Origin of the sequence: Nitrosomonas marina (assembly GCF_900111605.1) — a bacterium.
GTDB lineage: Bacteria > Pseudomonadota > Gammaproteobacteria > Burkholderiales > Nitrosomonadaceae > Nitrosomonas > Nitrosomonas marina_A.
Map to the genome: position 1 here is coordinate 1 of NZ_FOIA01000026.1, position 49,549 is coordinate 49,549.

Here is a 49,549-nt window from a genome sequence, read left to right on the forward strand (position 1 = left end):
TACTTGTTAATTAATACTACCTTCTCTTGTCTCTAATACTAATTAATTAGTACTGCTCTTTTTACAACAGCTCAAGCGCCTTACAAAGACTCTTCATACGCTGCGTCCCACAGGCTAGTCGACCTTACACCATAAAGTCAAGTCATTTGTCATAAAATCTCCACTCGAACCATAGGGATTTGGAGAAAACATAGTACATTCACAAACATAATCATGTCGTTATCATACTCAACCATTTTTTCTAATTTTATAAATCTATTTGTATCGACTCAACTGAATGACCCATGAAACACACGACGCCCGACCATGTTATTTATGACAACTGACAGCCTAATTTTATAGATTGTTGCCGAATTACAACGTATGCATTTTGATGGTTTGCATTAATTCTTCTTTTGTAAAAGGCTTAACCAGGTATTCATTTGATCCTGCAATACGACCTTTTGCCTTGTCGAACATTCCATCCTTGCTCGATAGCATAACGACAGGTGTAGACTGAAATCGTGGATTTTGTTTAATTAATTGGCATGCTTGATATCCATCAAGCCGAGGCATAACAACATCAATAAAAATAATATCAGGATGACTTTCTACAATTTTAGCCAACGCATCAAAACCATCTGAAGCCAAAATAACCTCACATCCACAACCATTTAAAAAAATCTCAGCACTGCGTCTAATTGTGTTGCTATCATCAACAATAAGAACTTTAATACCCTTCAATGATCCTGGATCATTCACCCGAACACTCCTTCTGCTCTTAAATTGCGGAACTGCCTATATATAAATAGGTTTGTTACATTTTTTCAGCGCCACAAGAAAACAAGTTGATTTCGAAAAAATTATTCTATTCATAAAATTCAAAACAACAACCAGCTATGTAAAATTTCAATTCCGACAAATCGGAATCCAAGGCTATTGATAAAGGCTGCAACAAAAAAAGACAGTAACTTTATTCAGCCCGCTCAACTTCATGAGCAAAATCATCGTAACCATACTGATGAAATAGAAGAAAAAATACTAATATCCTCAAAACCACACGAATGTTGCACATTCAGGCATAGTTAAATACTTATGCACAAGCTCAATGCAAACATAGAAACTTCCAACACATTAAGAATCAATTTTTAATTGATTTATTTTTCCACAGTCAATTAACTGATTCGTTAGTATACGGATTCACCTTTCAATTGCATTCGATAAGTGCTATACCTATACTTCATTGACTTTATTGGCATCGAAGACCGTATTCCTATTAATACAGCTGTACCACTTGATCGACCCATGGCGGTAATATTTTAGCCAGCAGTTTCATGTGCTGTTAACAGAATCATCGGTTCTTATTTATTATTCATCAGCAAAAGCATGATAAGGAAAAATCGAGCAGTGACTTCTGCAGACAAGCGTTATATCTGATGGAGTTGGTCGGGTTAGTTTAAACCCTGTCACAAGGACCAGTTAGAAAAAATCCGATTCTTATGATCCAGCCAGACAGGATATGCCAAAATACCCCCGTAATAATTGAAGATGAAACAACAAACGGGTGAGCAAGATAGGCATCATCCAGATCATCATTCAATGAATAATGAACGATTCAATTCGGTACCCGAAAGCGCCCCCGGAGTTGTCCATCCATAGTTTCAAATCTTGGCTGATCTGACGACAATCCAATCAAATACTCAGTCACAGCCGTAATATCTGTCTACTATTCAGCATTATTATTCCCTTGGCTGCCAATGCCTGCCTCCCGAAAAGCTGGCGGCATCGTTTATATATTTAAAAATAACGCGTTGAACATTTACTCCGGAAAAGTAACCAATATGAATATTTTCATCCAGAATGACTTTTGCGCTTTGCCAGAAAAAGTCTGCGCAATAAACCACTGCCCTTATTGAGCAGACATAACGCAATCCCATGGAAGGTTACTACAGCGACTCATGAACTTATTGATGTTCACGTACCCATTTACGCCATTGCACAAACAAATTCGCATCCAATGCTGCAACAACAGAACGCCGCCACGGTGAACCCGCCCAATAATCATCATACTCAAAACCAGACATGGCCCCTCCTGCTTCTTCCAATATCAAGCTGCCAGCTGCATAATCCCATGGTTTCTGTCCACCATGTAGATACAAATCAAAAAAACCAGCTGCGGTATAACACCATTCTAGTGCACACGCCCCATAATTACGTTGCGAGGCATACGGTGGGTTCGCTGCAATCTCTATTGCAAGCTTTTTGTGCAATCGTTTTAAATCAACATTGGCGATTGCTGTAGACAATGTGGACGCATGCTGTTTGATTGGCAAACGTTTATCATTCAGAAATGCTCCGCGTCCACGCTCGGCATAAAACATTTCATTCGTCGCAGGATTGTAAATAACACCTAATACACTTTTACCCTGCCTCATCCAGGCAACTGAAATAGCAAAATAAGGCAACCCATTGAGAAAATTTGATGTACCATCAATCGGATCAATGCTCCACAAACCGTCAGATTCCCCATTGATCCCCTGTAACCACTGTGCGCGCTGTTCATCCTCTGACATTTCTTCGCCCATTACAGCGCCAGGTCTGATTGCGCGAAGCGCGTCGAATAAGGCAGCCTGCGCCGCAACATCAGCGTCAGAATAACTGCTGCCATCTGTTTTTATCCGCCTGGCAACCTGTAAATAACGCGGCATGACTTCTTCACGCGCAACCTTCCTGACAGCAGCAATCACATCGTTTAGCACGTTTACTCTGTACGCCACTTGATTGAGCAACCGATACTGGGTATCTGGTCTTCAGGGCCTCTGCCCGTTCTGGCAACCTGTAGCATGCCTTCAAACAAATCTCTCCGCACGTCTGGCGCAGCTGCTTCTTTGCGCGAAGCATCAAGACGGCCGCGATACTGCAGCTCCAGCGCACCGTTAAAACCAAAAAAATCAGGCGTACACACTGCCCCGTACGCCTTGGCAATTTCTTGTGTCTCATCCCACACATATGGGAATGGATAATTTAACTCCTTGGCAATGCGCACCATATTATCGAATGAGTCTTCAGGGTAGTCTGCAGGATCGTTCGACATGATCGCAATAGCATTTATACCATATTGTTTCAATTCGTTGACATCCCGAACCAGTCTATCCTGGATGGCCTTCACATACGGACAATGGTTGCAAATAAACATCACCAGCAATCCTTTTTCACCTTTAGCCGAATTCAAGTTATGGCGTTTTCCATCAACCCCTAATAAATCAAAATCTATCGCTTTCCAACCAAATTCACATACAGGTGTCTCTAAGCTTGCCATGCTAAACATTCTCCTTAATATCAATTGTACAATTCTAGTTCAAACGGCCATATTCTGATTTACCAGCAATACCTGCCACACCTTTGACACGCGAAGCAAATCATATGGCTAATCGTGGTATATTAGCATGAGTACACACATTGCTTTCGTTACTTATTACATCAATCCGGATTATGCCACCCCGTATTTTTCATACCGGTGATATTTCTGTAGGACAAACTCTTGAACTAGCAACAACTGCAGGCCATCATGCTACCCGAGTACTGCGTGCCAGAATAGGAGATTCTGTTACCCTGTTTAACGGAAAGGGCGGGGAATTCCTTGCACGGATTGTAAGTGCTCAAAAGCTCGTCACCACGGTTACCGTTGACGAATTTATCGCAACTGAACGCGAATCTTCGCTTACGATTGAACTTGCACAAGCGCTTTGCGTCAATGAGAAAATGGATTTGATCATACAAAAATCCGTTGAGTTAGGCGTCTCTAGTCTTCAGCCAATTATTACTACTCGAAGTATTGTACGACTATCCGACGAGCGTGCCAAAAAACGACTTGAGCATTGGCAGCGCGTCATCATCTCCGCCTGCGAACAATGCGGTAGAAATTACGTACCGACAATTTCTCCCTTGGTTTCTCTGGTAAAGTGGATCGACACTAAAACTAGAACCGCATCTGATCATCTGGGTTTCGCGCTTTCAGTAACGGGAAATACCAGCCTAAAAGATTTGCCTATACCACGATCGACCCCACACCTGTCTTTAGTCGTAGGTCCGGAAGGCGGGTTCACGACAGAAGAAGCAGCAATTTTAGAACAAGCAGGATTTTTGTCACTACGTTTAGGAAATCGAATATTGAGAACGGAAACCGCAGCCATGGCAGCAATCGCCGCATTGCAAATGCAATGGGGCGATTTTTAAATTGATTTACTCAACATGTCTTGCGCTAAGATTATCTATCCAGATTTTTAATCTTTAAAGTTATTAGAACTGATTTCCATGAAAGTTATTGCAAATTTTGTCGCCTGGTTTCGCTCCGCGGCACCATACATCCATTCCTTCAGAGGAAAAATTTTTGTCATTGGTATCAGTGGTGAAATGGTTACTGATGAAAACTTTATTTTTTTTATTCACGACATAAATTTACTGGCCAGCCTTGGTGTTCGACTGGTATTAGTGCATGGCGCCCGTCCGCAGATCGTTCAACGGTTGAACGAGAACCGATTTACAATTAATTCAGCAATGGGCATTGACATCACCGATACCGCCTCGTTACAGTTTGCAAAAGAAGCGATCGGTCGTACCCATCTAGAAATTGAAGCGCTGCTATCCATGGGATTACCTAATTCACCCATGGCCAATGCAGCCATTCAGGTAGCCAGTGGCAACTTTATTACTGCCTGCCCATTCGGTGTTATCAACGGCGTGGATTTCATGCATACGGGTAAAGTTCGCAAAGTCAATGTTTCTGCTATTCAGAACAGTCTGAATCAAGGTAATGTAGTATTAATTTCTTCGTTGGGTCATTCACCTACTGGTGAAATTTTTAATTTAACCATGGAAAATGTGGCAACTGAAGTGGCCAGTGCCCTGCATGCTGAAAAACTTATTTTTTTGCTTGATTCGCTTGATCACCATGACGAATCAAGGAATGATGAAAAACCATCTTTGCCACGAGAACTAACCGTTGCTCAATGTAGAATGCTTCTTCAGAATTCTGAAAAAACCGTTTCCGACTTGAACGCAGAAGTCTTGAAATTGTTATCATGTGCTATTCAGGCCTGCGAACAAAACGTTGCTCGCACCCATCTTGTCAATCGCCACACAGATGGCGCCATTTTGAAAGAATTATTCACCCATTACGGTATCGGCTGCATGATATCCCGGGAATCGCTTGAGTCAATCCGCAAAGCACATATTGATGATGTTGGCAGCATTTTACAATTAATCGAGCCACTTGAGACAGAAGGGATACTAGTCAGAAGAAGTCGGGAGTTGCTGGAAATAGAGATTTCCCGTTTCATCGTATTTGAACATGACAGCATGATTATTGGCTGCGCTGCGTTATATCCATTTTCCCAGGATGGGATTTGTGAACTGGCATGCCTAGCCGTTCATCCTGCTTATCGTAGTTTAGGATATGGTAATCGTTTGTTGAAAGCTGTCGAGGAACTAACCATATCTCAAGGTCATGACAAGCTTTTTGTATTGACTACACATGCAACTCATTGGTTTATCGAGCACGGATTTCACGAAGTATCACTGGCAGATCTACCCAAGCTCAAACAAGATTTATATAACTACAAACGTAAATCCAAGGTATACATGAAATCGCTTAATCAAAGCGGCTAAAACCAAACTTGTATTAACTGATATTTACTCTGATCATCGAAACCACCATAATTACATGTTTTCGATTTGTTAAGGTGTTAGCGAATGACAAGAACAGTTTATTGCGTCAAGTTAGGTCAGGAAGCGAAGGGACTGGATTTTCAACCATACCCGGGGGAATTAGGCAAACGCATTTTTGAAAATATCTCTAGAGAAGCATGGGATGAATGGATCAAGCTTCAGACCATGTTGATTAATGAGAACCGGCTCAATCTTTCCGACAGTAAAGCGCGACTATATCTTGCCGAACAAATGGAGGCCCATTTTTTTGGTCAGGGTATCGAACAACCAGACGGTTATGTATCACCGGAAAGCTGAAACAGCTTTGTCCTGTCATGTCCACTGAAGTCGAACTCAAACTGCGCTTTCCGCAGCAGTTTGCGGTACAAATCAAGCAGCTGTCTTTATTAAATACTTTCAGTATTGCTAAACCATACCAGCAAAACCTGTATAGCGTTTACTATGATACGCCTGATTTCATATTAAAAAATAACCGCATTGCACTCAGGCTGCGCCAAGAGGGAGAATGCTGGATTCAGACAATCAAAAGTGGCGGCACGATTTGCGATGGTCTGCATCAACATCGTGAATGGGAGTATCCAACTACTGACGGCAAACTTGATTTCACGCAACTACCTGATCAAAGGATCAGATATTTTTTTTCTGACCAGAAGCTTTGCCAGTCGTTACAGCCAGTTTTTGTAACTGACTTCGAACGAACCACCTATTTGCTTGAGCCTGCAAAAAATTTCAAGCTCGAGCTTTGTATTGATGAAGGGTACATTACTATAAACCAATTTGATTCAGATATTTCAGAACCGATTTGCGAAATCGAACTGGAATTGAAATCCGGCAGCAAAGCACAGTTACTCCAGTTTTCAGAGACATTAATGAAATACAGCCCCTGTCCGCTTATTCCGGAAAACAAAAACAAAGCAATCCGGGGTTATGCTTTACTTTTGCAAAAACCAGACTCCTAATACAAACCGGAGAATCCAAAACATAAGTTATGGATTCTCCGATAATTCCTCATTTTCACGCAAGATGGAAAAAATTTGGCGTGAAAATCTAACTTCCAAAAAATTTGGGCGTTACTCTTGTCACTTGATAACAGGATCTAGTTCACCCTTAGCATAACGTGCTGCCATATCATCAAGTTGAATTGGTTTAATTTTGCTTGCTTGTCCGGCACAACCAAATGCTTCGAAACGTGCTTTACATATCGCCTGCGCTGCAACAGTCGCCTCCTTGAGAAACTTACGTGGATCAAAATTACCTTTATCCTGATCCAGGTGTCGTCGAATTGCACCCGTCATCGCTAAACGAATATCAGTATCTATATTGACCTTGCGTACGCCATTTTTAATACCTTCCTGGATTTCTTCGACTGGCACACCATAAGTTTCTTTGATGTCGCCGCCATATTTACGGATAATTTCCAGCCAATCCTGTGGTACGGAACTGGAACCATGCATAACTAAATGAGTATTTGGAATACGCTGATGTATTTCCTTGATACGATTGATTGCAAGAATATCCCCCGTTGGTTTGCGGGTAAATTTGTAAGCACCGTGCGAAGTACCGATTGCAATCGCCAGTGCATCCACACCTGTTTTCTTTACAAAGTCAGCAGCTTCTTCAGGATCTGTCAGCAACTGATCGTGAGACAGTTTTCCTTCAGCGCCATGGCCGTCTTCTGCTTCACCCATACCGGACTCCAAAGAACCCAGACAACCCAATTCTCCTTCAACAGAAACTCCCACCGAATGTGCGATACTTACGACCTCAGATGTCACATTGACGTTGTACTCATAGGATGCCGGCGTCTTTGCATCAGCTTCCAAAGAACCATCCATCATGACACTTGAAAAACCACTGCGAATCGCATTAACGCAAACAGAAGGAGATGCACCGTGATCTTGATGCATCACAATTGGAATATGCGGATACGCCTCAACTGCCGCTGCTATCAAATGACGTAAAAAGGGCTCACCTGCATATTTTCTGGCGCCGGCAGATCCCTGCATGATCACTGGGCTATCGCATTCATCAGCCGCCTGCATGATTGCATGTATTTGCTCGAGGTTGTTTACATTGAATGCGGGCAATCCATAATCGTTCTCCGCAGCGTGATCCAATAATTGTCTTAATGATACAAGTGCCATTTATCTCTCCTTCACAAGATTTAAAAATATGTTTAATGGTTCGGTCTATATATCAATTATTAATACTTTTACATCTGACAAAACGGCCTGGCATGCATAATACCCATCGATTATGCATTTTCCATGATCGTCTCTTCTTCTTTTGTAATACTTTCACCTACTTTGATTATTTTCATCGTATTGGTTCCTCCCGCTTTACCGATTGGTTCACCAATAGTCATCACCATGATATCCCCGTTACGCACGATTCCTCTATTAAATAACTCCTTTTCAGCAAGCTCGAGAATTTCTTCGGGGTCATTAAGCCCATCTCCGAACTCGACCGGGTAGACACCCCTGAACAGCGTAACCTTGCGGCGGGTACTTTCGTGCGGACTCAACGCTACAATAGGTACCTTGGAACTTCTGCGAGACATGAGTAATGCTGTCTCACCACTTTGGGTCAGTGCGGCAATAGCCCTAATCTTTAGACCTGTTGCTGTAAACATGGTGGCCCGGGCGATTGCTTCTTCTATCGAAGCGGGGGGTCTAACTGGCTGGCGCCTGTCGACATTTACAAGATATTCCTTTTCCGCTTCCAGACACACGCGCGCCATCGCCGCAACTGATTCAATTGGATATTCTCCAGCTGCCGATTCTGCCGAAAGCATGACAGCATCGGTACCATCCAGCACTGCATTCGCCACGTCAGAAACTTCTGCACGGGTCGGGATTGGACTTGTTATCATTGATTCCATCATTTGTGTTGCAGTAACAACCACCTTGTTATTGCTTCGCGCCGCACGAATCATTTTTTTTTGGAGCGCAGGTACTGCGGCGTCTCCAACTTCAACTGCGAGATCACCTCTTGCAACCATAATTGCATCGGATGCGTCTATGATGTCATCTAACGCCAAAATTGCTTCTGACCGCTCTATTTTTGCCATGATCAGGCTTTTTCCACCAGCCGCTAACATCATTTCGCGAGCATTTCGTATATCATCCCCTGAACGTACAAAAGAAACAGCTAAAAAATCAGCATTCATTTCAGCGGCTATTTTAATGTCTTCCACATCTTTTGCTGTCAATGCAGGCGCACCCAGCCCACCACCTTTGCGATTGATTCCTTTATTATTTGACAGCACACCGCCCTGTTCCACGACGCAAAAAACCTGATTATCCTGGACTTTGGTCACAGTCAAAACAATGCGACCGTCATCCAGCAACAAAGTTGCCCCGGATTCCACGTCATTTGGTAATTCTTTATAGTCAAGACCTACTCTTTCTTGGTTACCCAACGCGCAGGCAGCATCCAGGATAAACGGGTCGCCGATTTTCAGCCTGATTCTACTCTGTTCAAATTCACCAATACGTATCTTGGGTCCTTGAAGATCTACCAGAACCCCCACTGTTCTTCCAAGAGATTGAGCAATCGAGCGCGTCAATTCGGCATGTTTCAGGTGTTGTTCACGAGATCCATGCGAGAAATTGATCCGCACCACATCCACCCCCGCCTGTATCATGCGTTCAAGCACTTTAGGATTCGCACAGCTTGCAGGGCCAAGTGTGGCAACAATTTTTGTTCTGCGGATCATTACGGTAATTTTCTGCGATTATCTGGCGCGCAGCTCAAGGATTTCTACAGCCGGCAGTTTTTTACCCTCCAGAAACTCAAGAAACGCGCCGCCGGCAGTTGATATATATGACACCTTGTCATATATATTGTATTTTTGAATTGCTGCTATCGTATCGCCACCACCTGCAAGTGTAAATGCATTCGTATCCGCAATAGCCCGTGCGATTTTCTCAGTACCCGCACCAAATTGATCAAACTCGAACACGCCTACAGGTCCGTTCCAAACCACGGTACCCGCATTCATGATAATGTCAGCAAGAGCTTGCGCGCTTTTAGGTCCAATATCAAAAATCATATCATCATCAGCAACGGCTTCTGAATCTTTTAAAATCGCAGGTTCATTTGAATCAAATTTTTTTCCAACCACTACGTCAACTGCAATGGGTATGGATGCATTACGTTTGTTCATCTTTTCCATGAGCGATCTGGCTGTGGGAACAAGATCATCTTCACATAATGATTTTCCGATATTTTTTCCAGTCGCTTTTAAAAACGTATTTGCTATACCTCCGCCAACGACCAGCTGATCGACTTTTTCCGACAATGATTCAAGCACGGTCAATTTTGTAGATACTTTCGATCCGCCCACGATAGCGACCATGGGTCTTGCCGGATCATGAAGCGCTTTTGTCAGCGCTTCCAACTCTTCAGTCAATAAAATGCCTGCACAGGCGACAGGAGCATACTGAGCTATACCATACGTTGAAGCTTGCGCCCGATGAGCGGTACCAAATGCGTCCATAACAAATACATCGCACAGGCTTGCATATTTACGTGCCGTTTCATCCGAATTTTTTTTCTCGCCTTTATTAATGCGACAATTTTCCAATACAACCAGTTCGCCTTCCGCGACTTCAAAACCGCCCTCCACCCAATCTTTTATCAAGCGTACAGATTTATTTAATCGGGCAGCGATATTATCAGCAACAGGCTTCAGAGAGTTTTCTTCAGACCACTCTCCCTCTTCCGGACGTCCTAAATGAGACGTCACCATTACTCTTGCACCGGCATTCAGACAAAAATTGATTGTAGCCATCGAGGCGGTAATACGCGCATCCGATATCACCTTACCTTCTTTGACAGGCACATTCAGATCAGAACGAATAAAGACACGTTTTCCCTTGAGATCAAGGTCTACAAGTTTGATAACAGACACGGCGAACTCCAGATTTATCCTAAAATAAATAAAGGATAGCTTTTGCTACCCTTTATTATTATCAATTCACGATCTTAACCGCTTGGCAGATTGAAACCGATAATTTACCGAGTATCCTCAGGCATCGTCGATTACCTTCTTTTCTCTGCCAAGTCACGGCATATAATATTAATTACTTGTCGGCAATGGTGCGCACCATTTCCAACAGCTTGGTCGAATAACCCCATTCGTTATCATACCAAGCGACTACTTTTACGAAACTTCCATCTAATGCCATCCCCGCTTCCGCATCAAAAATCGATGTACAGCTTTCACCACGGAAATCGGTAGAAACAACCTTTTGATCGGTATAGCCCAAAACACCTTTCATTTCACCTTCTGAGGCGTCTCTCATGGCTTTACAGATTTCGTCATATGACGCATCCTGTTTCAACTCAACTGTCAGATCAACCACAGACACATCAGATGTCGGCACGCGAAATGCCATACCTGTTAATTTCTTGTTTAATTCAGGAATAACGACACCAACCGCTTTGGCTGCGCCAGTCGATGAAGGAATAATATTTTCAAGAATACCACGACCACCACGCCAGTCTTTATTAGAAGGGCCATCGACCGTTTTCTGCGTAGCCGTAGCTGCGTGAACTGTTGTCATCAAACCGCGTTTAATCCCAAATTTATCATTCAATACTTTGGCTACAGGCGCTAGACAGTTTGTTGTACATGAGGCGTTGGAAACAATGGTTTCGCCATTATACGTCTTATCATTAACACCATACACGAACATGCGTGTATCATCCTTTGAAGGCGCAGACATAATGACTTTCTTCGCGCCTGCAGTCAGATGTTTTTGACAGGTTTCCTGTGTCAGGAAAAGGCCCGTTGATTCAACTACAACATCTGCGCCCACTTCATTCCATTTTAATTCGGTAGGATCTTTAATGGCTGTTAGTCGTATACGTTTGCCATTCACGATCAGTGTATTGTCTTCAACCGATACTTCCCCCTGGAATCGCCCATGAACCGAGTCATGTTTAAGCATATAAGCAAGGTAATCCGGTTCCAGCAAGTCGTTAATCGCAACCACCTCAATATCAGGAAAATTCTGTACCGCTGAACGAAATACCATTCGCCCAATACGACCAAACCCATTAATACCCACCTTTATTGTCATACCTAAAAACTCCTTCATTAAAAATCTATTATGCGCACATATATAAAGTCTTAATCAAATGCTGTTAAAGCACTCCCTTAACTGTTTTAACAACATTAGCAACAGTAAATCCAAAGTGCTCAAATAAAACATTTGCTGGTGCCGACTCGCCAAAGGTATCAATACCGACAACATCGCCTTCCAAACCCACATATTTACGCCAATAATCCGTCACTCCTGCTTCAATTGCCACGCGCACTATATTACGAGGCAATACACTTTCCCGATAAGCCTGGTCCTGACGATCGAATAATTGTGTACATGGCATGGAAACCACTCTTGCATGTATACCTTCTTTCACCAGTGCTGCCTGTGCCTGCATCGCCAGTCCAACTTCCGAGCCTGTTGCAATCAGGACTACTTGAGGCTGTCCGCCTTCAGCTTCTGACAAGACATAGCCTCCTTTATCAATCAGCTTGATCGTTTCATCGTCCCGTTTCTGAAACGGTAGATTCTGTCTGCTGAATATTAATGTGGATGGACCAGTTGTTCGTTCTATCGAGCGTGCCCATGCAACCGTTGACTCAACGGTATCACAAGGTCGCCAAACATCCATATTTGGGATCAAGCGCAATGTTGCAGTTTGCTCTACAGGTTGATGTGTTGGCCCATCTTCCCCAAGACCGATCGAATCATGCGTAAATACAAACAAATTGCGAATTTTCATCAGCGCAGCCATACGCAGCGCATTGCGCGCATATTCTGAAAACATCAGGAAGGTCGCACCATAAGGAATCAATCCTCCGTGCAATGAAATACCATTCATGATAGCGCTCATGCCAAACTCACGCACGCCGTAGTAAATATAATTCCCCCCCGATTCGCTGCTCACACCTTTCGATCCTGACCATAATGTCAGATTTGAACCAGCCAAATCAGCAGAACCCCCTATTAGCTCGGGCACTATTGGTGCCAAGCCTTCAATTGCATTTTGAGAAGCTTTCCGGCTGGCAATAGTTTCCGCTTTACCGTTAACTTCGTTAATCACAGCATCAACATGGCTCGTCCAATTGGCAGGCAATTCGCCTGCCATGCGCCGTTTGAATTCAGCAGCCTCAGACGAATATTTTTTTTCATACTCTGCAAATTTCTGATTCCATTCAGCTTCAAGCTTCTTGCCTTTTTCCCGCGCATCCCATGCACTGTATATCTCATCAGGAATTTCAAAGGGCGGATGATGCCACCCAATATGAGGTCTTGCAGCTTCAATTTCCGCATCACCAAGTGCAGCGCCATGGACGGCATGTGTATTGGCCAGATTGGGTGATCCGAGACCAATAACAGTCTTACAACAAATCATGGTAGGTTTGTCGTTGACCTGCTTGGCAGCTTCTATTGCTGCTTCAATTGCGACAGGATCATGACCATTCACATCAGGTACAACATGCCAACCGTAAGACTCAAATCGTTTGGGCGTATCATCAGTGAACCAGCCTTCTACATGACCATCAATTGAGATACCGTTGTCATCATAAAAACAGATTAGCTTTCCCAATCCCAGCGTGCCGGCCAGCGAACACGCTTCATGGGAAATGCCCTCCATAAGACAACCGTCCCCCAAAAAGACATACGTATAGTGGTTGACAATGTCAAATCCCGGACGATTGAACTCAGCAGCCAGTATTTTTTCTGCAATCGCCATTCCGACGGCATTAGTGATGCCTTGACCCAATGGCCCAGTTGTTGTTTCAACACCAGGTGTATAACCATATTCCGGGTGCCCCGGCGTTTTGGAATGAAGTTGACGGAATTTTTTAATTTCTTCCATCGGAAGATCGTAACCCGTCAAATGCAGCAAAGCATAGATCAGCATGGAGCCATGACCATTTGACAATACAAAACGATCACGATCAGCCCACTTGGGATTTTTAGGATTGTGCCGGAAATGATGTATCCACAATACCTCAGCGATTTCAGCCATCCCCATTGGCATACCGGGGTGACCCGAATTGGCTTTCTGCACGGCATCCATGGCCAATGCCCTTATCGCACTGGTCATATTCTTAAACACCGGCTCATCAAAATCTTTGAATGTATCCATTGATACGTACTCCCTTTTAATTATTCCTTTTATATTTATAAATCTCTAAAAACCTGAATTCTTCGTGTAAGAATTAAACGCTGGTATGTACTATTGCACAATCCTGAACACCAACATTTGCACACGCCGGCCCATGTAGCCAAAACGAATATTATCGCTTAAGATGATTGATGAGACAACAACTAAAAGCTTAATTTAATGAAATAAATTAAAGCGACCGCTCCACTGGAAACCATCAGTAAATTGTGGTCTTTAAAAAAGCATTATCAATACTTATGGAACAAGTATTTCTGCCAGGTTCTATGTCGGCGAGTATTAATAATATTCAGTTCGGCAGTAAACCTAGACAGGATTACCTTCCATTCCGGGTCAATCAGCTAAATTACTCACAACAAAATCGGTGTGAAGCACCTACAGAAGCATGGATTTAGAATTATCAAGAATCAAGATGTCATATTTATTAGAACATGCTGTTTGTTTTGTTCTCCATGATTTCTGCTCAGCGCGTTTGACTTATTGCTGTCTGCCATGAACATTCAGACGTATCCAGCTACCACACAGCGAACTGACCATTTTCAGACAGACGGCTTTTTTAGATAGCAGGCAAATTATTATTTATTGATGTTTGTTTTACGCAATGTGGCAAGTAGCGTCAGGAAAACGCCCAGGGAAAAAGCAACTAATATAACAACACTTAAAGGCAATTCAATTGATTGATCGTAATAATAATTCAACATTATATTTTCAGAATTATTCACAGAAAAACAAACCAGCCCTACAAATATGATTAATCGCAAAAGCCAATTTATGATATGCATGTTAGTTTAACCTCGACAGGTTTTTTTAATCGATTCCTATTGCATCGTATTTGTACGAAACTTGACTGATTTATCAAGTGTGATCAGCCTGATTATTATCAGATCAGGCTGATCACACAATTCACATTAGCTCCTATAATCGACGCGCTCTCTCATTTCCTTACCGGCTTTAAAATGCGGGACATACTTTGCAGGTACGTGCACCTTTTCGCCAGATTTGGGATTTCTGCCTATTCTGGGCGGTCTGTAATTCAGATCAAAACTTCCAAACCCACGAATTTCAATTCGCTGACCCTCAGCCAGGCTCTTGGCCATTGCATCGATGATCATTTTGACAGAAAGCTCGGCATCTTTTGCTACGAGTTGCGGAAATCTGGCCGCAAGCCGTGAAATCAATTCAGATTTCGTCATGAATATTCCTTATTGCTCTGTGTTTTTACTATCCATTTTAGCTTTAAGTAAAGCACCCAGACTTGTAGTTCCTGCATTTACAGGCGCTTTGATCTTTTGCATTGCACTGGTTTCATCCGATTTATCTTTCGCTTTGATTGATAAATTGATGGCGCGGTTCTTGCGATCAATATTGACGATCATTGCCTCTACTGTTTCTCCTTCTTTTAAGTGAGTACGGATGTCTTCAACTCGATCACGTGAAATTTCCGATGCACGCAGGTAACCTTCCACTTCTTCCGTCAAAGTAATTACCGCACCTTTTGCGTCGATTGATTTCACAGTACCCTCAACAATACTGTTTTTATCATGCACCGCAACGAAGCTGTTAAACGGATCATCTTCGAGCTGTTTGATACCAAGTGAAATTCGTTCACGCTCAACATCGATGGACAGTATTACCGCTTCTACTTCATCACCTTTTTTATAGTTACAAACCGCATCTTCGCCAGGCTGATTCCACGACAAATCCGACAAATGCACCAGCCCATCTATATTACCGGGCAATCCAATAAACACGCCAAAATCGGTAATAGATTTGATTTGCCCTTTAACTTTGTCCCCTTTTTCGTGATTCATGGCAAACTCTTCCCACGGATTCACTTGGCACTGTTTCATGCCCAGAGAAATACGGCGACGCTCTTCATCAATCTCAAGAATCATCACTTCGACCTCATCGCCCAGCTGCACTACTTTCGACGGGTAAACATTCTTGTTCGTCCAATCCATCTCTGATACGTGCACCAATCCTTCAATGCCTTGTTCTATTTCGATGAAAGCGCCGTAATCTGTCAGATTGGTCACTTTTCCGAATAAACGTGTACGCGGTGGATATCGGCGTGACAGTCCCACCCAAGGGTCTTCGGTCAACTGCTTCATACCGAGTGATACGCGGTTTTTTTCCTGATCGAACTTGAGAACTTTTGCAGTTACTTCATCACCGATACTGACTACTTCTGACGGATGTTTGACGCGGCGCCATGCCAAATCCGTAATATGCAGCAAACCGTCTATACCGCCCAAATCAACAAATGCACCATAATCAGTGATATTCTTGACTATGCCCTGCACTACCGAACCTTCTTCCAGGCTAGCCAGCAATGACTCGCGATCTGCTCCCTGCGTTTCTTCAAGAACAGCACGCCGTGAAACCACTACGTTATTGCGCTTGCGATCCAGTTTGATCACCTTGAATTCCATCTCCTTATTTTCGTAAGGAGTGGTGTCCTTCACAGGACGGATATCGACCAGCGATCCTGGCAAAAATGCCCGTATGCCATTGATCATGGCTGTCAGGCCACCTTTCACTTTACCATTAACCATACCGGTTACAATTTTACCGCTCTCCATGGCCTCTTCAAGCTCATGCCATGCGGTCAGACGCTTGGCTTTGTCGCGAGACAAACGCGTTTCTCCATAACCGTCCTCTAGTGTTTCGATCGCCACACTGACAAAATCGCCGGGCTTTACTTCAATCTCCCCTTTGTCATTTTTAAACTCCTCTACAGGAATGTAGCTTTCTGATTTCAAACCAGCATTAACAACAACAATATTATAGTCAACACGAACAACCTCAGCTGTGATGACTTCGCCAGCACGCATTTCCTGGCGCGCAAGACTCTCTTGAAACAGATCTGCAAAACTTTCTGAGGATTTTGTTACGGTGGAAGCAGTAGTCATTATAAAAAATACCTGATGTTTCTCTTCTAAAGTCAGAAGATTGGGTTAGTTAATAATATTTGTCTGAAAATCCAGTACCTGTTACAGGGTAAACAAATACTGAAAAACAAGCACATGGTATATTTTCAAACACTCTCGTCAGCACAGCATTCCCGGAACCATTCAAGTACACGGTTCTGTGCCTGCAAAATAGAAAGCGAGGTTGTATCAAGCAACCTCGCATCTGCATTCTTCTGCAAAGGCGCCACTCCACGCTTTGAATCACGCGCATCGCGTTCTTGAATATCCTTTTGCAGTTCGGCTATGTTAGCATTTAATCCTTTCTCTATCAACTGCTTATAGCGCCTTTGTGCACGCACCTCGGGACTAGCTGTCAAAAATATTTTCAACAAGGCATCCGGAAATATTACCGACCCCATATCGCGTCCGTCAGTAACTAGACCAGGCAGCTTCCTGAAAGCACGTTGCCGCGAGATCAATGCTTCTCTTACCGCAGGATAAGAAGCCAGTTGCGAAGCCATATTGCCACATTCTTCGGTACGAATTTTTTCAGTAACCTGTTTTTTTTCAAGATAGATTTCTTCGTCTCTGAAAACAACATCCAGGTTTATGGCAACAAGTGCCAGCTTTTTTTCATCAGTAGACATAACACCGGACTGCAGCGCTTTAAGAGCTACTAGACGATACAAAGCTCCACTGTCCAGATAATGAAAGCCAAGCTCCTTGGCCACCAGATGCGCCACTGTACCCTTACCGGATGCCGAAGGACCGTCAATTGTTATGACCGGGACTCTGTTTAAACCCATACTTTCCATTTATTCCTTAAAACACACAATTCGTTTAAATTGATCAAAATATTCCGGAAAAGTTTTCTTTACACAATCTGGATCATTAATACGCACAGGGACTCCAAAAGCCGCCAGAGAAAAACTCATCGCCATACGATGATCATCATATGTATCGATAGCAACACCGGCAGCCAAACTATTTTCAGGCGGTGTTATTCGCAAATAATCATGACCTTCTTCTATGCCCGCCCCCAGCTTTTGAAGCTCTTTCGACATTGCCGCAAGCCTGTCAGTTTCTTTTAAACGCCAGCTTGCAATATTTTTAAGGGTTGTCACACCTTTTGCGAATAGCGCAGCCACTGCTAGTGTCATCGCTGCATCCGGTATATGATTACAATCTAATTCTATTGCTTGCAAAGGGCGGCGCGCTGTTCCATTCAGCGGACAACTTGCTTCAATCCAGTTCGTACCCATACGAATATATGCACCCATTTTTTCCAGAGCCTCGGCAAATTTCACATCACCCTGAACACTCTCGCTCCCCACACCCTGAACACGCACAGGGCCACCACCAATTGCACCTGCAGCGAGAAAATACGATGCAGACGACGCATCCCCTTCGACAACGATTTCGCCGGGACTACAATAATGCTGATGTGCCTGCAATACAAAACGCCGCCATGCAGTCTGTTCTACAAGAACACCGAATTTGCGCATCTGTGCAAGCGTCAATGCCACATAAGGCTGCGAGATTAATGTACCGGAAACTTCAATCGTTATTTTTCTCCCGGTAATTGGAAGCGCCATTAGCAAACCTGTCAAATATTGACTGGATACATCGCCCTTTACAGTCAAATGAATATCTTCATGCTCCAGTGCAACCGGATTAATTTGAAGTGGAGGATAACCCGGGTTTCCAAGATAGGTTATATTCGCGCCAATTTGACGCAGGGCATCAACCAAATCACCGATTGGTCGCTCGTGCATACGTGCAACACCTGATAGCCGGTAGTGCCCGCTCATCAGAGCCAACACCGCAACCAGTGGACGATAAGCTGTACCCGCATTACCCAGAAATAAGCTTGCCTCTTTCTCCCTAAAATAGCCGCCGACTCCGGTTATGCGATAACTGTTTTCACTGGTTTGCGAAATACCCACACCCAGCTTGGTTAACGCTTTCAGCATATAATCAGTGTCATCCGAAACGAGCAAATCACGGACATGTGTTATTCCGTGCGCCAGTGCGGCAAGTAACAAAATACGATTGGATATACTCTTTGAACCAGGTAGCTGAATCGTGCCTTGCGCCATTCTTATAGCCGGCAAATCAAGCCAGTTCATGACAATTCATAAATAAATAAAAGGATGGATAATAACGCATATCGTGTAATAAACATATTTTTATCAATCGGCAAACTATTCAAGGAGAATGATAACGATCAGGATTTTACATGCCATCAATTTTTCAAATGCTCTGATTCGCGCCAAATAAAACGCCACAATACTATTTTTCAACTTACCCTGTTTAGGGTAATCTATTGTTAAATTGCTTTACAATTTGCTTTCCAAAACCTGGGAAGTTTATGATTCTAGCATTTGTATACAGCGTCATAAAAAGCAGCATGCGCCAATACAAACAAAAAAAACAGAAACAATAATGTCATAACAACACAACACTTGAAGAGGATTGACATGTTTTACATGGAAGATGCAGAAATTGCTTTAATGTTTTCACTGCTAGCCATTCCTGTTGCTATCTGGCTGCAGCTATGGGTAAAAAGCCGAAAGGAAAGCCGTAGAAACATCTCGGGTGATGAGGAATTTGAAAATACTGGACGCGCCTTTTTTTCCATTATAGTGGAAGGAACAGCCGTCATTGGCGGCCTGATAATGATCATTGTAGCTTCAGGTGGCGTAATCAAATATATTATTAATTTTTACACATAATTCCCATCTACTGAACCCGGCATCCGGATAATATATTGCCACGTGCCGGGCACATATCTCGCGCAGATATCAGCAATGAAGGCGATTTGGATAGATCCATTCTGGCGCAGTGCCTAAGTTTCTTTACTTGTTCTTGCTGACCGCCCGACTTGCTTTTCTTTGACCTTATCCTTTGTTTTAGCTGCTGTTTCCTTTTCAGCCGTTTTGGATTTTCTCTGCTCAAACTCAAATCCGATTTTACCGTCAGAATTTATGACAAGGTACGCCGAGAAGGGTCTGCCTTTTTTAGATATGAATTTTGTAAGCAAATCCGTTTTTCCTGTTCCAAGTAGTTTTGTAACCTGTTCCGGCTCAATCGAGCGTTCCAGAATAATCTTTCCCATTTTAAAGCTACAAGACCTTGAAGCGCCCACCGCATGCTCACATAAGTAGTAAATACCATGTTCATAGACATCATGCTGACATAAAGGGCATTTTCCGAGCGGTGTTTGATTTGAGAAATCTACAGATTCCTGATCTTCTTCATTATTTCCGAAATCAAACTTCATTTCAAAATCGTCTGTCAGTTTAATATTGGCATTGAACAATCGCCCCATTTTGCTGCGAAATCCCTGCAACGGCCCGACTTCTTTTTGCGTAATTAATGTTTCCATTTCATCGATCTCGAACTGGCGTCCGGCCAGTATCTTCCAGACCGCAAAATCACATTGCTGACATTTGAACTTTTTGTATGTCTCCTGCACCACCCCTCCGCACTTGGGGCAGGGTGATTTCAGTGTAGCAAAATCACCTTCTATCGTTTCGCCACGATGGGTTTTTGCCTGTTCGACGATATGCTTCGTCATTCCTGCGATTTTTTCCATAAACGCGCTGCGTTTTAACTCGCCTTTTTCTATCTGTCGCAGCTGAAATTCCCAGTTACCTGTCAATTCGGGTGAAATCAGCTCTGGAATTTTGAGGCCTCGCAGCAGTGTAACCAACGAAAAGGCTTTTGCAGTCGGATGCAGTTCGCGACCAACCCTTAACAGATAATTTTCCGAAACCAATCCCTCAATTATTGCGGCCCGCGTCGCAGGTGTACCCAGACCCTTGTCACTCATTGCTGCTCGTAATTCTTCGTCCTCCACCAGTTTACCTGCACCTTCCATAGCCGAAAGCAGCGTTGCTTCTGTGAATCTGGCAGGCGGACGTGTCTGGTTGGCGATAATGGTGATCTCTGAAGTTGTCACGGGCTTCCCGGGATTGACCGCTATCAACGATGAATCATGTTCGGCGTTACCTTGTAGCGTCTTACCATAGACTGCCTGCCACCCGGGATTAACCATAACTTTTCCTTCGGTTTTGAATGGCTCTTCTTCAACGCGGGTTATCCTCGTGGTTATCAGAAATTCTGCTGCAGGATAAAATATCGCAATAAAACGTTTTGTTACCAAATCATAAAGCTTGGCCTCAGCTTCGTTGAGTTTCTTGGGATTGAGCAAGGTTGGAATAATGGCAAAATGATCTGAAATCTTGGCATTATTAAAAATACGCTTATTGGGTTTTATCCAGTCTGCACGCAGCACCTGATTAGCATGTTCCCCATATGCGGTATCTTCCAAATTAGCCATGGTATCCCTCACAGTCTCAACATAATCCTCTGGCAAAGCGCGCGAATCAGTCCGCGGGTAAGTCAGAACTTTATGTTTTTCATACAGCGCTTGCGCCAGCCCCAGTGTCGCCTTGGCCGAGAAACCAAAGCGGCTGTTGGCATCACGCTGTAGACTGGTCAGATCATACAGTAATGGACATGTTTCTCTGGATGGTTTACTTTCCTCTGTGACAACACCCGCTTTTCCCTCACACTTGACTCTAATAGACTCGGCTTTCTTTCTATCCCAGATACGATCCGGCTTGAGCTCAGCGTTTGCCTTATCTTTCTTGAACGTCTCATCAAACCACTTACCAAAATAACTGCCATTCTCTGTTGCAAATTCGCCTTGTACCTCCCAGTAGTCCTTTGGCTTGAATTTCTTGATTTTTTCTTCACGCTCAACAAGAATCGCCAGGGTCGGTGTTTGCACGCGACCAACTGTCGTTTTGTGGAACCCGCCTTCCTGAGAATTAAAAGCGGTCATGGCCCGCGTACCATTAATACCAACCAGCCAGTCAGATTCAGAACGGCTGACCGCTGCTTCGGCCAGAGACTGGACTGCGGAATTTTCCAGAAGGTGTGAGAATCCTGCCCGAATAGCATCAGGCGTCATGGATTGCAGCCAAAGCCGTTTAATCGGTTTTTTAGTACCGGTATGTCGAACAATATAATTAAAAATCAGTTCACCTTCGCGACCCGCATCACAGGCATTGATAATAGTGTCAACATCCTTACGCTTGATCAGTTTAGTCAAAAGCTTTAACCGCGCTGCAGTTTTCTCGATAGGATTCAGATCAAAATGCGGAGGTATTACCGGCAGATTTGCAAAACTCCACTTACCTCGCTTAACTTCATATTCCTGAGGAACAACGAGTTCCAACAAATGACCAACCGCCGATGAAACAATGTATGCATCGCTCTCAAAATAATCAGTATGCTTCGTAAAACCGCCCAGGGCGCGTGTAATATCAGTCGCAACGGAAGGCTTCTCTGCGATAACCAGCGATTTACTCATGGCTTCCTCTCATGCAGGCGAGAATTAGCCATACTTTTAACAAAAACGTTTTCACGTTCAGATTTGAAATAGCCTTTGCAGAGCAGATACATTACTGAAAAAACAATTTTTTCAAACGAAATGACTAACAACATAAAAAGCAGGACTAATGCTTAAAGTGTGTGTCACTCACAATTAATAATTTTTCCAGCACGGCATCATCTGAAAGTTGATTTTGCACCCATAGCTCTGTCAGAACAATTAATTTGATTTTATCCAGGCTCGATGAGTCTTCGTCCATGGCAATGACACGGTCAATCAACAACTCTCGTTGCAACGGATTAATAATTTTGGCGTGTTCAAGAAAGATAATAAAACCGCGTCCTTCAGTATCAATTTTTTCCATCTCATGCGCGCTAAAGCAGCGAAATGAGTCGTTTTCTGCCAAAGAAGCAGGATAATCACCAGTATCTTGACGCGCCAGCTCTGAAAGCCAATCCAGTGCCTGATGTATTTCCTCATCATCAAAACCGGCCAACACCAGTTTACGCGTCAATGTCTCAGAGTCAGGATAACTTCCTGAATCAAAATAATTTTCAAAGAGATAATACAATATATCAAACATTATTTAATTTCAAAAAATAATCTATATTTACAGCGACAACACCTTGGGTTACAGCTTGTGCCACGAGCACGGATCTGTCAATTGTCCGACCTGAAACATAAACGAAAAATTCAATCATTAATCTTTTTCTTTTATTCTTTACGTATCTTACTTACAAAGCTTAACCTATTTAGCAACTCTTTGATAACACCCGCCGGGAAGACTGGCTATCTGGCCATCAAGTTCAAGTGTTAATAGCATGGCGGATACAGACTCAACCGTCAAGCCACTGCGCACACATAATGTATCCACATCAACTACATCATGCCCCAGACACTGCAGCAGCCATGTATTTTCATTTGTTAAATCAAGATCTGCAGTATCATTTTTTTCATACTGCCTTTGATCAATGGCCGGATAATTCAGTTCATCCAGAATATCCTGAATACTTTCAACCAGCTTGGCACCTTCCTTGATGAGTGCATGACACCCTTTTGACAGCGGAGAATGAATAGAGCCTGGTATGGCCAGCACTTCTCGTCCCTGTTCAAGCGCTTGCCGTGCCGTGATCAATGAGCCACTACGCATTGCGGCTTCGACAACGAGACATCCCTGACTCATACCACTGATAATCCGGTTTCTTCTGGGAAAATTTTTACCAACGGGCGGCGTTCCAAGCGGCAGTTCCGAGATCAGCGCGCCATCTTTCGCCAGTTGATGTGCAAGCGAATGATTTCGTGCCGGGTACACAATATCAAGTCCTGTACCTACAACTGCTATACTGCCCGCAGCGCCTCGCAGACCGCCGCGATGCGCCGCGGTATCTATACCCAGCGCCATACCGCTGACTATACAGATTCCTGCATTACTGATAGATTCAGCAAAGGCCTCTGCATTCGACAAACCCTGTGGTGTTGCATTACGGCTTCCAACCATCGCTAATGATGACTTCTTCAACAGCTCGCGCCTGCCCTTGAAATACAGTATTGGTGGCGGATCGGATATATTCAGTAATTGAGCAGGATAATCCTGGTCAGCCAAGGTGATAACCGAATTTGTCGCATTTTCAAGCCATGCTAGTGTAGCAGTCACTTTATTTGGGTCCGGACCATCTTTGATATGTCTGGCGACCGATTTTTTAACCACACTCTCAAGTGCCTTTACAGGGGCGGATAAAACGGCCTCAGGCGAACCGAATGCAACCAACAGCCTTCTTATGGATTCATCACCAACACCTTGAATAAGGCAAAGTTGCAGCCAAAATTCAATATCGGTTGCATGTTTCATATCATTGCTTTGCACAGAAAAGCCGTTTCATCTAAATAACGATGGCTTTTAGTATTCCTGCAACAAAGTTCTGCTGTCAAGCCTGATTCAACAGCTTCAAGAATCCTGATTCAGATAACGTTATTCAGATCATGGATTCTTTACTGCATCCAGAATTTTGATAGTGCCCGTGCTGCGGACGACAAGCGCGTACGACAACTGATCAAATACCCTGAACACAAAAACCAACCCGGTGCGCTCCTCAGGCAATTCAATCATTTTTCCATCCGGCAAACGCGTTTGGCTTCTACGAAAGACGGCGAGAACGTGTCCCATTTCCAGGCCATCCCGCATACCCTTATTCAATGTAACGATAGCTCCTCTGCTGATCTCCGTGACTCCTCCATACACAGAAATTATGCGTCCAGCAATAAAGGAATCAGGCGCGTGGGGTGCATAATTATTAAATATAAGCCCGGGTGCTGGAACCAGCCGATCGCCCTTGAGGATTTCCTGTGTAGAATGTGTAATAACTGCGGTACTGATTTCATCAAATACTCTAGCACTGGCGTTACCCAGGTACTCCGCTTCAAATCCTATCACTTGATTATTTTGATCTGGATCTTTCAGTGCTTTACCAGATCTAAAGATCTGCCATGCCTTACCCAGATGATCCGGCATATTGGCAACATACACAGTATTGCCTGTACTTAACACAACCCGATTATCACTGGTACCCAACAAATACGGAGCATTCGCCAAACCATCCCTATCAACCACAAGTGGCTGGCTCAGGAACGGTTCAATAACTGCTGCGGGGATACTGGGTATGGCATTTGATTGAGCTTGATCAATTCGTATTCGTGGCGATAACTTAACAGTTCTTTGGTCTCCCTTGCCCTGAATAAGCTGCAGGCGATTCCCTTGCAAGGACTTTTCCAATATGATCGTATCACCCGGGAAAATTTTATGCGGATTTTTTAATTGGCTGCGATTAAGTCCCCAAATTTCAGGCCAGCGCCACGGCTCTTTCAGAAATCGTGCCGCAATGCCCCACAAAGTATCACCTTCGACCACTTCGTACCGGTGCGGCACATCGCTTTTTAACATGCTATTATCTACAGCTTTCGCAGACAAAGCGGTCAGCAGGCTGAGACACATAACCATCGATATAATAAGCTTTCGCATGAATTACCTCGGAGACAGAAAAGAATTTCAATGAGTACAGAATTACTCATCAATGATACGGTCTATATAAGCGGTTTGATTTGATAAAATAAATAATTTTTTATGGCTATTCTGAAAATTTTACAGTACCCCGATAATAGACTTCACACCATAGCTGCACCCGTTACCGAGGTAAATGATGATACGCGTATTTTGATCAGTAATATGGCCGAGACTATGTACGCCGCTCCCGGCATTGGTTTGGCGGCAACACAGGTTGACGTCCATGAACGTATCATTGTGATTGATATATCTGAAACACACGACCAGTTACAGGTATTGATTAATCCGGAAATTATTGAGCGTGACGGCACATTTGAATATGAAGAGGGCTGCTTGTCGGTACCCGGAATTTTTGGCAAGGTCAAACGTTCCGAGTCGGTAACAGTTAAGGCCTTGAATGCCGAAGGTGAGCCATTTACACTCAACGCAACAGGGTTGCTGGCTGTTTGTATTCAACATGAAATGGATCATCTCGAAGGCAAGGTATTCGTAGAATACTGGTCAAAATTCAAGCAATCCAGGGTTTTGACAAAGCTAAAAAAAAACCAGCGCAGTGCAATGTAGCATCGCACTCCTAACCAGCTCCGTGTCAAAATTCAAACAATCCCGGTTTTAAATACCAGTAATACAAAATAAACAACATCATGAAAATTATTTTTGCGGGAACGCCGATTTTTGCTGCGACTGCACTGGATGCGCTGATTTCGGCAAATCATGACATTGTTCTGGTACTCACTCAACCGGACCGGCCTGCAGGCAGAGGAATGAAAATGACCCCCAGTGCTGTCAAACGCCTGGCCGAAGTGCATGGATTGACGGTATTGCAACCGCTATCACTTAAGGATCCACAGTGGCACACATCCATCGCAGCAGTAAATGCGGATGTAATGGTTGTGGCCGCATATGGGCTGATTCTACCTAAATCCGTGCTATCCATACCACAAGCCGGCTGCTTAAATATTCATGCATCTCTGCTACCCCGCTGGCGCGGTGCGTCACCTATTCAGCGCGCCATCCAGGCAGGCGACAAAGAAACGGGAATCACGATTATGCAAATGGATGCCGGACTGGATACAGGTGACATCCTCCTGAAGAAAAGCGTCCCCATTTCGCCTGAAGATACAGCCCAAACGCTGCATGACAAATTGTCCACGCTGGGTGCACAAGCCATTGTCGAAGCGTTGAAATTATTACAACACCAACAACTATTACCTGTAAAACAGGACGATTTGCAAGCCTGCTATGCTGCCAAAATCAAAAAAAATGAGGGCAAAATTGACTGGCAATTATCAGCTGTAGAAATCGATCGAAAAATCCGGGCTTTTAATCCGATACCGGGCGCTTATACAACCTTTCGAAGCAATCAAATAAAAATTTGGCAGGCAAGAGCAACTTCAGAGCAGTCCGACAAGCCAGGAAAAATCCTGGCAATCAACCCGGATGGTATTATTGTTGCTTGCGGATCAGGAATGCTGCGGCTTGAAACCGTCCAAAGATCCGGCGGAAAAAAACTGACCGCAGCTGAATTTTTGGCTGGTTTTAAAATGTCCGTGGGCGACCATTTTGATTGTGCCGGAAGCAGCCACTCATGACACATGACTAAAACACTGTTAATCTCTATTTCTGTTGTTAATCACGTTTTAGCCGGTCACAGCCTAACCCAAACCCTTAACGAATGCTGGCAGAAACATGCAATACTGTCAGGTCAGCAAAGAGGTGCCATCCAGGATTGCAGTTATGGTGTTTTGCGTTTTTACGGACAGCTAACCGAGATTCTGGCGATATTACTGTCGAAAAAACCGCAAGATAAAAAAATCTATTGCTTGCTATTGACTGGACTTTATCAGCTACTCTACAGCAAAACACCCGCGTACACCATTATCAACCAGACCGTCTCGGCTGCGCACAAGCTGACACAGAATAACCGACTTCATGGGCTGGTCAATGCTGTGCTGCGCAATTTTTTACGGCAGAAGACTTCTTTACTGGCACAAGTAGAAACAAAAGATATCGGTCGGTTTTCCCATCCACAATGGTGGATCAACAAATTACGTTCTCAATATCCGCAGCATTACCGTTCGATTCTGAATACCGGTAATAAGCGCCCGCCGATGACTGTACGCGTCAACCAACGCAAAATCAGTGTTGCCGGTTATCAGCATTTGCTCTCGGAGCATGATATGGAATCCCAGAGAATCTGGCATAGCGCGTTGCTGCTTAAGAAGCCTGTCAATGTAGCGGCATTGCCCGGCTTTAGCGAAGGTATGGTTTCCGTACAGGATGCCGGTGCACAGCTCGCAGCACCTCTGCTTGATGCTCACCAAGGCATGCGCGTGCTTGACGCCTGCGCTGCACCCGGCGGCAAAAGTACGCATTTGATGGAACTGGCCGATATATCATTAACAGTAATGGATCATGATAACGACCGCCTTGCTCAGATTGAACAAAATTTCGAGCGCTTGGGAATGCGTGCATCAAATATCATATGTGGAAATGCGGCTGATCCAGGTTCATGGTGGGATGGAAAAGAATTTGATCGCATTCTCGCCGACGTGCCTTGCTCTGCATCAGGTGTGGTATGTCGCCATCCGGATATTAAATGGCTTCGGCGCGAATCTGATCTTGAAAAATTTGTCGTGCAGCAACAGGCAATCCTGCATGCTTTATGGCAAACTTTAGCAAGAAATGGTAAGTTGCTTTATGTTACCTGTTCAGTGTTTATGGAAGAAAACAAATGGCTGATCAAGCAATTTTTACAGCACCAAAACGATGCCCGTATTGAAACCGTTTCAGGCCCGGATCTGCTGGATGGCCAATTGCTGCCGGATAGTCTGCACGACGGTTTTTTCTATACTTTATTACACAAACTGTAGGCTGTCATGAAATGGCGTGGTTTCACAAGCCTGATCATCATTATCATATCAGGAACATGTTTTTTATATGCTGCAAACTCACATGCCTATGGTAGCATTCAGGTACGTTCCTTTAAACTGGCAACAGCTGATAGCGGTTATGCAGTCAGCATCAATTCCGCTATAGAACTAAACCCGACGCTGGAACAGGCGCTTGAAAAAGGCGTTGTACTGTATTTCGTAAACAAATTCACGCTGGTTGAATCCCGCTGGTACTGGTTCGATAAGGAAGTCGCTCGCATCAAAACACGAACCGGTCTACGGTATCATGCGCTCACGCGCCGATATATTCTCAGCGATCACACCTTCTCGAGAAGCTATACAACACTGAGCGACGCGCTCGTTGCATTGCAGCGACTGCGCGATCACCCACTGACAATCTACCATGAACTAAGATCTAACGTTCAGTACAATGCAACACTCAGATTATGGCTTGATTTGACACGCATGCCCAAACCTTTCCAGGTTGAGGCACTCGGTTCCAGCGCCTGGAACTTGAGTTCTGATCGTCTGGAATGGCGAATGGCGTTACCAACTCCTGATCAACCGTTTTCCATATCTATCCAGCAATGAAGTATGTGTTGATTGTCGGCGCGGCACTTGGAGCAATCATGCTATTTCTGCTGGCAACTGCCGGTGCGAATACCGATTTTTTTGAACGGCGCTATCAGTTGTTGTTAATTATCAATATCGTCTTTGTTCTGCTCTTTATCATCGTAGTCGGCTATCTGTTATGGCGCTTCATACGCCGCCTCAAATCCGGTGTTTTTGGCTCAAGACTGGCGCTACGATTATTGTTAATCTTCTCTTTAATGGCTATTTTACCAGGAGCGCTAGTCTACACGGTTTCTGTTCAGTTCCTGGAAAAAAGCATTGAATCCTGGTTTGATGTCAAGGTTGACCGTGCGCTCGAAAGTGGGCTGCACCTGGGCCAGACTATGCTTGAAAATTTACTGGAAGAATTGCAAAAAAAGGCCAAAGCAGCAGCACTATCGCTATCTGACCCATCTACATCACAAGTAGCTGCACTCAGCGAACTCACCTTACAGACGCAGATAGAGGAAGCCACCCTATTTAATCAGGAAGGCAAAGTTATTGCATTTTCGAGCGAAAATAACCTGACATTATTTCCTGGAGTCCCGAGCGGAACAGTAATGCGTCATATCAGAACACAAAAAGCCTACAGCGCCATTGAACCGATTGCAGACAAAGGCCTGTACCTGCGCGTTCTGGCTCCGGTCAATGTATTAAACCTGGATGACGATATCAGGATTCTTCAATTATTACAGCCTGTTCCGGAACTATTGGCGCGCAACGCCGAAAAAGTACAGGAAGGTTACTGGGACTATCAGGAACTCTCGCTATCGCGCCAGGGTTTGACCCGGCTGTATAGCGTTACCCTGACATTGTCATTATTGCTATCATTATTCTCCGCACTGGCAACCGCTTCCATCTTGAGCGAAAATCTGAGTTCGCCATTAAGTATGCTGGCAGAGGGCACCAAAGCAATTGCGCAAGGCGATTACAGCCGTCGGCATCTGGTACAAAGCCGGGATGAATTAGGTATTCTGACCGAGTCCTTCAATCTGATGACGCAGCAGCTGGAAGAAGCCCGTGCAATAGCCCAGCATAATCAACATGAAGTTGAAAGCGCGCGCGCTCACCTGGAAAGTATTCTTGCAAACCTATCGTCCGGTGTCATGGTTTTTGATGAGAATCTGGTCCTGATCAAGGCTAATAGAAGCGCAGAGCAGATACTACAGACGCCTTTGATCAGTCTGGACGGTGCAGTCATTGATGGCTGTGTGGAAAAAGAACCACAGGTGAGCGCAATGGTCGCAGAAATTCGGGCAGGCTTCAATTCGGGTGAAACAGGTGTATGGCAGCGACAAATGACGCGCACCAATGATGGCAACAATCAAGTTTTGCACCTGCGCGGTACACGTCTGCCGGCAATTTCGGGAGGAGGTGTCGTTGTATTCGACGATATTACAAGTCTGCTGCAAGTTCAGCGCGCAGTAGCCTGGAGTGAAATCGCACGGCGACTGGCGCATGAAATCAAGAATCCGTTAACACCAATTCAGCTATCCGCAGAACGACTGGAGCATAAGCTGGCGGAGAAACTGAATGAACAGGATGCCTTGATTCTGCGGCGTTCAATTGAAACCATCGTCAATCAGGTTGAGGCCCTTAAACGCATGGTCAACGAATTTAATCAATACGCCCGTGCCCCGGCGCTTGAAATGCGTCAGCTTGATATCAACCAGCTGGTCAGAGAGATTCTGTCACTTTATGACTCCACCAATACTACTCGCAGGAAACATGCCAACATCCATATTCAGCACAAGCTTGCTGACAAGCTACCAGCTATTCTTGGAGATTCCACGCAATTACGCCAAGTACTCCACAACCTGCTGCTCAACGCGCAAGACGCTTTAAACGGAACCGAGAAGCCTGTGATTGAAATTGAGACTGAAGCGATGCAAGATAGCATACAGTTAACGATCCGGGATAATGGAAGCGGTTTTTCTGACGAAGTCAAATCACGGGTTTTTGAGCCATATGTAACCACCAAACCCAAAGGTACAGGACTGGGTCTGCCGATTGTCAAAAAAATTGTAGAAGAACATTCGGGAACAATTCGCATCGAAAACCTGAAACCGCATGGGGCTCAGATCAGCATTACTCTGCCAATATCTGAAAATTTAGCATCACTAAGCTAGAGACTGAGGATAAAATAATAATGATGACAAATAATACAATATTGATAGTTGATGACGAGATCGGAATACGCGAATTGCTATCTGAGATTTTGCGTGATGAAGGCTATCGTGTCGCATTGGCTGAGAATGCTGAACAGGCGAGGATTTGGCGCAATCAAACACGACCCGATCTGGTTTTGCTTGATATCTGGATGCCCGACACGGATGGGATAACACTACTAAAAGACTGGGCGAGCAGCGGCATGCTGACCATGCCGGTTATTATGATGTCGGGGCATGGCACTATAGATACTGCGGTTGAAGCAACGCGTATTGGTGCTTTCGGATATCTGGAGAAACCCATCCCTCTCAAGAAATTGCTCAGTACAGTCGGAAAAGCTATGCGCGGGGGTCAAAATAAACAGCATACCGCACTTTCGCTGGCAAGTCTTGGTAAGGGCACACTGATTGTCGAACTCAAAAAGAAATTGGAAAAAGTGGTTAATCTAAAAACACCTTTGCTGCTGATGGGCGAACCCGGCGTGGGTATGGAAATTTGCGCACATTTTCTGCATCGTCCTAATACGCCATGGGTGGAGCCAGACTCACTGGCAATTTTAGCTGAAAAACCTCTGGATTTGCTTGAACAGGCCAGAGATGGATTATTATTTTTAAAAGATATCGGCGAAACCAATAAACTGGCACAAAAAGGCCTGCTGCTACTGCTAAGTAAACTGGACAAATATAATGTCCGTCTGGTCTGCGCCACATCGCAGCCATTAGCCGAACTGGCTGCGCAAAACAATTATAATACCAAATTATATGAATCTCTTAGTGGACTGACCATCGGAGTACCGTCGCTGCGTGCGCACCGCGAAGACATCCCTGACCTTGCCAACCAGATTTTGTCTGGTTTTGCCGAATCTGGCGAAGTCTCACCGGTACTTCAGTTCAGCACAGCTGCTCTTAATTGTCTGCGCAATTATGATTGGCCGGGCAATCTGACACAATTGACAGGCGTCGTACATTCTTTGGCTCTAACTTGTACAGGCGATGAAATTACCGCAGATATGGTCCAACAGGCCATGGTCTTCCCGGAATCAACGTCATCACCCTCATCAGCACCTGATATTCCGTTTGACCTGTCTTTACGGGAAGCACGTGATTTATTCGAGAAAACATACTTTGAAAGACTGATCGAAGAAGAAAACGGCAATATGACGCGAGTCGCTGAACGCGCGGGACTGGAACGCACACATTTGTATCGAAAGATAAAACTACTTGGCATTAAACTTCGGGGAAATTAAAACCGTCTCTGAATTGTATTCAGAGCTGATTATGAATAAAAAAAGGCACGCCATGATGGCGTGCCTTTTTACCTTACCCAAAAATCAGTTACAGCAACGGAATAATCATTAATGCCACTATATTGATAATTTTAATCAATGGGTTAATTGCCGGTCCGGCTGTATCCTTGTACGGATCACCCACGGTATCACCTGTGACAGAGGCTTTATGCGCTTCGCTGTTCTTGCCCCCAAAATTACCATCCTCAATATGCTTCTTGGCATTATCCCAGGCACCGCCACCGGCTGTCATGGAAATCGCCACAAACAGACCGGTAACAATAGAACCCATGAGCACACCACCGAGCGCCTGAGGCCCAAGCAAAACGCCAACCAGTAACGGAGCGAGCACAGGAAGAAGTGACGGAATCATCATTTCCTTGATAGCCGCTTTAGTCAGCATATCGACCGCACGCGAATAGTCAGGTTTGGCAGTGCCTTCCATAATTCCATCGATTTCCCTGAACTGACGGCGCACTTCAATCACCACTGAACTGGCAGCACGTCCAACTGCTTCCATAGACATGGCGCCAAACAGATATGGTATTAGTCCGCCGATAAACAAGCCAATGATAACCATATGATTGGATAAATCAAATGTCAGCATATGACCCGCTTTCTCCAATCCGTGCGTATAATCCGCAAACAACACCAATGCTGCAAGACCGGCAGACCCAATTGCATAACCTTTGGTCACTGCTTTTGTTGTATTGCCGACGGCGTCGAGTGGATCGGTAATCGCACGTACAGACTCAGGCATTTCCGCCATTTCCGCTATACCACCTGCATTATCGGTAATCGGTCCGTAGGCATCAAGCGCCACAATAATTCCTGTCATTGACAGCATTGCGGTTGCGGCAATAGCAATGCCGTATAAACCGGCCAGTGAATAAGCCATCAGAATGCTCAGACAGACTGCCAATACTGGCGCCGCGGTTGCGCGCATTGACACACCCAAGCCGGCAATAATATTGGTGGCATGTCCTGTGGTGGAAGCTTCAGCAATATGCTGTACTGGCGGATAATCGGTTGATGTGTAATATTCGGTTATCACGACCATCGCCCCTGTCAGCAGCAAACCAATAGCAGCAGCCAGATAAACACGCATTATCAGCGCGCCACCGGCAACTTCAACACCCGAGACTTCAAGCGACATATCTGCCATAAACCAGACGGTCACAGGTAAATAGGCAAGCAGCGCAATACCGCCGGCAACAATCAATCCGCGATACAATGCTTTCATGATTGTTCCGCCTTCCTGCATTTTGACGTAGTAACAGCCGATAATTGATGCAATGATAGAAACCGCACCCAGCATGAGTGGATAAACCACAGCGCTCATTTCATTATTCAAAAAGAGCAATGCACCTAACAGCATGGTTGCGATAATCGTCACTGCATAGGTTTCAAATAAGTCAGCAGCCATACCCGCACAATCGCCAACATTATCGCCGACGTTATCGGCAATCACTGCAGGGTTACGTGGATCATCTTCTGGAATGCCCGCTTCAACCTTACCGACCAGATCCGCACCGACGTCAGCGCCCTTGGTAAAAATACCACCGCCCAAACGCGCAAAAATAGAAATCAGCGAACCGCCAAAAGCAAAACCAATTAAAGGTTTAATTACATCGCTGACCGCGGCGTCGGGATCCGCACCATTAAACAACCAGGCGCTATAACCGGCAACGCCCAGCAGTCCCAGACCTACGACCAGCATACCCGTGACCGCACCGCCACGAAATGCGATTGCAAGCGCCTCATTCAAACCGGTGCGGGCTGCTTCTGCTGTGCGCACATTGGAATGGACAGAAACATTCATTCCGAGATATCCGGCCGCTCCGGATAAAATGGCACCAAGCGCAAAACCGATTGCGGTATCCCATGTCAATGCCAGACCAATGGCCAGAAACAGAATCAACCCAACAATACCGATGGTTGTATATTGACGATTAAGATACGCCGAGGCGCCTTCCTGTATTGCAGAGGCAATTTCCTGCATGCGTGAATTACCGGTAGACTGGGTGTAAATCCCTCTGATCCATATGCCGCTGTATATCAGGGCTAGAATCCCACTACCAATTGCGATAATTAAACCGTTAGACATAAAGAACTCCACTTAAAGTCAGACCATTTAAAATCATACGTAGAATTTCGGCCTAATAATTCCACATAATTAAATACTTGTTCAAAACCCCAGGGAAAAAGGCCCATATTTTATATGCACTTGTTGTTTATATGCACCTTTTTTAGCCGCCTAGATTTCAAACCCTTCCAGTTTCTTTGCAACTGACGCATTTTTTAGCCGCACGTAATCTGGCAAACCGTTTTTGTAGGGTGGATAATCTTCACCTTCAATGAGTGGCAGAAGATACTCACGACAAGCTTCAGTGATACCGAACCCATCTTCACTGATATATTCAGCCGGCATCATTTTTTCAACATTTGCGACATTTGCAAGTTCGGCCATACCAACCTTCCAGCTGTAAGGCGTGTTGGAAACACGCTCAATTGTTGGCATAACGGAGTTGTGGCCGGCAATCGCGTACTCGACAGCTGCCTTACCCATAGCATAGGCCTGGTCAACATCTGTTTTGGATGCAATATGACGAGCAGCACGCTGCAGATAATCAGCCACACCCCAGTGATATTTCAGTCCCAGACCGTCTTTGATGATATTGGCCACAACCGGTGCAACACCGCCCAGTTGCGCATGACCGAAAGCATCACGCAACCCCTGATCAGACAGAAACTTGCCATCTTCACCCTTGACGCCCTCAGAAACAACAACAGAGCAATAACCGAATTTCTTGACATAGCTATCTACTTTGGCGAGAAATTTCGCTTTATCAAACGTTATCTCCGGAAATAGAATCACGATCGGAATTTCACAATCCTTGCTCGAAGCCAGACCACCAGCTGCCGCAATCCACCCGGCATGACGGCCCATTACTTCCAGCACGAAAACCTTTGTAGAAGTTTTAGCCATACTGGCCACATCAAAACTGGCTTCGCGCGTTGAAACCGCAATATATTTGGCAACCGAACCAAAGCCGGGGCAACAGTCGGTAATCGGCAAATCGTTATCAACGGTTTTCGGCACATGTATTGCCTGAATCGGAAATCCCAAGGTATCAGAGATTTGCGAAACCTTGAGGCAGGTATCTGCTGAATCACCACCACCGTTATAAAAAAAGTATCCGATATTATGCGCCTTGAACACCTCGATCAAACGCTCATATTCACGACGGTTCTGCTCTATGCTTTTTAGCTTGTACCGACATGAACCGAAACCGCCCGATGGCGTATGGCGCAGCGCTGCTATGGCTTCTGCCGAATCGGCGCTGGTATCGATCAAATCTTCGGTCAGTGCACCGATAATGCCGTTGCGGCCGGCATATACATTGCCGATTTTGTCGGGATGCTGGCGCGCAGCCTCAATAACACCGGCTGCCGAAGCATTAATCACAGCCGTCACGCCACCAGATTGAGCATAAAATGCATTTTTTATGGACATAACATTATTTCTCCTGATTGATCAACTCGTAAGCAAAACCCTACTGCCAAAAGATACAATCCTTTAATTTAAAACTACAGCGCATATAAAAAGCCCTATGCAATCACTACGACTCGTATATTGCTACTGTGCTGTTTTTTGAAAGCGATACGATAAAACTATGATGTCAAGGTGCGGCATTCAGAGTGTTAATGCTGCCAGAATCCTGTCACGAATTTCTTCAACACTCCCGATACCGGAGACCTTGACATAACGGGGAGCATCATCAATGCCTTTTTCGGACCAGTTGGAATAATAAGTAATCAGCGGCTCCGTCTGCTCATGATAAACCGCCAGCCTTTTCCGAACGGTTTCTTCCTTATCGTCATCCCGCTGTATCAATGGCTCACCGGTTATATCGTCGAGATTTTCAACTTTCGGCGGATTGAAAATGACATGATAAGTGCGACCTGAGGCCGGATGAACTCTGCGGCCAGACATGCGCCGAATAATCTCGTCATCCGGAACGTCAATTTCAACCACACAATCAATCCGTACGCCCGCTGCCTTCATGGCATCTGCCTGTGGGATAGTACGGGGAAAGCCGTCAAATAAAAAACCATTGGCACAATCCGGCTTGGCGATACGCTCCTTGACCAGATTGATGATGATGTCATCGGACACCAGGCCGCCGGCATCCATGATTTTTTTTGCCATCATGCCCAGTTCGGTACCTGCTTTAACGGCGCTTCGCAGCATATCCCCCGTCGAAATCTGCGGAATGCCAAAATGTTCCTTGATATAATTGGCTTGCGTGCCTTTGCCGGCACCTGGACCGCCCAGTAATATGACTCGGATAGCTGTTCTCCTTATTTCTTTCTATTGTCAGTATGTTCTGCGATAAATGCGTATCATTGACAGCTGAAAAGCAATTCGACTTGCTGTCACAAAATTTCCGGTCGACATTATAGCTTAGGCTGGCAAGATACTCGAGACTTGTTTTATTCCAGAATCAAAAAAATTAAATAAAAGCTGCTTGAAAACAACAAGCTTCATCAATCAGACCTGAATATGCGATAATCTGCCGATTCACTACAGGAAAAAAAATGGACGAAAACAGAAGCAAAGCGCTCGCTGTAGCGCTGTCCCAGATTGAAAAACAGTTTGGCAAAGGCTCAATTATGCGAATGGGCGACAACGATGTCGCCAATGATATACAGGTAGTTTCTACCGGATCACTAAGCCTTGACATTGCTTTGGGCGTTGGAGGCTTGCCGCGCGGCCGCGTCATAGAAATATATGGCCCTGAATCGTCAGGTAAAACAACACTTACCCTGCAAGTAATCGCCGAAATGCAGAAACTCGGAGGAACAGCGGCATTTATCGACGCGGAACATGCACTGGATCCACACTATGCAAAAAAAATAGGCGTAAACGTTCAGGAGCTTCTGATTTCACAACCGGACAATGGCGAGCAGGCACTGGAAATCGCGGACATGCTGGTCCGTTCCGGTTCAATCGATATAGTCGTTATCGATTCTGTCGCTGCGCTTACGCCGCGCGCTGAAATCGAGGGTGAAATGGGTGATCCGCAAATGGGTTTACAGGCCAGGCTGATGTCTCAAGCACTCAGAAAGCTGACCGCCAACATTAAACGCAGCAACACCATGGTAATTTTCATCAATCAGATCCGCATGAAAATCGGTGTCATTTTCGGTAACCCAGAGACCACGACGGGCGGCAACGCATTGAAATTCTACGCTTCCGTCCGGCTTGAAATACGTCGTACCGGCGCTATCAAAAAAGGGGAAGAAACCATCGGTAACGAGACACGTGTGAAGGTGGTCAAGAACAAGGTCGCACCGCCCTTCAAGCAGGCTGAATTTGATATTCTATACGGCGAGGGAATTTCCCGCGAAAGCGAAATTATCGAACTGGGCGTGCAGCATAAATTAATCGATAAAGCCGGGGCCTGGTATTCCTATAACGGCGACAAAATCGGCCAGGGTAAAGATAATGTACGTGAATATCTCAAGGAACACCATGAAACCGCGCAGGAAATCGAACAGAAAATCCGTGAGGCGGTCGGTGTTTTCAGTCCCGACCATTCACTTCAGGCACCTAAAGACAAAGAACAATGAAGGTGTCGGACAGCAATTCACTGCGGCTTGAAACACGCGCGTTACGCTATCTGGCCAGACGCGAGCATTCCCGGTACGAACTCGAAAAAAAGCTGTCTGCTCATGAACAATCAGACCAGGTGTTGTCCGAAGTGCTCGACCGGCTCGAGCAGCAGGGCTATTTATCCACCGAACGTTTTGCCGAACAAACCAGCCGGACACGCCGGCCCCGGTTCGGTAGCCAGCGTATCGTGCACGAACTCAAAGAAAAAGGCGTCGATGTGGCGCACATTGCCAGTTTGCTGCCGGACCTTAAAGAAACCGATCTCGAAATTGCAAGACAAATCTGGCAGAAAAAATTCGGCACACCACCCCGTGATCTTAAAGAACGGGGCAGGCAAATGCGTTTTCTGACAGGCAGGGGCTTTTCACCGGAGATTATCCGCAAGGTATTGCTACAGGCTGAAAAGGATGCACAATGAAATCTGCTATTGCTGTAATCACAATCGTTTTTTCTCTTCTGCTGTCGATGCTGGTCGCGCCTGTGTATGCCGGCAGCATCACGGCAATACAGGAAATCAATGCGTCACCGGCACGCTTTGACGGCAGGACGGTCACGCTCAGAGGCGTCACCAAAGACCCGACGCGCATACCCGTTATCGATTTAAAAGCCTATGTTCTGGAAGATAATACCGGCGAGATTATCATACTCACAAGTGATAATCTGCCTGAAATGGGAAGAACAATTACGGTGCGTGTCCGCATTGATAATCTTGCGGTTATCAAGGGCGAAGCGCTTGGCACGACGGTTGTTGAATTGCAACGATACGAACAAATACAAAACCGATGAGAAGCAGCGAAATACGACAAAAATTTCTGGATTTTTTTAAGACACACGGTCATACCATTATCGCTTCCAGCCCACTGGTACCCGCTAACGACCCGACATTACTGTTTACCAACGCGGGCATGGTGCAGTTCAAGGATGTATTTCTGGGTCAGGATCAGAGAAGCTATACGCGCGCCGCCAGTTCGCAGCGTTGCGTACGCGCCGGCGGAAAACACAACGATCTGGAAAATGTCGGCTATACGGCACGGCACCATACTTTCTTTGAAATGCTCGGCAATTTCAGTTTTGGCGATTATTTCAAGCGCAACGCGATTCAATTCGCCTGGGAATTTCTGACTGACACCCTTAAAATCCCGCAGGAAAAACTCTGGATCACTGTCTACGCCGAGGATGACGAAGCCGCCGATATCTGGCTCAACGAAATCGGTATCAATCCCGCGCGGTTCGTACGTATCGACACCATGGACAACTTCTGGCAGATGGGCGATACCGGACCTTGCGGGCCCTGCTCCGAAATCTTTTACGATCACGGTCCCGATGTTGCGGGTGGGCCACCCGGTTCCGCCGAAGCAGAGGGTGACCGCTACATCGAAATCTGGAATCTGGTGTTCATGCAGTTTAACCGGGACAGCGGCGGCGAACTGCATCCGCTGCCCAAACCATCGGTCGACACCGGCATGGGACTCGAACGCATTTCCGCCGTCATGCAGCAGGTACACAGCAATTATGACATCGACCTGTTTCAGGATCTGATCAAAGCCGCCGCGCGTGTTACCAACACGCAGAACCTGGAAGACAACTCGCTCAAGGTCATCGCCGATCATATCCGCGCGTGCGCGTTCCTGATCACCGACGGTGTAATACCTGGCAGCGAAGGCCGCGGTTATGTATTGCGGCGCATCATCCGCCGGGCTATTCGACACGGATACCGCCTGGGCCAGAAAAAGCCTTTTTTTTACCGGCTTGTAACCGATCTGTGTAGTGTCATGGGCGAAGCCTACCCTGAACTGCCCGCAGCAAAAGAACGGGTTGCCGGTGTTCTTCAGCAGGAGGAAGAACGGTTTGCCGAAACGCTGGAGCACGGCATGCAGGTGCTGGATAACGCGATCAGCAAAAAAATCAGCGTGCTTGACGGCGAAACAGCTTTCCGCCTGTATGATACCTTTGGCTTTCCACTCGACCTGACCGCCGACATCGCCCGCGAACGTGGCATCAGCATAGACAACGAAGGATTTGAGAGAGCTATGGCACGGCAGCGTGAGCAGGCACGCGCTGCCAACAAGTTCACCATGAACGAAGGCCTTACCTATAGCGGCAACCAGACTGTTTTTCACGGTTATAACGCGCTGCAGCATGAAGGCAAAATTTTAGCGATCTACAAAGAAGGCACACCGGTCGATTTTATAGAAGCAGGCGATGAAGCAGTCATTGTGCTGGATCATACGCCTTTTTATGCCGAATCAGGCGGCCAGGTCGGCGACAGCGGAAAGTTATTGGCAGGCAACGGTACATTTGATGTAACAAATACGCAAAAAATACAGGCGAATGTTTTCGGCCACAAAGGTGTTTTGAGCAGCGGGCGAGTAGTTACTGGCGATAAAGTACTTGCTGAAGTTGATTCATTAGCACGCGTTCGGACTACGCGCAACCATTCTGCGACGCATCTAATGCACAAAGCACTACGGGAAGTATTGGGCGATCACGTACAGCAAAAAGGCTCACTAGTAGATCATGAGAGAACACGTTTCGATTTTTCCCATAACGAACCATTGACTGAGCAGCAAATTCGCTTGGTGGAAAAAAAGGTAAATGAAGAAATCCTTATCAATACAGAGTGCCAGGCACGCATCATGGCGATTGGGGAAGCACAAAAATCCGGCGCAATGATGCTTTTCGGTGAAAAATATGGTGACGAAGTACGCGTACTGGATATTGGTTCTTCACGGGAATTGTGTGGCGGAACTCACGTGAAGCGCACTGGTGATATCGGATTGTTTAAGATCATTTCCGAGAGTGGTGTAGCTGCAGGGGTGCGGCGCGTTGAGGCCTGCACAGGTGATCGTGCACTACATTATGTAGAAACACTGGAAGACGATCGAAGAGCAAGTGCGGCAATGCTGAAAGTTCCGTTACATCAGGGTGGTGCAATACCATTGGCTGTTCACCATTTGCAACAGGACAAAAAAGCACTTGAGAAAGAACTCTCCACACTGAAAACGAAACTCGCCGGCTCCCAAAGTAATGACCTGGTATCGCAAGCGCAAGACATCAAAGGCGTCAAAGTGCTCACCGCCAGTCTCGAAGGTGCCAACGCCAAATCGCTGCGCGAAACACTGGACAGACTCAAAGATAAACTCGAGACCTGCATCATTGTGCTGGCTACTGTTGAGGCTGAAAAAATCGCCTTGATTGCTGGTGTAAGTAACAATCTTACCAAACAGATCAAAGCCGGCGAGCTCGTCAACTTCGTTGCCCGGCAGGTAGGCGGCAAAGGTGGCGGCAGGCCAGACATGGCGCAGGCGGGCGGCACGCAGCCGGATGGATTGCCTGCGGCATTGGAGAGTGTAAATGGTTGGATAGAAAATAAGCTATAGAAGGCATTAAAGGACTGTAAGACTGTAGATAAGCCCATGAAATCAATCACAGCATCAGATATCGCTGAAATGCCGTTAGAACAACGCATTCAACTGGTTGAAGATATTTGGGATTCAATCGCGGAAATCCCTGAAGCTGTAGAAATACCAACATGGCATAAGCAGGAATTGGAGAAAAGACTCGCGGCCTATCATGCAAACCCTGCTGAAGGATCGCCGTGGCAGGATGTTAAAAAACGAATTTTAGGATAAACACACTGTGCTCACACTTCGGAAAGAAGGCTATGAATGGTATGAAGCACAGCGTCAGAATCTCGGCATTGAATTCATTGATGAAATAGATGCAGTCATTAACAAGATTGAAGAAACCCCGCAACGATATAAAAAGGTTTACAAAAACATCAGGCGCGCATTATGCAAACGTTTCCCTTTCGCTGTGTTTTTCATGGATAAAAACCAATATATTGTTGTAATTGGCGTTCTTCATCAAAGGCGGCAGCCACGGGTTTGGCAAGCAAGAAAATAAGCGATAAATTTCTGGAATTACAGAAATGTGCAACCGGATCGGTTGTCTGCTGCGTTGGGAAGTGTTACGAGTTGGATAAAGAGGAAAATTTGAATGTTGTTTTGCAAGACACGACCCCATTTGCACGTGGCTTCCGTATTTCTATGCCTAACGCTCAGCTCACATGCCGCGCGCTGTTTGCGCGGTCATCGTGGAGCTGCTTGTTATAAGTCTTTTTCAATTTCCTTTCCATGCCATATCCGCAATATATAAATCACTTTGTTGGTGATCAAATAGCGGACAGTGTAATGACCAATAAATAAGTCTCGAATATTTTCAGGATCTTGAGCGCGTAGAACGGGCAACCCGATCTTGGGAAAGGCTTTTAGCTTTTTGACGCCGTTAAGTAGTTCTCTTGCTATTCGTTTTGCTGCAATCGGATTCTTTTCCTCGATAAATTTTCGTAACCTGAGCAAATCATTTATCGAATCGATTGTGAATTCTATTTTCATACCCCGGGAGGTGTTTTCTCTTCTTCACTCCCCCAGGATTGGAGCCACGCGCTTACTTCTTTTTCATTCACGGTATTACCGGACTTTACCGATTCCAAAGCATTCAACGTGTCGCTCCAGCGCTCATCCTCCATCGACTGACGCGTAACGAATTCCTTAATAGCTTGATTTATAATGTAATTTTTACTTCTATCTAGCTTTTGTGCCAATTCTTCCAGTGGTGCTTCAACATCGGAATTGAGGCGAATACTTGTGACCCCCATCTTAATCTCCTATTTGTAGCTATTTGTAATACATTATAGTACATAGAGTGAGTTGAGTGTGAAAGACTTATAACGCTTAAAATCAGCCGACCGAAAAGCGCGCAGCGGTTTTTGGGTCGGCTGGATTTTTTTTGTTATGCCTGTTCATCTTGCCCATACCTTACGTCAGTCCAGGAACTGGTATCTACGCACAGTGACTCTTCAATGCTCTCAACTGCTTCAGGCTCATGTACAGGGCTAATCAATTCACACGTAAATGGGTATGATTGTGGCAGCACAGCGCCATCACCTCGTCTTAGGTCAGAATTAGATCCCCACTGAAGCTCACAACCAACTGACCCATTAACGCGGAACATGATGAACTCATGGTTTATTTCATATATTTCTACCTTATCCGTATAAACCTCATCAATGAAATGATGGGTAGCCAATTCATCTATAGCTAGAATGGTTTCTCGCAGCGTTTCATCAATGACAGCCGAGTCAATTTGCTCCCATAAACTATCAATAATTAGCCTTCTGCAATCGCTGATGGTTGCAAGAAATCCACTGACTGCCCCTGTTGTCTCATTGACCAATGCATCTACATCGACGTCAGGCAATCCAAATACTTTGGGTTCAATATGCGTAAACTTACTCAGATTATTTATAGCTTTAACCAGATCCTTATGGATATCCTCGACTTCTAAGCCAAGAGTATTTTGCATATATGAATCATGTAGTCCGCCCTGAACAGCATAATATGCTCTTTGCTTTCTGGTTATTCCATTATCTTTATCAGTTTCATTCTTATACCAATCACATTTCAGTACAGATGCATTGGGCGCTAATCGATGCAGAATATGCCTTGTAAGCTCGCGCATTGCATATGAATAATTATTTAAGCGCAAAGGGTTGGATTTGTCGCTGAGGTTTTTCTGAGATACCGCAAACAAATCGCGCTCGAAGCCTTCGGTCAATGCTTTTTCAATTTCGGCAATCATGTACGTCCTTTTGAGGCATAACGCCTGAACTCAGCTGCGTTTGAGGCGACGCCTTTTTTTGCGAAAGCAAAAATGGGGGGCGGGTCAAACGTCAGCTGCAGTGATTTGTTAGGTTTTTCCGCCACCAACGTCTCTCTTAAATTTTTTAATAAGATGCTTGTCATTTGCACTTGCATGAAGCCGTCTTACAGAGTCCTCTGTAACCGAAGTTTTACCAAACTTCTTGCCATACACACCAAAAGGTTTGTCAGCCTGCCTCTGCTCAAAGCCACGAAGGGCTAGGCGCATTTTCTCTAACGCATTCAGATACCTACCGGCAATATCGACCAGATCACGCGTTCTGATATTTGAAATTATGTATCGGTGAATGACTCGATTTCTCAAATCGTAGAGTGCGCTCAAGTCGTCAAATGCCTCTTGATCTATCACATCGAGCTTGAGCGCAGCATCGAAGACTTTCCGCTCCATTATTCCCCTCTCACCATCGGCCTGGAAGAGATATCGGGTTTCAATGTCATTGGTCTGTTCATTGAGCTGCTTCGCAATTACCAAGCTCAGCCTTAGATAGGCATCTATCTGATTTGCTGCGATTGCAATGATCTCAACGAATGACTCTGAGTCAATTGCGGAATTCAGAAGATCATGAGACGCCGCGAGCGAACCAGTAAAACGATCAAACTTATCGAGATCAGCGGCCAGCTTACGATCACTCGGCGGGACTATAACAACAGATTTGAGAATTTGATTTACGATCTTGAGCTGCTCAGCAATTCTGTCATCGCCCTCAAGACTGGCATCGTAGATATATTTACCTATCAGAGCTTGATCGTGATAAGCGCCGAAGAAAAGGTGCGTGCGGAACTCGGAATCATCTAGCCTAGACTCCTTCCAACTTAGTTTTTTGACTCCCTGTGGATTGGCATCGGCGACGCTAGGAGCAAGCTCGCTCAACGGGTAACAACTCAGCTGAAAGCAGCCGATGGGATCTTCATAAGGTTGAAACCCGTATGGCGACTCTTCCTCATACTCATTATGGCCCGGATTCAGATACTGCCAGTCGATAGGAATCTGAATTAGAAGTATTCCATTTGGCTCTGTCCAGTGCTTCATACATGCCTGCCAGATCGGCTCTCAGCCACCCGAAAAACCTAACGCAATATATACGACATTTTGCCTAATAATCTTGCGGGAAATGTCGTATAACTATGGTAGTTATTAATCAGCATATTGTATTCAAACTTAAATCCTCTGTTTAAAAAGACAAATGGCACAAGAAAATACGACAATGCCGCCGCCTAAAAAACTGCTTGATCAGGCAAGAGAAAAAATAAGATACAAGCACTACAGTTTGAGCACGGAAAAAACTTATGTTTCATGGATTAAACACTATATTATTTTCAATGGCAAGCGTCATCCTGTTGAAATGGGTGCTATTGAAGTGGAACGTTTTTTGACTTATCTGGCCAATGAGCGTCATGTATCCAGTTCCACACAAAACCAGGCATTATCGGCAATTCTATTTCTATACCGTGAAGTTATCGGATCGGATTTGCCGTGGCTGGATGGATTTGAACGGTCCAAAAAACCCAGGCGTTTACCGGTTGTGTTAACGCCTTTGGAAATTCAGGCACTTTTGCGTGAAGCTGCATCTGCACCTGAGCCGGTTGGCCTGATTATCAAGCTATTATATGGTACAGGCATGCGGCTTATGGAAGCAGTAAGATTGCGTGTCAAGGATGTCGAATTGACACGCGGTGAAATCATCGTGCGTGATGGCAAGGGTGGCAAGGATCGGGTGACGATGCTGCCTGATAGCTTATTGGATGCCATGCGTCGTCAGCTTGAAATACGACGGGAATGGCATGAACAGGATATCAAACTGGGCAAGGTGGATGTCTGGCTGCCGGACGCGCTGGCTGTTAAATATCCCAATGCTCCCAGGGAGTGGGGCTGGCAATATGTGTTTGCCGCCCGGAAATATTCGATAGATCCGCGCAGCCAAGCTGAGCGCCGTCATCATGTCGATGAAAAACAGGTACAGCGCTATGTCAAGAAAGCTGCACTGGCTGCGGGTATAGTCAGGCCAACATCACCGCATACACTACGCCACAGTTTTGCAACGCATATCCTGCAAGCCGGTTACGATATCCGCACAGTACAGGAATTGCTGGGGCATAGCGATATTTCAACGACAATGATATATACACATGTTTTGAACAAGGGCGGCAAAGCAGTTGTCAGTCCGCTCGATAGATTATAGCGTTGCGTGCCAAACAAGCCGCTTGTTTTCTCCAACAGAATCCCTGTATTATGATTTATGTCTGAAATAACGGCCTGTTGCAATGACTTTGTCATTCACTGGCTGGTATAATGCCGCCCCAATGAACCGTCTGTAACAAAATATTTTCGAGGAATTATTGTATGGCCCGCCTATCCGTATGCGATTATTGCCCACGTTGATCATGGCAAAACCACGCTGGTTGACAAGCTTTTGCACCAGGCAGTGACTTTTGCGGCGCATCAGCAGGTCTTCGAACGCATCATGGATTCAAACGATATCGAACGTGGACGTGGTATTACGATTTTGTCCAAGAGCTGCGCGATTGATTACGAAGGAGTTCATATCAATATTGTTGATACGCCGGGGCATGCGGATTTTCGCGGGGAAGTCGAACGTGGAAGTAATGGGGTCAGGTCGCGAACCAAGAATTATATACATAGTGCCCAACCCTGAACCTTACTGAACCGGTAACATTAAATCTACCAACCACCGCCTCCTCCACCGCTGCCCGATGATTAGCCCGGCGCTGTTGACGACGATGCGACCGATGTAGTCAGCGAATTGCTCAAAGTGAATGAGAAATTTGAGAAATGTTGCGAATCCCGGCTTGAGCCGTGATACCAGTGCGGGGAATAGCCGGCGAACTCGTCAACTTTGTTGTCCGGCAGGTTGGCGGCAAAGGTGGCGGCCGGCCGGACATGGCGAAGGCCGGTGGCACGCAACCGGATCAATTGACCGCAGCGCCGGACAGTGTAGCAGTCTGGGTAGAGCGAAAGATGTAGCTGCTGCTTGCAGCGATTTCATACCATGCTTCTGTGAATGCCAACGACCAAAATGCGCTGTATTTCACTAAACAATTGATTTCATGATTCGGGTATCAACGGCTAATATTGATGATGTTTGATTCCTTGATTCACACCATCCGGAGGACAATTTGGAACGTTTTATAGAGCGCACGATGTATGCTGCCCGTTGGTTATTAGCACCGGTATATCTGGGTCTCAGCATTGCCATCCTGTTTCTGGGTTTAAAATTTTTTCAGGAAGTTCTCCATGTTCTTCCAATCATCTTCAGCATGTCAGAATCAGACCTGGTATTGGTTATTCTGGCACTCGTGGATCTCGCACTGGTAGGCGGCCTGTTAGTAATGGTCATGTTCTCCGGCTACGAAAACTTTGTTTCTAAAATGGATATCACCGAAAATAGTGACCGGTTAGGCTGGCTGGGCAAGATGGATTCCAGTTCATTAAAAAACAAGGTTGCCGCCTCCATCGTCGCAATTTCTTCCATCCACTTGCTACAGGTCTTCATGTCTGCCCAGACCGTTCCCAACGACAAAATCATGTGGTACATTCTTTTACACCTGACCTTTGTCATTTCAGCTTTTGCGATGGGCTACCTCGACAAGATAACCAAACACTGAACTGAACGAGTATCAGCACGTCCAGGCCCTTCTTAGTTTTATTGAAACATTCTGGATCAGCTTCTATTGTTCGATGCCCTCAATTTGTCTAAAGGTGGTCAATAGGGGCCGCCACTATACATCCTTAATCCGAGACTGGCATCTAGATCCGGCTCAAATTACCGCACGTCAAAGCCGGCAATCCCGGCATAGGGTCATACCAGAAAGTAATAAATGCAAAAAACCACTTCAATCAGAACCACCCCAAAAAACTGTCGTTTTATTTTATTGGTCTGCTTTCAGTCCTTGTCAGTCTATTTCTGACGCCATCTAAAGCTGAGCCCCATTAGACCAAGACCCAAAAGGGCCAATGTACCCGGTTCAGCAATCCCGACGGGCGGGACAGACGTATCGGGCAATACGGCAGAACCTACGTGGTTATTGTTTCTGGCATCAAGACCCAATACCGTGTGTAACAAAGCACCACTCATATCGTATAATTCGACGTTGTAAATATCTCGAAGCAGTCCAAAATTATCGTCCCTTCCGTATATCGCAATCGAATCAAGTTCAGTCGCCGAAGCCAGAGTTACCGTTAATGCTTCCGTAGCAGCAAACGTAGCCGAATGGAAGATATCCGGAAAACCCTGAGGCGCGATTCCATCAATCGCAAAATCCGGGGAACTTCCTGGCGATATCGCGTAAACAGACCCCGCTGCAGTAGCGCCAAGAGAAGACAGAGCAACATCGCCGCCGCCTGTTTGATTTGCTACTACTTCAGAAACCTGCAACCAAGCGTCGGTTGTATTGAGGTTAGCAGAAAAAACCTTGATTTCCTTGACGCCGATTAAACCGGCATGTGCTCCTGACATGGCGCAAAAAACCATTCCTGAAGCTATTGCCGCACTTAGCAATGTTCTTGTCATTTTTTTACTCATCTCTCCCCCTTTTTTAGGTGCCATAACTTTAGAATCCTTTAGAATGCCTTAAGTCGCGCATCTTAGTCGAATTAGTAATATTGATTGCATCACTGCGCATACAGCACTCTCATAATTATGGTAGCAAAATTCATGCCAACCAAAAAATTTTTTTTAACAATAATGACTTATGAGTATAAGTGCACAAACTGCAGATCAAACTGTAAAGAATTTCGACGGCTTTCATATTTTTTCAGAAAACTGTAAAAATCCAAGAGGTCAACGATAAATGTTTATAAAAGAGCAGCTCACACAAACGGTACCACAAACGTTACCAGGTCTTGCATTAATACATTCCCATATTCGTCAGGTCTATATTAGCAGACTAGAATTCTAGACCCGAACACCCCGTGGCATAGCCGGATCGATTGCCTGCTGCGTTGGAGAGTGTTGCGAGCTAGGTAAAGGAGGACAATTTGAATGTTGTTTTGCAAGACGCGGCCCCTTTTGCTTTTGCGTTCTAGTCTTCAGCATATTTTTTGTAAACAATTTTGCAGACTCACCTTTCTACTACTCCCAGTGAAATATAATCGCGTCCTTGTTTACTAAACCTATAAATAGTTGCTTGTAAAAAATCCATGCAATTTTCTGGTTTAAATAAAATGAGGTCAAATAACTTCTGCCGAATAGCGTCAAACCCTTTCTGTTGAATATCAATTCTTGATCTTCTGAAAGAATTGGCTGTTACCTCTCCATTTTTTTCAAAAATGAGATGCCAATTTCCTTCAGAAATCGTTAGATTCAAGTCGGGAGTCTTATTTTGGATGGTTTTTATCCGATCATCTCCGCGATCATCACCTATTCCTCCTGAGTAAGGTGTCAAAACACATACAACACCCCAATTCTCATTTGAAATCTCGCTTAGTTTGACTAGCTTTTCTTTTTCTAAATTTATCAAGCTATAATCATCCACAATTGATTCAGGCGAGGGGATTGCTCCGCAACCATATAAAATTGCCAAAAAACAATAAGATAAAAAGTTGGTTAATTGCGCGGCAGGATTTATAACTTTGCTTATCTATCTGATTAAATCTGAAGAGAATTTTATTTCTTCTGTAACTGCTGACACCCCCCAAAAAAAATAAAAAAACACTTGACAGGTTTTTTGGGCACTAGAATTTTGAATTTTCACCACGACAAGAAACTTCCATTACAATCAACTTGTAAGTGGCGACAAGCCGTTTAAGTTGCAATTTTAGCTTTTTATTTGGGTGAGTCTGTTAAACCCTTGTCAGCTGGCTGACGAGGAGTCAAAAAAAGCCATGTTATGATGGTGTTATTGAGAATAACCCATTGATATTAGTGTGGCAAATCTGGATAA

45 protein-coding genes and 2 pseudogenes are annotated in these 49,549 nt (G+C 45.1%); 21 read left to right on the forward strand and 26 right to left on the reverse strand.

Translation table 11 applies throughout. The annotated features are described in order from the left end of the window. Positions 1-354: 354 nt before the first annotated feature. The 3 genes from BMY62_RS11600 to BMY62_RS11615 all read right to left on the reverse strand — a co-directional run bounded on the left by BMY62_RS11600 (position 355) and on the right by BMY62_RS11615 (position 3,298). Positions 355-741, reverse strand: a complete 387-nt coding sequence (locus BMY62_RS11600) for a response regulator (RefSeq protein WP_090660016.1) — start codon at positions 739-741, stop codon at positions 355-357. A gap of 1,202 nt (positions 742-1,943) precedes the next feature. Further along, on the reverse strand, positions 1,944-2,738 hold the full coding sequence (locus BMY62_RS11610; RefSeq protein WP_090660022.1) for an inositol monophosphatase family protein: 795 nt from the start codon (positions 2,736-2,738) through the stop codon (positions 1,944-1,946). A 2-nt stretch (positions 2,739-2,740) separates the two neighbouring features. Then, positions 2,741-3,298, reverse strand: coding sequence for a thioredoxin family protein (locus BMY62_RS11615; protein ID WP_090660025.1), 558 nt, complete (start codon positions 3,296-3,298; stop codon positions 2,741-2,743). Positions 3,299-3,471: 173 nt separating this feature from the next. On the opposite strand from BMY62_RS11615, the gene BMY62_RS11620 reads away from it, so the two are divergent. The 4 genes from BMY62_RS11620 to BMY62_RS11635 all read left to right on the forward strand — a co-directional run bounded on the left by BMY62_RS11620 (position 3,472) and on the right by BMY62_RS11635 (position 6,665). Further along, positions 3,472-4,215: a 16S rRNA (uracil(1498)-N(3))-methyltransferase gene (locus BMY62_RS11620; RefSeq protein WP_090660028.1), complete on the forward strand. Its 744-nt coding sequence runs from the start codon at positions 3,472-3,474 to the stop codon at positions 4,213-4,215. Positions 4,216-4,293: 78 nt separating this feature from the next. Then, positions 4,294-5,646 (forward strand): amino-acid N-acetyltransferase, encoded by a 1,353-nt coding sequence (gene argA / locus BMY62_RS11625; protein WP_090660030.1) that lies wholly within the window; start codon positions 4,294-4,296, stop codon positions 5,644-5,646. 84 nt (positions 5,647-5,730) lie between these two features. Then, positions 5,731-6,003, forward strand: a complete 273-nt coding sequence (locus BMY62_RS11630) for an oxidative damage protection protein (RefSeq protein WP_090660033.1) — start codon at positions 5,731-5,733, stop codon at positions 6,001-6,003. A gap of 17 nt (positions 6,004-6,020) precedes the next feature. Next, positions 6,021-6,665, forward strand: a complete 645-nt coding sequence (locus BMY62_RS11635; protein WP_090660036.1) for a CYTH domain-containing protein — start codon at positions 6,021-6,023, stop codon at positions 6,663-6,665. A 120-nt stretch (positions 6,666-6,785) separates the two neighbouring features. Here the strand turns inward: BMY62_RS11635 and fba are convergent, their stop codons facing one another. The 10 genes from fba to aroA form a co-directional block, all read right to left on the reverse strand. Next, on the reverse strand, positions 6,786-7,850 hold the full coding sequence (fba, locus tag BMY62_RS11640; protein ID WP_090660039.1) for a class II fructose-bisphosphate aldolase: 1,065 nt from the start codon (positions 7,848-7,850) through the stop codon (positions 6,786-6,788). Between the two features lie 110 nt (positions 7,851-7,960). Beyond that, positions 7,961-9,424, reverse strand: a complete 1,464-nt coding sequence (gene pyk, locus BMY62_RS11645; protein WP_090660042.1) for a pyruvate kinase — start codon at positions 9,422-9,424, stop codon at positions 7,961-7,963. 18 nt (positions 9,425-9,442) lie between these two features. Continuing rightward, entirely contained in the window at positions 9,443-10,621 is a 1,179-nt protein-coding gene (locus BMY62_RS11650; RefSeq protein ID WP_090660045.1) for a phosphoglycerate kinase, read from the reverse strand. Positions 10,622-10,793: 172 nt separating this feature from the next. Further along, the gene (gene gap / locus BMY62_RS11655; protein ID WP_090660048.1) at positions 10,794-11,795 is read right to left on the reverse strand and encodes a type I glyceraldehyde-3-phosphate dehydrogenase; all 1,002 of its coding nucleotides are present in this window, start codon (positions 11,793-11,795) and stop codon (positions 10,794-10,796) included. 64 nt (positions 11,796-11,859) lie between these two features. After that, on the reverse strand, positions 11,860-13,875 hold the full coding sequence (gene tkt / locus BMY62_RS11660; protein ID WP_090660051.1) for a transketolase: 2,016 nt from the start codon (positions 13,873-13,875) through the stop codon (positions 11,860-11,862). 611 nt (positions 13,876-14,486) lie between these two features. Next, positions 14,487-14,693: a LapA family protein gene (locus tag BMY62_RS11665; protein WP_090660054.1), complete on the reverse strand. Its 207-nt coding sequence runs from the start codon at positions 14,691-14,693 to the stop codon at positions 14,487-14,489. A 126-nt stretch (positions 14,694-14,819) separates the two neighbouring features. Then, positions 14,820-15,104: an integration host factor subunit beta gene (locus BMY62_RS11670; protein WP_090627731.1), complete on the reverse strand. Its 285-nt coding sequence runs from the start codon at positions 15,102-15,104 to the stop codon at positions 14,820-14,822. A gap of 9 nt (positions 15,105-15,113) precedes the next feature. Next, a complete protein-coding gene (gene rpsA, locus BMY62_RS11675) occupies positions 15,114-16,823 on the reverse strand; it encodes a 30S ribosomal protein S1 (protein ID WP_090660056.1) in 1,710 nt (569 codons plus the stop codon). A 125-nt stretch (positions 16,824-16,948) separates the two neighbouring features. Beyond that, a complete protein-coding gene (cmk, locus tag BMY62_RS16540; protein ID WP_305728783.1) occupies positions 16,949-17,629 on the reverse strand; it encodes a (d)CMP kinase in 681 nt (226 codons plus the stop codon). Positions 17,630-17,638: 9 nt separating this feature from the next. Beyond that, entirely contained in the window at positions 17,639-18,952 is a 1,314-nt protein-coding gene (gene aroA / locus BMY62_RS11680; RefSeq protein WP_256207580.1) for a 3-phosphoshikimate 1-carboxyvinyltransferase, read from the reverse strand. 351 nt (positions 18,953-19,303) lie between these two features. Here aroA and BMY62_RS11685 point away from each other — a divergent pair, with 351 nt between their 5' ends. Continuing rightward, the gene (locus tag BMY62_RS11685; RefSeq protein ID WP_256207581.1) at positions 19,304-19,558 is read left to right on the forward strand and encodes a hypothetical protein; all 255 of its coding nucleotides are present in this window, start codon (positions 19,304-19,306) and stop codon (positions 19,556-19,558) included. Between the two features lie 113 nt (positions 19,559-19,671). Here the strand turns inward: BMY62_RS11685 and BMY62_RS11690 are convergent, their stop codons facing one another. The 4 genes from BMY62_RS11690 to BMY62_RS11705 all read right to left on the reverse strand — a co-directional run bounded on the left by BMY62_RS11690 (position 19,672) and on the right by BMY62_RS11705 (position 25,243). Further along, positions 19,672-22,206: a DNA topoisomerase III gene (locus BMY62_RS11690; protein ID WP_090660059.1), complete on the reverse strand. Its 2,535-nt coding sequence runs from the start codon at positions 22,204-22,206 to the stop codon at positions 19,672-19,674. A gap of 145 nt (positions 22,207-22,351) precedes the next feature. Next, positions 22,352-22,810, reverse strand: coding sequence for a Smg family protein (locus BMY62_RS11695; protein WP_090627737.1), 459 nt, complete (start codon positions 22,808-22,810; stop codon positions 22,352-22,354). A 165-nt stretch (positions 22,811-22,975) separates the two neighbouring features. Beyond that, the gene (gene dprA / locus BMY62_RS11700) at positions 22,976-24,076 is read right to left on the reverse strand and encodes a DNA-processing protein DprA (protein WP_090660062.1); all 1,101 of its coding nucleotides are present in this window, start codon (positions 24,074-24,076) and stop codon (positions 22,976-22,978) included. Between the two features lie 129 nt (positions 24,077-24,205). Next, complete coding sequence (locus BMY62_RS11705) at positions 24,206-25,243, reverse strand: LysM peptidoglycan-binding domain-containing protein (RefSeq protein WP_090660065.1); 1,038 nt, start codon at positions 25,241-25,243, stop codon at positions 24,206-24,208. 102 nt (positions 25,244-25,345) lie between these two features. On the opposite strand from BMY62_RS11705, the gene def reads away from it, so the two are divergent. From def to BMY62_RS11735, 6 genes are all read left to right on the forward strand, one after another. Beyond that, positions 25,346-25,849 (forward strand): peptide deformylase, encoded by a 504-nt coding sequence (gene def / locus BMY62_RS11710; RefSeq protein ID WP_090660067.1) that lies wholly within the window; start codon positions 25,346-25,348, stop codon positions 25,847-25,849. 80 nt (positions 25,850-25,929) lie between these two features. Beyond that, positions 25,930-26,877: a methionyl-tRNA formyltransferase gene (gene fmt / locus BMY62_RS11715; protein WP_090660070.1), complete on the forward strand. Its 948-nt coding sequence runs from the start codon at positions 25,930-25,932 to the stop codon at positions 26,875-26,877. A gap of 3 nt (positions 26,878-26,880) precedes the next feature. Continuing rightward, positions 26,881-28,158, forward strand: coding sequence for a 16S rRNA (cytosine(967)-C(5))-methyltransferase RsmB (rsmB, locus tag BMY62_RS11720; RefSeq protein ID WP_090660073.1), 1,278 nt, complete (start codon positions 26,881-26,883; stop codon positions 28,156-28,158). Positions 28,159-28,164: 6 nt separating this feature from the next. Continuing rightward, entirely contained in the window at positions 28,165-28,770 is a 606-nt protein-coding gene (locus BMY62_RS11725; RefSeq protein ID WP_090660076.1) for a DUF4390 domain-containing protein, read from the forward strand. Then, positions 28,767-30,920 carry a sensor histidine kinase gene (locus BMY62_RS11730; protein ID WP_090660079.1) on the forward strand — a complete coding sequence of 718 codons (2,154 nt, stop codon included), beginning with the start codon at positions 28,767-28,769 and terminating at the stop codon, positions 30,918-30,920. Before BMY62_RS11725 ends, BMY62_RS11730 begins: the two co-directional genes overlap by 4 nt. A 23-nt stretch (positions 30,921-30,943) precedes the next feature. Further along, positions 30,944-32,206: a sigma-54-dependent transcriptional regulator gene (locus BMY62_RS11735; RefSeq protein WP_177170377.1), complete on the forward strand. Its 1,263-nt coding sequence runs from the start codon at positions 30,944-30,946 to the stop codon at positions 32,204-32,206. A gap of 88 nt (positions 32,207-32,294) precedes the next feature. On the opposite strand, the gene BMY62_RS11740 is transcribed toward BMY62_RS11735, so the two are convergent. The 3 genes from BMY62_RS11740 to adk form a co-directional block, all read right to left on the reverse strand. Continuing rightward, the gene (locus tag BMY62_RS11740; protein WP_090660085.1) at positions 32,295-34,352 is read right to left on the reverse strand and encodes a sodium-translocating pyrophosphatase; all 2,058 of its coding nucleotides are present in this window, start codon (positions 34,350-34,352) and stop codon (positions 32,295-32,297) included. Positions 34,353-34,502: 150 nt separating this feature from the next. Further along, positions 34,503-35,762: a 6-phosphofructokinase gene (locus tag BMY62_RS11745; protein ID WP_090660087.1), complete on the reverse strand. Its 1,260-nt coding sequence runs from the start codon at positions 35,760-35,762 to the stop codon at positions 34,503-34,505. Between the two features lie 180 nt (positions 35,763-35,942). Further along, complete coding sequence (gene adk, locus BMY62_RS11750) at positions 35,943-36,599, reverse strand: adenylate kinase (protein WP_090660090.1); 657 nt, start codon at positions 36,597-36,599, stop codon at positions 35,943-35,945. Between the two features lie 248 nt (positions 36,600-36,847). Between adk and recA the strand changes: the two genes are divergently transcribed. From recA to BMY62_RS11780, 6 genes are read left to right on the forward strand one after another with little or no spacing between them, the layout of a single operon-like run. Continuing rightward, positions 36,848-37,882 carry a recombinase RecA gene (gene recA, locus BMY62_RS11755; protein ID WP_090660093.1) on the forward strand — a complete coding sequence of 345 codons (1,035 nt, stop codon included), beginning with the start codon at positions 36,848-36,850 and terminating at the stop codon, positions 37,880-37,882. Continuing rightward, on the forward strand, positions 37,879-38,343 hold the full coding sequence (gene recX / locus BMY62_RS11760; protein ID WP_090660096.1) for a recombination regulator RecX: 465 nt from the start codon (positions 37,879-37,881) through the stop codon (positions 38,341-38,343). Before recA ends, recX begins: the two co-directional genes overlap by 4 nt. Then, positions 38,340-38,711, forward strand: a complete 372-nt coding sequence (locus BMY62_RS11765; RefSeq protein ID WP_090660099.1) for a hypothetical protein — start codon at positions 38,340-38,342, stop codon at positions 38,709-38,711. Before recX ends, BMY62_RS11765 begins: the two co-directional genes overlap by 4 nt. Next, positions 38,708-41,305 carry an alanine--tRNA ligase gene (gene alaS / locus BMY62_RS11770; protein WP_090660102.1) on the forward strand — a complete coding sequence of 866 codons (2,598 nt, stop codon included), beginning with the start codon at positions 38,708-38,710 and terminating at the stop codon, positions 41,303-41,305. The genes BMY62_RS11765 and alaS overlap by 4 nt, the downstream gene beginning before the upstream one ends. Positions 41,306-41,341: 36 nt before the next feature. Continuing rightward, positions 41,342-41,557, forward strand: coding sequence for an addiction module protein (locus tag BMY62_RS11775; RefSeq protein WP_090660105.1), 216 nt, complete (start codon positions 41,342-41,344; stop codon positions 41,555-41,557). 7 nt (positions 41,558-41,564) lie between these two features. Further along, positions 41,565-41,831 (forward strand): type II toxin-antitoxin system RelE/ParE family toxin, encoded by a 267-nt coding sequence (locus BMY62_RS11780; protein WP_090660107.1) that lies wholly within the window; start codon positions 41,565-41,567, stop codon positions 41,829-41,831. 203 nt (positions 41,832-42,034) lie between these two features. On the opposite strand, the gene BMY62_RS11785 is transcribed toward BMY62_RS11780, so the two are convergent. From BMY62_RS11785 to BMY62_RS11800, 4 genes are all read right to left on the reverse strand, one after another. Beyond that, a complete protein-coding gene (locus tag BMY62_RS11785) occupies positions 42,035-42,322 on the reverse strand; it encodes a type II toxin-antitoxin system RelE/ParE family toxin (RefSeq protein WP_090660110.1) in 288 nt (95 codons plus the stop codon). Next, positions 42,319-42,585 carry a ribbon-helix-helix protein, CopG family gene (locus BMY62_RS11790; protein WP_090660113.1) on the reverse strand — a complete coding sequence of 89 codons (267 nt, stop codon included), beginning with the start codon at positions 42,583-42,585 and terminating at the stop codon, positions 42,319-42,321. Before BMY62_RS11790 ends, BMY62_RS11785 begins: the two co-directional genes overlap by 4 nt. 134 nt (positions 42,586-42,719) lie before the next feature. Next, positions 42,720-43,568, reverse strand: coding sequence for a pPIWI-associating nuclease domain-containing protein (locus BMY62_RS11795; RefSeq protein ID WP_090660116.1), 849 nt, complete (start codon positions 43,566-43,568; stop codon positions 42,720-42,722). 108 nt (positions 43,569-43,676) lie between these two features. After that, positions 43,677-44,678 (reverse strand): hypothetical protein, encoded by a 1,002-nt coding sequence (locus BMY62_RS11800; protein ID WP_090660119.1) that lies wholly within the window; start codon positions 44,676-44,678, stop codon positions 43,677-43,679. 154 nt (positions 44,679-44,832) lie between these two features. Here BMY62_RS11800 and BMY62_RS11805 point away from each other — a divergent pair, with 154 nt between their 5' ends. The 4 genes and pseudogenes from BMY62_RS11805 (at position 44,833) to BMY62_RS11820 (ending at position 47,272) form a co-directional block, all read left to right on the forward strand. Next, positions 44,833-45,828 (forward strand): integron integrase, encoded by a 996-nt coding sequence (locus BMY62_RS11805; protein ID WP_090660122.1) that lies wholly within the window; start codon positions 44,833-44,835, stop codon positions 45,826-45,828. 156 nt (positions 45,829-45,984) lie between these two features. Continuing rightward, a pseudogene (locus BMY62_RS11810) lies at positions 45,985-46,245 on the forward strand (GTP-binding protein); the annotation flags it as partial. 239 nt (positions 46,246-46,484) lie between these two features. Beyond that, positions 46,485-46,631 (forward strand): annotated as a pseudogene (locus BMY62_RS11815) (DHHA1 domain-containing protein); the annotation flags it as partial. A gap of 152 nt (positions 46,632-46,783) precedes the next feature. Further along, positions 46,784-47,272: a TIGR00645 family protein gene (locus BMY62_RS11820; RefSeq protein ID WP_090628145.1), complete on the forward strand. Its 489-nt coding sequence runs from the start codon at positions 46,784-46,786 to the stop codon at positions 47,270-47,272. 293 nt (positions 47,273-47,565) lie between these two features. Here the strand turns inward: BMY62_RS11820 and BMY62_RS11825 are convergent, their stop codons facing one another. Together BMY62_RS11825 and BMY62_RS11830 are read right to left on the reverse strand one after the other, a co-directional pair. Then, the gene (locus BMY62_RS11825) at positions 47,566-48,213 is read right to left on the reverse strand and encodes a PEP-CTERM sorting domain-containing protein (protein WP_090660128.1); all 648 of its coding nucleotides are present in this window, start codon (positions 48,211-48,213) and stop codon (positions 47,566-47,568) included. A 514-nt stretch (positions 48,214-48,727) separates the two neighbouring features. Then, positions 48,728-49,141 (reverse strand): hypothetical protein, encoded by a 414-nt coding sequence (locus tag BMY62_RS11830; RefSeq protein WP_090660132.1) that lies wholly within the window; start codon positions 49,139-49,141, stop codon positions 48,728-48,730. Between the last annotated feature and the right edge of the window lie 408 nt (positions 49,142-49,549).

Coding starts and splice junctions, on each gene's coding strand:
- BMY62_RS11620 (WP_090660028.1), top strand. CDS start 3,472: ATGCCACCCCGTATTTTTCATACCGGTGATATTTCTGTAGGACAAACT.
- fmt (WP_090660070.1), top strand. CDS start 25,930: ATGAAAATTATTTTTGCGGGAACGCCGATTTTTGCTGCGACTGCACTG.
- def (WP_090660067.1), top strand. CDS start 25,346: ATGGCTATTCTGAAAATTTTACAGTACCCCGATAATAGACTTCACACC.
- recA (WP_090660093.1), top strand. CDS start 36,848: ATGGACGAAAACAGAAGCAAAGCGCTCGCTGTAGCGCTGTCCCAGATT.
- BMY62_RS11800 (WP_090660119.1), bottom strand. CDS start 44,678: ATGAAGCACTGGACAGAGCCAAATGGAATACTTCTAATTCAGATTCCT.
- BMY62_RS11635 (WP_090660036.1), top strand. CDS start 6,021: ATGTCCACTGAAGTCGAACTCAAACTGCGCTTTCCGCAGCAGTTTGCG.
- dprA (WP_090660062.1), bottom strand. CDS start 24,076: ATGAAACATGCAACCGATATTGAATTTTGGCTGCAACTTTGCCTTATT.
- BMY62_RS11745 (WP_090660087.1), bottom strand. CDS start 35,762: ATGTCCATAAAAAATGCATTTTATGCTCAATCTGGTGGCGTGACGGCT.
- BMY62_RS11665 (WP_090660054.1), bottom strand. CDS start 14,693: ATGCATATCATAAATTGGCTTTTGCGATTAATCATATTTGTAGGGCTG.
- BMY62_RS11690 (WP_090660059.1), bottom strand. CDS start 22,206: ATGAGTAAATCGCTGGTTATCGCAGAGAAGCCTTCCGTTGCGACTGAT.
- BMY62_RS11825 (WP_090660128.1), bottom strand. CDS start 48,213: ATGGCACCTAAAAAAGGGGGAGAGATGAGTAAAAAAATGACAAGAACA.
- BMY62_RS11790 (WP_090660113.1), bottom strand. CDS start 42,585: ATGGGGGTCACAAGTATTCGCCTCAATTCCGATGTTGAAGCACCACTG.
- BMY62_RS11615 (WP_090660025.1), bottom strand. CDS start 3,298: ATGGCAAGCTTAGAGACACCTGTATGTGAATTTGGTTGGAAAGCGATA.
- BMY62_RS11685 (WP_256207581.1), top strand. CDS start 19,304: ATGTTTTACATGGAAGATGCAGAAATTGCTTTAATGTTTTCACTGCTA.
- pyk (WP_090660042.1), bottom strand. CDS start 9,424: ATGATCCGCAGAACAAAAATTGTTGCCACACTTGGCCCTGCAAGCTGT.
- fba (WP_090660039.1), bottom strand. CDS start 7,850: ATGGCACTTGTATCATTAAGACAATTATTGGATCACGCTGCGGAGAAC.
- rpsA (WP_090660056.1), bottom strand. CDS start 16,823: ATGACTACTGCTTCCACCGTAACAAAATCCTCAGAAAGTTTTGCAGAT.
- BMY62_RS11695 (WP_090627737.1), bottom strand. CDS start 22,810: ATGTTTGATATATTGTATTATCTCTTTGAAAATTATTTTGATTCAGGA.
- alaS (WP_090660102.1), top strand. CDS start 38,708: ATGAGAAGCAGCGAAATACGACAAAAATTTCTGGATTTTTTTAAGACA.
- BMY62_RS11705 (WP_090660065.1), bottom strand. CDS start 25,243: ATGCGAAAGCTTATTATATCGATGGTTATGTGTCTCAGCCTGCTGACC.
- BMY62_RS11785 (WP_090660110.1), bottom strand. CDS start 42,322: ATGAAAATAGAATTCACAATCGATTCGATAAATGATTTGCTCAGGTTA.
- BMY62_RS11670 (WP_090627731.1), bottom strand. CDS start 15,104: ATGACGAAATCTGAATTGATTTCACGGCTTGCGGCCAGATTTCCGCAA.
- BMY62_RS11775 (WP_090660105.1), top strand. CDS start 41,342: ATGAAATCAATCACAGCATCAGATATCGCTGAAATGCCGTTAGAACAA.
- gap (WP_090660048.1), bottom strand. CDS start 11,795: ATGACAATAAAGGTGGGTATTAATGGGTTTGGTCGTATTGGGCGAATG.
- tkt (WP_090660051.1), bottom strand. CDS start 13,875: ATGGATACATTCAAAGATTTTGATGAGCCGGTGTTTAAGAATATGACC.
- BMY62_RS11730 (WP_090660079.1), top strand. CDS start 28,767: ATGAAGTATGTGTTGATTGTCGGCGCGGCACTTGGAGCAATCATGCTA.
- BMY62_RS11765 (WP_090660099.1), top strand. CDS start 38,340: ATGAAATCTGCTATTGCTGTAATCACAATCGTTTTTTCTCTTCTGCTG.
- BMY62_RS11630 (WP_090660033.1), top strand. CDS start 5,731: ATGACAAGAACAGTTTATTGCGTCAAGTTAGGTCAGGAAGCGAAGGGA.
- BMY62_RS11725 (WP_090660076.1), top strand. CDS start 28,165: ATGAAATGGCGTGGTTTCACAAGCCTGATCATCATTATCATATCAGGA.
- aroA (WP_256207580.1), bottom strand. CDS start 18,952: ATGAACTGGCTTGATTTGCCGGCTATAAGAATGGCGCAAGGCACGATT.
- recX (WP_090660096.1), top strand. CDS start 37,879: ATGAAGGTGTCGGACAGCAATTCACTGCGGCTTGAAACACGCGCGTTA.
- BMY62_RS11805 (WP_090660122.1), top strand. CDS start 44,833: ATGGCACAAGAAAATACGACAATGCCGCCGCCTAAAAAACTGCTTGAT.
- BMY62_RS11795 (WP_090660116.1), bottom strand. CDS start 43,568: ATGATTGCCGAAATTGAAAAAGCATTGACCGAAGGCTTCGAGCGCGAT.
- rsmB (WP_090660073.1), top strand. CDS start 26,881: ATGACTAAAACACTGTTAATCTCTATTTCTGTTGTTAATCACGTTTTA.
- argA (WP_090660030.1), top strand. CDS start 4,294: ATGAAAGTTATTGCAAATTTTGTCGCCTGGTTTCGCTCCGCGGCACCA.
- BMY62_RS11735 (WP_177170377.1), top strand. CDS start 30,944: ATGACAAATAATACAATATTGATAGTTGATGACGAGATCGGAATACGC.
- cmk (WP_305728783.1), bottom strand. CDS start 17,629: ATGGGTTTAAACAGAGTCCCGGTCATAACAATTGACGGTCCTTCGGCA.
- BMY62_RS11740 (WP_090660085.1), bottom strand. CDS start 34,352: ATGTCTAACGGTTTAATTATCGCAATTGGTAGTGGGATTCTAGCCCTG.